Origin of the sequence: Pseudomonas azerbaijanoccidentalis, assembly GCF_019145495.1 — a bacterium.
Classification (GTDB): domain Bacteria; phylum Pseudomonadota; class Gammaproteobacteria; order Pseudomonadales; family Pseudomonadaceae; genus Aquipseudomonas; species Aquipseudomonas azerbaijanoccidentalis.
In genome coordinates, this window is record NZ_JAHSTU010000014.1 from 1 (window position 1) to 53,092 (window position 53,092).

The following is a 53,092-nucleotide window of genomic DNA, read 5'->3' on the forward strand; positions in this document are numbered from 1 at the left end:
TAAAGAGCGCATCACCTGCTGGATGGAGCCGGCCATGGCCAACAAACTCCGCACGATGGCGTTCATCGCCGGTCATGTTCCTAACTCAAAGATTGCCAGCGACCTGGTGAGGGCAGCCCCCACGCCGAAGATGAGCGGCGGCTAATCGCAGTGATATCCCAAGGGCGCCGATCGGCGCCTTTTTTTGTGTCCGCGAAAGCGTGAAAACCACTCCCGAGGCATCGATTTTTGCCGGGGTATCGTGAGGCTTTCCAGCGGAGCCCCGTTAAATGACTGATCACTTTGCAAAGTTGACCAGCGCCGCGCATAGCGGTGCGTTCGGCCTTGGGTCCAAGCGCACGCCTACCGTCGAGCAGCTGCGCGCGGGCAACTACCCAAAAGGCAGCCTGCGCCTTCACGGCCTACCCATCACCATCGAAACCCCGATGTTCACGCCCCGCACGGGCAAGGCAGACGGTGAGCCCTGGTCAATCGTCTGCATGGCGAACTATGGCTATATCAACGGCTACAAGGGCGCCGACGGTGATGCCTTTGACGTGTACGTGGGACCGATCCCCGAAAGCTCGCTGGTGGTCGTGGTTAATCAGCTGAAGAAAGATCGCTCCTTTGATGAGCACAAGGCTGTGCTGGGCTTCCACGACGTCGACAGCGCCGTCACGGCTTACCGCAATAGCTATGAACGCGGCTGGCAAGGCATGGGCAGCTACGTCGTATGCACCATCAAGCAATTCAAGGCCTGGCTCAAGTCAGGCGACCTAACCCGGCCCCTTGTGGCCACTGACTTGATCCAGGATGAGGTAACTCCTATGACCGGTGCCATGGTGGCCTGGGGCGAAGACAATCTGCCCGTGGGCATGACCATGGGCGAGGTGATGTATGGCCTGCGCCGTGGTGACCCTGAGAAACTGCTGCTGGACAGCGCGACGATGGCGGACATCACCGAGTACTTGAGCGACGGCAGCATGCTCGATGCGATGGTTATCGAATACGCCCAGTTCGATCGCAAAGCCAAGCAGCTGTTACGCGTAATGCAGGCTGCCGCGCGCACGGTCAAGGCCGACAGCGTGGAAGTGAGCGAGCCATTCAAGAACCGCGGCACCACTCAGGTGGCCATGCTCTTCAGCATGAGCGACGGCCAGACCGTTTCTGTGTTCTTCCATAACCCGGACAGCACGCCCAACAAGCTGACCGCGAAAGATGAAATGGTCAGTTGGAAGTGGGTGCAGAACAAGAAGGACGTCACGCTGGTGGTCGCGCCCGAGCATGGACAGGACATCAACCCGCGCCAGGTAGCGCGCCGGATCATGGCGCTGGTGGAGAAGAACAGCGCGAAATTCCTCAAGGCCAACGGTGCCAGCGCCGAGAAAGCCGCGAAGATCGAGGAATTGAAGGCGCAGGCGCAAAGCAAGGTTGCCGAGCTGCAAAGCCTGGATGAGCAAATTGTCGACCTTCAAGCCAAAGTTGCCCAACTTCCGGCGCCGGCGGCGGTGCCAGAGGCTGAAGCGGGTGCGATCGTCGCCAAGCCGTCCGAGTACGCCGAAAAGTTCTTGGCGCAAGCTGATGGGGTTATCGAGAAGATCGCAGCCATGGGCGGCACTCCAATGACGCGCGAAGAGTTCATGGCCAAGGTCGCCTCCGGCGATCTGCGCGGCTTCAGCATGGAACAGCTGAATGAAAAGCTGGCCGACTACCGGGCAGACCTGGAAGCCGTACAGACCGGCAAAAAGACATCGCGCGCGATCGGCGGCAAGGGCGCCACCAAGAAAGGCGTCATCGCCTCGCTGGGCGATGCAATTGCTGAAAATATGGCTGCGATCGACAGCGGCGGCATTCTCGCCACCATCAACGCCAGCAACTACCTGTCTGAAGTATCTGAACAGCTGCGCAACCTGGAAGCACAGCAGACCGCCGGCCAGGACAATCAGGACCACGGCAACGGCGCCGATGACGCCGAAGCGCAGAAAATCGCGCGACTGTTGGAAATGCTGGCCGCCGCCCGTTCCAAGCTTGCCGCAATGACTCCCGGTGAAGCGTTCTACGGCAATCTGGTCAAAGATATCGCCGACATGGCCAAGCAGCTGTGGGATGCCGGCTATCGTGGTCCAGAGGCGTCGGCGATGAGTGTTGCCGAAGTTCCGGCCATCGAGCCAGACGCTCAACCGGACATGCTGGGCGATGACCCGAGCCTACGCGACAGCCGCACCGACCTGGAGAAGCTGACGGCGGCCCTGATCGCTGGTAATGCCATGGGCGCTCTTGGCGTTCTGGACACCATCGACGACGTGGACGCTTTGCGTGAGCTGGTGCTGAAAGCCGGGTTCAGCCTGGGCGCCAGTGGCACCAAGGACGAAATTCTGGCCGGTGTTGGCCGTGACCTGGTGCGCGCAGCGAAAGCGAAGGTAGACGGTTTCGGTCTGCGCGAATTGAACAAGACCCCTGAAACCTCTCAGGAGCCCGCGAGCGCCGCGCCAGCCAAAGAGCCTGGCGCTGATGACGATACGGGCGAGATCGCGCCAGAGGGCCGCGAGAACATCGTAAAAACCGCCAAAGGGACGAAGGTTGTCACCGGTTTCAAGGTGATTGATGCGAAGCACCTGATCATCAGCCACGAAACTGACGGTACCGCGAACCCGGACTACCCGAGCGAGCTGCAACCGCGCGATCGAGCACGGGCGACTTCGCAGGCGTGGGTGCAGAAGACTGCCCGCAACCTTGATCCTGACAGCCTTGGGCGCACCAACCGTGCCGACAGTGGCGCGCCTATCGTCGGCGCCGATCGCGTGGTTGAGTCCGGCAACGGTCGGGCGATGGCTATCCGTGAGGCGTACCGCATTGGCAAGGCGGATGAATACCGGGAGTGGCTGCTGGAGCACGCGGAGTACTTCAAAGTCAGCGCCACCAAGATCCAGAACATGAAAGCGCCTGTGCTGGTGCGTGTGCGTGTCAGCGCCGTGGACCGGGCTGAGTTCGCAGTGGAGGCCAACCAAGACGACAAGCTGGCCATGACCGCAACCGAGAAGGCTCGCAGCGATGCCAAGCGCCTGGACAGCGCCATGATGGCCAAGCTCGCCGACGGCGACCTCACCAGCGCCGCAAACCGGGACTTTATCAATGCGTTCCTGCAAAGCCTGGGCGATACAGAGGCCGCGCAGTACATCACCAGCGACGGGCGCCCGACGGCCAGCCTGATCAGTCGGGTACAGGCCGCGCTCTTCGCTGGCGCCTACTCGGATGATCGCCTGCTTGAGCTGACCGCCGATTCCAGCAAGCCAGAGATCGCCAACATCGTCAGCGCGCTGAACATGGCGGCCCCTGACTTCATGCGAGCCAAGGAACTGGATATGGCTGGCGCTGAAGACGCTGGCGAGAAGGTCACCGACTCCCTGGAGCTGTCGCTGGATCAGGAAGCGGTGAGTGCGATCATCAACGCGACCAATGTTCTGCGCCAGGCGAAGGAAAGCGGCTTGGGTATCGATGAGTTCCTGCGCCAAGGCGATATGTTTGGCGATATCGACCCATCCGTGGCGGCGATGGCCGTGTTTATCAGCAAAAACAACCGCAGCGCTAAGCGCTTGGGGACCGCGTTCAAGGCCATGGCTCAGTTCGTCGAGTCCGAAGCCAAGCGTAAGCAGACCGCGGGCCTGTTCGGCGATGAGCCGGCCAGCTTTGCCGATATCGTCCGGGCGGCCAACGCCGAACTTGAAAAGGAGTTCGGCGAGGGAGTGTTTGCGATCGAGCAGGACGATCTGTTTAGCCAGCCGCCGGCGGCAACCCCACCAGAGCAAACCCCACCCGACGACAAGGACAGCGCCTTGCAGACAGCCAAAGCTTACTTGGACAGCATCATTGACGGCACCGCCGACCTGAGTGACCCGGACAGCGCCTTGAAGGAACTGGAACGCATCTACGCGGCGTTCGGTGAGGGCGAGTTGAGCGGCCTGTTTGCTGACGCTGCCGAGGCCTACAGCCAGCACGCGCTGAAAGCCACTGCCGAGGTTGCCTAACCATGAATCAGAAGATCATGAAACGGATGATGTTGGGGGCGTTGCTCGCCATGGTGCTGCAATGCCAGGTGGCTATGGCGGCGTGCAATCCTGCGGCACCACAACACGGCGAGCAGGCGGCCAGCCGCTGCCTTCCGGCTTGACGCTAGAGGTTCGTACTAAAAGATATCGGTAGATATCCAAAGATATCCAATTGAGAACGCCCGCCCTGCGCGGGCGTTTTTACGCCTGTGAACCGATGTCTATTTGCTGGCGTAATTATGATTTTATGACAAATCATAAAAAGTATTTGACGGGCTAGAAACTAGCCCATAAAGTGAGCCCATCGAAATCACTCACAGGGCAAAACACCATGGCTACTTCAGCACCAGTTATCGATTCAAACCCTTGCGCTGTTGAGCTTCCAAGCAGTGGCGATCAGCGCCACGACCAAATCCTGCGCGTGATGTATGCCGCGATTGCTCCTGAAGGCAGTGACTGGCGCGCTGTGGTTGAAGAGGTGGAAGCGCTGGGCATTCTCAATAAGGGAATGGAGGCGCGGAACCTGCTTGGATGGCTGATAAACAACGGTTTTGTTGGGCGCCCGCCGTTCGATCCTCTTGCTCGGACGGAGCGTTTCCTACGCCTACCACGCTGACTCCTACAGCCACCACAAGCCCCTTCACTGGGGCTTTGTCAGTAGAAGCGCGGCGATATCGCGTCCAGAACAAGACGGAATCAGTAAATGAGCAAGCCAGCAGTTTTGCCCCCGATAGTGAGTTACGCGCCAGAGCATGCAGCCGTGGGCGTGGATGATCGTGAGCTGTCGGAAATCGTCGCGTGCTTCAACGAAGCGCAACGGCAGATGAATTCTGTGGAAGAGCGGGTGCATCACTTATTCGATGCTCCGCGGGCTGGCGAAGTTGTGCGTTTGAATGACAAGGCGACCGTGTACCAGAAAGACCACGGCTGGATGACCCCGGATGAGGCGCGGCAGCGCGTTGAGGCTTGGAGCGACCATTGTGCAGCTCAAGGGCTGATCGGTACCAACGCCGATAAGGTCGTGCTGTCGCTGTTCGACAAGTCGGGCGCGTGGTCGCGGCCATGGGAGGAAGCGGGCTATCAGGTTTACCGGTTCGACATTCAAGAGAACCCGGAAACCGGCGACGTGAACAAGTTCAGCGTGGACTTCTTCGGTGATTGGTTCGGCGACTTCGACGGATTGGACATCTATGCGATTTTGGCCGCCTGCCCCTGCACAGACTTCGCCGTCTCGGGCGCCCGGCACTTCGCGGCCAAGGACGCAGACGGTCGCACTGTGGCATCCGTGGAGCTTGTACATCAAACCCTGCGAGTCATTGAGTACTTCCGGCCAGTGCTTTGGGCGATCGAGAATCCGGTAGGCCGTATCGAACGCTTGGGCGGGCTTCCACCATGGCGCCTTTCGTTTGACCCGTTCCATGTCGGGGACACGTACACCAAGAAGACGCTTATATGGGGGCGCTTCAATGCAGACCTGCCAGTCGCACCCGTCGACCCGGTGGAAGGCTCTAAAATGCACCGTATGTACGGCGGCAGTAGCCTGGCTACAAAGAACGCGCGCAGCGTGACGCCGGAAGGGTTTGCCTATGCGTTTTTCATGGCGAACAACGCAGTTGATCACCCGCAAATGGCCATTTCTGGTAAGTACGATCGCCTGTGCAGCCGGTTGATTAGTGAGGCCGTAAAGTGTGGCCTGACTGCGGATGAGGTCGATAACCTTGTAGAAGACGCTTATTACATGGACTTGAACGACGAGGCCGCCGAGCAGCTGCTACGCGATGAGCTAACCGCCCGGGGCGCTGCACTGCATAGCTATGCCGACACCGGCGGCCAGTTCGCCATGTGGCTGTAACCCAGCAGTTCCATTACAAGCCCCTTCAATGGGGTTTTTCCAGTACCAACATAAGGAGATTCACCCATGCCAGCACCAAAGCGCCCTTCCGTGGCCCAGTTGCAAAAGCAATGCGATACCTGGAACGCCGCCCATGCGATCGGTACCACTGTATCGTTTGAGTTTATCCGTGGCGAAGGCGAAACCTACCGCGGCAAGTCCAAAAGCGAAGCCCAAGTAATGGGTGGCCACACTGCGGTTATCTGGCTGGAAGGCAAAAGCGGATGTCTCAACCTAGATCATTGCACCGCCGTTGAGGAAGCCACTGCATAGTGCGCACCAAAGCAACACCACAAAGCCCGCCTCTGCGGGCTGAGTGCGTATCTGAACGACAGACCAAGGCCCACCATGGCAACCAAAATCAAGATCAGTGCGCCGGATGCGGCGCAGCACAAGACCGATGCGGCCTACGTCGCTGAGGTGATCAAGCGCACGGGCTTGAGTCAGCGCGCTTGCGCTGCACGGGTTGGCGTGTCCCATGCCACGCTCAAGAACTGGATAGCCGGCACGCATGAATGGTCGTACCCGGCGCAATACGCAGTTGAGTGCCTGGCAGCCTTCGCCGAAAACGACTGACCTCCCCTATCGCCACAAAGCCCGCACCCGCGGGCTTTTTTGTGCCGCTATCAAAAAGGTATGAATCAGTATCTTGTGCTATCCATAAAGTACCAACAGATATCCTTTGATACCAAAGGGTATCCCACCGCTGGATCGGCTTGACGTTGCCAGTCGATACCAAGAGAAATCAAGTGATACCAAAAGATAAACAATAATATTTATGGATATCTAAAGATATCCATTGATACCGATTTGGTAGGGATATACGATCGTACCTTGTCGTATCAAGAGATAACATTCTCTATATTTTTCTACTTTGAGGTATCGGATATGCCTACAACGGTTGCAGTAAGTCCCAAAGGCGGTGCAGGGAAAACCACGTCGATGTTGAACATCGGGCTGCAACTGGCGAAGAAGGGAGCCAGGGTTGCGCTTCTGGATGCGGACCCGAACAACCCCCTGAAGGACTTCGCTTCTGGCGGTCACTGCCCGGAAAACCTTCTGATCATTCCAGACGTAAACGAAGACAACATCGCCGACAAGATCCGCGAAGCTGCTGAGGCTGTGCCGTTCGTACTGGTAGACCTGGAAGGCACTGCGGCCAAGATTGTGGTTAACGCGCTTCAGCAGGCCGATTACGTGATTATCCCTATGCGTGGTTCGCACCTGGACGCGAAAGAGGCGGGCAAGGCGATCAAGCTGGTTACGGATCAGGAGTTGGCCGTTCGCCGGCATGTCCCGAACTACCGTCTTCCGTATTCAATCCTCTTTACCTGCACTTCCGCGGCGTATGAGACGCGCAATACGGCAGGGCTGCGCGAGGATCTGCAAAAGATGGAAATTCCGATGTTTGAAACCGAAATGAAGGATCGCGATGCCTTCAAGTCGATGTTCAAGTATCAGCGCCCACTGGAACTGCTGGATACCTCGCTCGTGCCGGGCGTTGCGACGGCAATCGTAAACGCCGAGGCTGTCACCGCTGAGCTGCTGACGAACCTCAAGACTATTCAGGAGGCCGCATCGTGAGTGCCGATCAAGTAAAAGAACCAACCGAAGCCGCAAACGCCTTTGCAATCCTCGGGGACTTCAAAGCGAAGGCCCCGGCTTCCGCTGCTACCGCCACCGTTACCAAAGAGATAGAAAAAGATATCCAGCAGGTAGCCGCAGATAACGGCTTCCATTCGCGTGAGGCAAAGCCGGTGAATGCAGCGAAAGCGCGCCGCTTCAATGCCGCGGAGCCGAAAAAGCAGCTGAACATCAAAATCCCTGTGCCTATGCACGAGCGGTACTACCGTATGGCAAGTGAGCGCGGCATTAACGTGCTGCACGAGCTGCTAGGTGATGCGCTGGACGCATTGGAAGAGCTGGAAGCGCTGAAGGCGGCGAACGAAAAAAGGGAGTAAGCCGTGGACCTTTTCGAAGATGACAAGCGCCTGTTTCTCAGGCCTGTGCTGGCATTCGCTGAATGCCTTATGGCCGCGTTTGCTGATGGTCCGTGCGGCTGTATCCGCTGCAAGGACGGCGATGGCAGCCAGTCAGGTTATGCGTATCTGCACACGGTTGAGATCGCTGGTCGGGTGCTCAATCGCCGGTTTGCTATTTCGACCTATTCCGATGTGCGTGGGGCGTTGGCCAAGGCTTGGGAGTCGTTTTACAAAACCGTTCTGCCTGAAGGTGGACGGGCCGATATGAATGCGATCGCGGCGTTTGTGCAGGGGCCTGCGGCAAGGCGCATTGAGGTCGCGCTGTATGCTGCTGGGGTGGTCGCCGACGTCGATGGTGTACCGCATTTTGTAAGCGGGGAGGTTTAGCCCCCGCCACCGCGACGGTGCAACCGCGCAAATACCCGTCCGGGCGCCCTCTGCTGGCGCCCCAAAATACGGGCCTGCTAATGATCAGGCCTGTACATCATGCAAATTTCCCCCATCGAGAAAGCCCGCCTCAGTTCGCGCCTGATGACCCTGCGCGATATGTTGATCGGCGGCGCACTCAAGGCGATTGAGAAGGCCCGCGCCAGCGCTGAAGCGTTGGACATCCGCAGAAGACTGACCGGCAAGGCCCCAGCCCCGCAAGTAGATCCAGAGACTGCCGCTGAGCAGGCCGCAGACGACGGCCTGAGCGACGATCCCAACAGCCCCAACTATCGCTATGCAGATGTCGGTTATATCCCTGGCAGCCGCAAGGAAGAGGCCGCCGGCGTAATCAGAACTGCCCGCGCCGAAGGCCGCATGCTGCGCGCGTCCGATATCGACTTTGCCGCGATCGAGGAAACACCCCGCGAAGCGCGGGCGCTGGTGGTCAAGTCCAACCTGTTCGGCGTGGTCGACTGGGAGGCGATGAAACAAGGCGGTACCGAGCCCGCTGCCGCGTTCCTGATGGATCGTGTGTATGCGTCGATCGCCAAGGAGCCAAGCGAAGACAGCGCCGCTGCGCGCCAAGCTTACGTGCTGGGGCTGGAGACGTTGCGCACGCGCCTCGAGCTGTGTCAGACGCCAAAGGAGCTGGTCGCAACCCTGGATGAGATCCGCGACGAGCTGCTGGGCTCGCAACTGGATGCAGATGAGTCTGATCGGTATCAAGAAATCACCGACCGGGCACAAGGCGTTACCGATCAGGTGCGCGAGATCGAGAAGGGCCAGGATCAGGCGCAAAACGCCATGTATGAGGCGAGCCACCTCAACAACAAGGCGCAACGCGACCTCGACAACCGCCTGGCCCGCGGCTGGAGGATCGAGGCACAGCATGAACAGGCCGTGCGGGATGCCGCCAAAGGCTACAGCGAGGCGCTGAAGGCCTGGACCAGCCTGCTAGACCAGAACAAGCCATTGCTGGCGCAGCTGAAAGCCGCGCGATCGGCTTTGTACCAGGAAAGGGCTGAGATTTTGGGTGTGGCCAAGGCTCGCAACCTGAACTCGCCAATCAATCGCGCCTGGATGTCGATGGGCGATAAGTTCGTCAAGGCGCTGATGTTCCGCAGCCGGTCGGGATCCGAGTCGTTTGCCCGCCACGTTTCAAACGCATTGTCCGGCGACCCCAAGGACTGGGAATGGTCCGACAAGAAAGGCGGCGACGTTATCCAGGGGGCGCCGAAGGCACCAACCAAAAAGCGCCAGACCTTCGCGCTCAAGGTCGTGGACAAGTTCGATCGCAAGGGTGGGCGCCCTGTGGCGGTCAACTCTACGCGTGCCCTACAGCAGCTGTGCGGCTTTCGGGCGGTTCAGTCTGGCAACTGGGTACTTGATGACCGCGACAGCTCCAAATGGCACGTAGAGCAGTCTGCCGGCGCCATGATGGACATGGCCGACGTATTGGGGATCAGCGAAGACAACCTTGGGTTCGGTGGGCGCCTTGGACTGGCGTTCGGCGCCCGGGGCAAAGGCGGCAAGGGTGCAGCGACGGCGCAGTACGAACCGGTACTGCGCGCAATCAACATCACCAAGATGAACGGCGGCGGGGGCTTGGGCCACGAGCATCTGCACGCAATGGACAACATCCTGCCGGGCCTTCTGCGCGGCGAGGCTGGCGCCGCGGATGAATTCGCCACCGAAAACCCGGAGCTGGTGCCCGAGGGGCCGATTCGAAACGCCTTCATTGGGCTCAAGCGAGCGCTAACCGAAGGTGATCACCGGCTGCCTGAAACCATCAAGTTCACCCCGCGCACCTACGGCAATGCCCGTCTGAACCTGGACAACCCGCACAACGACATCGCTCGCCGCATCAAGGCTGCCGGCAACGCTGAAGCGGCTGTGATGGCAGTAGATGCCTACTTCGGCAACCGCGACAGCGCGCAGGTGCTCAAGAACAAAAAGAACTGGCGGACCCTTGCCGCGGCGTATTTCTCGCCCGAGGGCACAGCTGAAGTGCGGCTGAACACCGGGCGGGGCGTGTCCAAGTACTTGGCCGAAGCGGCGCTGCTGGACAGCTCCAAGGAAGGCAAATATTGGTCCTCAACGCCTGAAATGGCGGCCCGAGCGTTCCAGTCGTACCTGGAAGACAAGCTGACAGCCATGGATCGCCAAAACGATTACCTGAGCTGTCTGGCGGACAACAAACACCACTACTTCCCCGACGACGGTATGCCCTTTAAGCCGTACCCGGAGGGGGAAGAGCGCCAGCGCATCGGCGCCGCGTTTGATGAGCTGTTCAAGACGCTGCGTGACGGCAAGACCTTTGAAAAGGCCCTGGCCAATACCGCACTGCTGGATTCGATCTTTGGGGGCATGAATGACTGATTTGAACCAACCCGGCGTTATGTCGCCGATCGATCGTGCGCGCCTGAGCGCTGAGCTACTGAAACTGCGTGACAGTTTGGCCGGTACCGGGCTGTCGCCGATCGCGCGCGTGCAGGCAAGTGCCCGAGCGCTGGCGATCCGTGGTCAGTTGGGCGCCCCGGCGCCGATCAGCGAAGGCCAGGCCGCCTTTGAGAAGGCGCGCCAGTTCTATCAGGAAAACCTGAAGGGGCAGCTGATCCAGTCGGTGGTGGGACCGGTGAGCGTCAACAGCGCGGGCTGGAAGAAGTCCAAGCAGGGGATGAAGGCCGACGTGCTCAAAGCCAAGCTGATCGAGCACGTTCGGGAAATTCTGGAAACCGGTACCGCTGGCCAGCGGCAGGAATCACACAAAGAACGCAATGACGCGTTTGTGGCGTTCTACTTCATTCAGAAACAGGTAAGAGTCGATGACCTGCTGGTGACCGCAGGTGTGACGGTGGCCGAGGATGGCAAAGGGAATCTGTTCTACAACATTTCCCATGCGGACCGGGAGAGCTGGAAGGCATACAAAAACGGCGCACCGGATTATGCAGGGGTAGGGCCCCGCTCCGGTGACGCCGCCAACGGGATGCTTGATGGCCTGCCTCAAGAGCAGGAACCAAGCGCCGTCGGTGACACTGTAGCAGACGACGATATCAATATCACCATTCTGGCCGTCGTCGCGGTCGACCCGAATGCCCCTGCGGCCAATGATCACGGGGCCAAAAAGCCAATGGTCACCGGTACCTTGCCGCAAAAGAATGGCGGTCTGCTGGTGATGGGCGATGCGGATGCCCTAGACGCCTACGCAAAGGCCTATCTCGATCAGGCCAAGTACACCAAGGTCCCAACGGGCTTACTGCTGACCAAGAGTCAGGCGCGGATGGCGCAGTACCTGCCGAGCACGCAAGAGGCCTTGCCGTCGGGCGCAGTGCTCTACAGCTATGCCCAAATCGGTGGCGTGTCGGTGGCGGTGGATGGTGTGCTGTCGGGGATTGCCAGCGACCTGCCCGACCTGAAAAGCTTGATGGCGCAGGAATGGGGCCCCGACAAATTTCAGGCTGTTTTTGGTGAAGACGCGGCGCAGCCGGACGTTGAGGCTTATCAGGATGAACAGGCCGCCATTGCGCGGCGCAAGGCTGACAATGCGGCGCGCGAAGAAGCCGACCGACTGGCATATGCCAAGCGCACTGGCGACAGTACCGCTCTGACAGATGAAGAAAAGGCGGCTATCAAGGCCGAGAACGACGCATTCACCGCCGAATGGGAAGCGCAAACCCAGGCCGATTGGGAGGCGACTGTGGGCCAGGGCCGGGTGAGCAACCCGCGTTATCAGGCCTACCTGGACACCCTGGAGGATATCCACGGCCTTGGCCGCATCATGGTTCAAGTCGGGTATATGGGCTGGGTACAAGAGCGCCTGACCGAATACCGAGCCACCGGCGTGGCGCCAATGCCTTATGCCAACGGACCGGCGCGTGATGCGTGGAACGCTAAGGCGACTGCCTACATTCGCGAATGGGCCGACCAGCACCTTTCGGAACGCGTGAAGAAACAACGCTCAGATGAGCCGACTGTAACGCCGGCAGATGAGTACGCCGCCAAGGCCGTCGGCTTCGCGAGCTTTAGCGAATATGCGGCCAGTCGCATCGATAAGTTGCCGCTGGAAGCCTTCCAGGTGGCCCGGGCGAAATACAAGATCGTTGAGTATCTGGAGCAGAACGGGCGCGCCGATCGCAACACACTGGGCAGCCTGTCATTGCAGGGTGCCAACAAAGAAGGCCCGAGTGCATTGGCGCAGCTGCGCCAAGACGGGTACGTGCTCAACAACCTGCGCGCGCAGTCAAACCCGTTCTCCCTTGCGCCAGGCGTTACGCTGGCCACGTTTGTCAGTGGTGAGGCGAAGCCGGTACCGCTCGCCGATCAAGGCCGTGCCCCAGCTGGCGGCACAATCGGCATGAATGGTGAGTTTTACAAGGGCGGCACCATCCTGCCCAACACCACGCTGCCGAAAGGATCGAGCACTACCAGCACGACGGGTACCGGCACGCAGTTGGTTGAGCCGGGTGTGCTGGCTGAGCCGCCAGAAGTGGGTGCAATTCCTGTCTACGGCAGCCGGCGCGAATTTCTGGTGCTGCAAGACGGCGTAATGGTTGCCGATGAGTCCAAAAAAGACGCCATGGTGTTCGCCTACGGCAAGGAAGGCCCGGCGAAGGTCCGAGCCTACGCCCGTGAATACAACACTGGCCGGCGCTGGATCCTGCCCGGTGAAAAGATCGAGCCGACCGAGGCCGATCAAGATCCTGCGCCGTCAGCACAGACCCACGAAATCATTGAGTACACCACCAAGAAGGGCAAAGTTCTGCGCGGGATCATCCGCCTGGACCTGACCCTGGCCGAAGCCAAAGCGATCGATCCCTACACCTGGCGCATGAACGGTGGTTACTTCATCCGTGAAAAGCACCTGGACGCAGACACCAGCGCCATGCAGGCCGCGCCTACGCCCACGATGCTGACTGCTGAGCAGGAGGCAGAAAAGCAGGAACGTGACACCCGCGCGGCGCTGGAGCGCCAACAGCAGGCGATTGCCAATCAGGTGGGAAAACTGCGCGAAGCCGGGAACAAGGCAATTGCCGCCGGTACCGAAGGGATGAATGCCGATCGCAAAACCAACACGCACCGTCGGGCCGGGATGGCGGCCAGCGCCTACGCCCGATCAGCTGCTGATGAGGCCGATGGGAGAACCCTGAACAACATTGCCGATTCGATCGAGGTCGGCGCCGCCGGGCCGCTGGCCAACTTGACCAGCCGGGCGCAGTTGCAAGAACTGAAAAGTGCACTCACCCGTGCCAAATTTGATTCCGAGCGGGGGCTTACCTACAGCGAACAGCTGGCGCGGCGCGGCAATCCAGTGGGCGAAGACGCATTGCGACACGTCAGCATGCCGAGCCGATTGGTCTGGTCCAGTCGGTTTAAGAGCGCGGCGATGACGCTGGCCAAGAAGGCGGCCACGGGCAACTCCAAACTGATCGCTGCGCTTAACAAGATGGGCGATCGCACTGAGCGCTGGCCACTGACCAATGACGGCGATATCGCCATCACTCGCAAGGCCTACCAGGTACTTGGCGCGATCAAAGACACCTGGGACTTGAAAGACCCGATGGAAATGCTGGCCCGGGTCGAACGCCTCAAGCGCATGGGCATTACCAATGACGCGCAGTTGCAGGACGCTTGCCGGGCATTGCTGCCACACATGGCCGCCAAGCAGGAAGAAAGCGCAGTGGTCAAAGCTGAGCGCGCCATTATCGGCCAGAAGGTGGGAATCGACTTTTTCCCAACGCCTGCCGCCGAGGCGCAACGCATGGCGCGCAAGGCGAGGATCAGCAAGGGCAAGCGAGTGCTGGAGCCAAGTGCCGGCAATGGCAACCTTGCCGACGCGGCAGCAGCTGAGGGCGCGGAAGTGGACGTGATCGAGATCAGCAGCCAGCTGCGTGAGATCCTGACGCTCAAGGGCTACAACGTCGTTGCCCAAGACTTCAACACCTTCACGCCGGATGAGCCGTATGACGCCATCCTGATGAACCCGCCGTTTAGCAAGCGCCAGGACGCTGAACACATCATGCGCGCCTACGGCATGTTGGCCGGTGGTGGGACGCTGGTGGCGATCGCGGGGGAGGGTGTGTTTTTCGGTACCGACCAGAAGGCCGTGCAGTTCCGGGCCTGGCTGGACTCCCACAACGCCGAAGTCGAAAAACTGGCCGGCGGCACGTTCCAAGACAACGCGCTTTTGGCGCAAACCTCAGTCAGTGCCCGGATGATTGTGCTGCATAAGTAGGTTTCCAGCTGGCGCAAAAACCATGCAAACCCCCACCAGTTGGGGGTTTTTTTCGACCTCAGAATTGTTGCTGTAACGGATCGGGCGCAGCCCAAAACACGCAACGAGGTAGGAATTATGCCGCAACAGTATGAATACGCGCCCGACACCACGCTGGAGTCGGATGATGCCAAAGTCAGCGAGCTGGTGCGTCTCAGCCATGGCAGTGGCAACATGCTCGACAGCACCTCTCAATCGTCTGTCGCGGCGATTACCGAGGCGCTGAAAAACCCGGATGACATGCTTCCGGCGCGCATGGTCCCGCTGATGTCCATGGTCGACGAGAAATCTCGCCCGACGATCCTGGCTGCAATGCTCGACGGTATTGCTCGCTTCCAGCATTCGCACGGCTTCGCGCCATCCGCTGACATGATCGATGCTGCAATCTTTCAAGGCATGTCGGTCGCTGATGGTCGTTCGCAGCTCGTTTTGCCTGACGGCGTGACGCTCGACAGCGTATCCAGCTCCCTGCAATCGACACCACTGTCTCACCAACCTAACCGTATCGCGGTGGCCATCGTCGGCGGCCTGGCTGAAGCCATCCCGTTCGCGGCGGCTCTGCCTTCGGACCTGTCGTCGAACGAATCGAAGCTGGCGATCGTCAACAGCACTGCCGGCACTGCCTTCGGTGCGTACAACGACGGCGATATCCTGGACGGCGTGAACGGTGGTCAGGCGTACACCATGCCGGAGCGCACTGTGGTTGCAGTTGTGGCGGGCGACCGTTTGACTGCAACCTTTGCATTCAAAGCTGACATTGGTGGCGCTGGCGCCGCGGTGCCTGTGCTGCCTACCCGAACCTATATCAAGGTCGCGGGTTTCAAGGTGGCGGCTGAAGTCAACCCGAACCAAACCACTGCCCAACGCCAGATCGCCGGTACCATCAATATCGCGGGTTCGGACTACGCCATTGGTGGTTCTGTTACCCCCGCAAACGGCAGCGGTAGCCTGACATTCAACCCGGCTCTGCCGGCGGGTGTTGTGCCTAAAGTCGTGGGTTTCATCGACTATGAACTCAAGCCTGAGTTGACTCCATCGGTCAAGGTCAAGGCCGAGAGCTTCAGCCTGTTCTGCGCCGAGCAGCGCACCCTGATGCAAGTTGCACCAGGTGCGCGTAGTCAGGCACAGAACGAACTGGGTGCAGACTTCCTGACCGTCGCCGTCAACTCGGCACGTCGTCAGTGGTCGAACGAGCGTTTCTACCTGGCCTTGGCCAAGGTCAAGGAAGTCGCGATCAACACCAGTCGTATTTTCAACTTCGACGCCGCTAACCAGCTGCTGCAAAAGTCCCGTGCACAGCGCTGGCGCGACTTTGCTGCCTTCCTGGGCGAAGTGGATCAACTGGTTGCCAACAACACCATGGAATTCGGTATTTCCATGATCTTTGTCGGTGCCAAGGGTGCTTCCAACTTCCGCACCATGGGCAGTGACGATTTCGTCCCGTCGGGTGTGTCGGCGCGTCCGGGCATCTTCCGCGTGGGCCGCTACAAGAACCAGGTGGATGTTTACTACACCCCGCGTCACGTCGACGAAACCGCTACCGAAATCCAGATGTTGGCGATCGGTCGCGCCTCGCAGGTTGCTCGTAACCCTGTGGTCACCTCCGACGCAGTGCCGCCGACCCTGATCCCGCTGGGCATCTTGTCGGACCTCAAGCAAGGCACCGCGCTGTATGGCCGTAACCTGACCGAGATCAACCCGCATCAGCCTTCTGCAATGGGCTGCGCATTGATCACCGTTCAGAACGTCGACCTGCTGGAAGACTGATAAGGGGGCTGACATGGCTAAGGCAAATAAACCCGCCACCGAGAAACCGGGCACCAAGCCGGCTACCCCTCGCAAGGCGGCTGCTAAAGCCAGTGATGCCAACAACCAGAAAGAGGGGGGCGCTACGGCGCCCGTTTCTTTGCCGGTTGATCAGGCATCCGCTGGTGATGTTTCTGTCACGTCTATTCCGCCCGCTGATGCGCAGACCGATGCGCCGTCCGGCCAGGCTGGGCAGGCAGCTCCCGTGTTCGTGCGCCGAGAGTTTTTCCCGGGCATGGGTCGTTTTCCGCTGGATTGGAAGCCGGCGCCTCGCCTGGAAGAGCCTGAGCCAGACGGCGCAGAACTGGAGCAAACCACCGCCGAAACGGGGTCTGAAGAGCACTTACAGTCTACGTCGTGGGGACTGCCGGACATTGCCGAATTTCCTGCCGAGCTGACGCTTACGAACAACACGCGCAACCGGGTGGTGGTGCGGCAGTTGAACGTGCATCTGCCTCAGTTCAGCAGCAAGACGGCGATCTGCCCGACAGCCGAGAAGTACAGCGCGATTCAGCGTGAATACGCCGGGCGTGCGGTGCGCGAGGGCTGGAATTCAGACAAGGGCTTACAGGTGAAGCATGGCGAAGATCAAGGTTAAGCAGGGGGCGGGGGACGAACCGAGTGTGTTGGCAACTGCCATCTGCGCTGGGCAGACATTCCCTTTCATGGCGACCATCAGCCACAAGGCAGTCAAGCCTTTACTGGTGCCGTCGACGGGTATGCGTGACGTAATCGCGCCAGGCGAAGAAGTGCAGTTCAAGGTCAAAAGCTTTGAACAGGCGTGGGTACTGGTGACCGACAGTGCGGCTCTGGCCAAGCGCTACGAAAGCAATGCTGAAGACTTTGTAGTTATCGAAGTCCCGGACGTCGTGAAGGAAGAGCCAACGCCCGAAGTGCCGGAAGAGGCACCGAAAGTCGTTGAAACCAAACCCACCGGCAAAGGCGGCAAGGCTGCTGCTGACGCCGCGAGCGAATAAGGGGGCTGCACATGACTGTTCAAATGTCTCGCGCCATCAACAAGCGCTCCGGCGTCCAGCAGAATTTCATCGCGGATAATTCCGAGATCGGTTCTGTTGCCTCCGACTACAACGGCGGTTTTATTGGCCGTTTCACCCGTGGGCGCATCGATAAGGTTTTCCCGGTAACCCGCGAAAAGCTGGAGCGCAAACTGGGCGCGGCTGTAAGCCTGAGTGTTTCCGCCTTGGGCGAGGCACAGATTCAGGTTTATGAAGCGCTGCGCTATGGCACGCAACAGGCCATCGTGTCCCGCATGATCGCGACTGACGCAGTAAACAAGCTGCTGATCGCGACTGCAACGGTACCGGCGGAAGGTGGCGGCGCTGCGCCTGCTGTCTGGAGCGTTGGCCTCGAAAGCGAAGACCTGCCGGAAGGCGCTCTGATCGCGTTCAAGCACCTGGACTGCTTCAATGATGGCTTGACCTGCGAAATCAACGCCGAAGCGGCTGAGGACGCTCAGGGCGTGGCTACGCCGTCGAAAATCATTACCGTGCAGTTTGTGGACCCGGCCAGCGCCAAAGTGATCATTGGCCCGTTTACCGGCTCCCTGGATCCGCAGGCGAAAGATGAGTTCGGTAACAGCAGCTACATCGGTGACGTGATCGACAAAGGCACCGATGACCTGGACGTGATCGAGGTCGCCTCCGGCGCTTCTGTACCGGTCACTTGTGGCTTCTACGGCAAGTCCAACGGCAAGGCCAAGTTCTCTTCGGCGCTGCTGAATTACTTCACCGAAGGTCGGACCGTTTACACCGCGGCAGAAATGGAATCGGCGGTTGATCGCCTGCGCCGGTCTCGCCCGAACTTCACCTACCTGAATGCGGGCGGTTCGGAAAACGTGGCGCTGCTGTCGTTGATGGCGGACCTGGGCAAAGAGATCAACAAGCAGTTCCCGTTCGACGTGCCTGGCCGGCTTTCGCCAGAAGCAGCGGCGGCGTTCGTGCAGTCGATCGGCGCCAGCGTCAAAGAGCTGTACGGGCAGGCTTATTGGGCTCCGCTCAAGCGAGCGAACCCGATTGCCGGCGGCAAGGCGTTTTTCGGCACGTCTGGCCAGCAAATCGGATTGCGCTGCGCGCGCAATGCTCAGGTGAACGCCAAAGGCATCGCGCCGCGTAACCGCGTGATCGCGGGCAGCGATTACGGTCTGGCCGGTACCGGCATTACCCAAACGCACGAGCCGTCGGATGATGAGCTGGAGCTGCTGGCGGAAAACCAGATTAACCCGTGCATCTTCAAGGACTACCCGAGCGGTGCGAAATACGCCTGGGTTGACTCGCTGACCGGCGCGCAAACCACGGGTGCTACCAAGCTGATCGCCGTAGCTGAAATGGCGACCTTCCTGGATGACAAGGTAGCGGCCTTCGGCCAGGAAACCCTGCAAAAACCAATGAACGAATCGATCACGATGATGAGTCGTTTCTTGGGCACGCTGTTGCCGGCAGTTGAGTCCGCCAAGTGGCTCAATGGCACCGCTGAACTGGATGGCGCGGGCTGGCAGTACGAAGTCAAACGTAATGAGGCTATGCCTTATGACGAAATGATGGTGCTTTATGACGTCTGCTACGACGGCACGAACCGCATCACCCGCGCGCAACAAACAATCGTCCGTCAGAGCTAAGGGGAGACGTACATGAATATGCTGAGAGACGTTCTGAAAAACTCGAATGCCGTTGCGACGGCAGTTCAAAAGGCCAATGAAGGCAACAATGCCCCGGACAACAAGGGGAACATGCTCGACAACGCCAACGAGAACAACAACGACGCAGTACCGGAAATTGTCTTTACCGAAGACATGCGCCTGGACGCCACCCGCGTGATCGCCGAGTGGGCGCAGACCGATGATCTGGGCGACGACGAAGGCTATGGCGATCGTCTGCTGGCGCTGATCGTCGGTACCGCCGCGCACAGCGATAACGACCTGACCGAAGACGAAGTGGAATACGCCGGCATGGTTGCCGAGGTGGTTGGCGACTACCTGTCGGACAAGGGCATTCCTGACGACGATCTGGATGCGCTGTTTAACGATGGCAAGTTCGACAACGACGTGGCTGAGCGTGTGCACGAAGCGCTGCTGGACAAACTGCCTGATGGCGAAGACGCCATGATGGACGATGCTGGCCGTTTTGTGGACGGTGAAGACGACGCCACCATGCTCGATGCGACCTATCGCAAGAAGATCGTGGTGCGTGGTGGCAAGAAGGTGCGCATCAACAAGCGCATTGCCGGCACCGTGCGTTTGACCGCGGCGCAGAAGTCGGCGGTTCGCAAGATGCAGCGCAAGGCCTTCAGCGGTACCGCGAAGATCAAGCGTGCGAAGTCCATGCGCCTGCGCAAGAAAATGAGCCTGTAACCCATGGCTGACTTTAGCTTTGACAAGGCCGGGGCGCTGGTTTCCAGCTCCCTCAAGGGTGTGACCGGCACCCTGGCCGGCAGCACGTCGAACAAACTGCTAGGGTCAGCCGCCACCACTGTCGGTCGGGTGGGAGAGGGGGTTATCGGCGGTGTTGCCCGGCAAGCGGAAAACACGCTTGCGGGGTTCGTCGGCGGTAAAGAGAACCTGAACCTGCTCAAAGGTGGCGCGGAAAAGGTGACCGGCACCGTCTCGGCGCTTTGGAACGGTGAAACCACCTTTTCCGAAGTGGGCGAGAAAATCAGCGGCAGTGTTTCTGAATTTCTTGATGGTGACACCGCCGCCTCCGGGTTGGGCGGTGTCGCCGATTCGTTGCTGGGCCTGAAGGTGTCCAGTAATGACCTGGGCAGCGATTGGGGGAGCCTGTCGCCGCTGCTGATGGCGCGCATGTTTGTATGCGACTCCAAAGGTGTGGCGGACATCAGGGAATACGAAGGCGTCTATGGTGCGATGGAAGAGGGCTCGTTTGAAGCGACCTTCAACTGGCAAAGCCCCTTCGAAAACATGGGGCCCGAAACCAAGGCGCCAGCGCTGACGGCAATGATTCAAAGCGGCTCGCTGGTGCCGGTGCTCAATGCGTTGCAGGCAGTCAACCCGGACCCGAACGGCAAGATCGGCGCCATGCTCGACACCGGCGCCGACAAGCTCAAGAAGGCGGTGCACGAGCTGGAAGGCCGCACCGGGATGACAAAGCTCAATTCGCGCCAGGTGTTCAGCGGCATGCCGCCGGCACGCGTTAACTTTAGTATCCATTTTCGAGCTACCACCGACGCGGCTAAGGAGGTCGAGGCTCCCCTGCAACGCCTGATGGAGTGGGTTTTTCCGCAGGAGTTGGCGGAAGAGGGGATTTTGTCCGAGGTGCTGCAAACCACGCGCGATTTGGATAGCTTCATCAAGGCGCTATTCCCATCGCTCACGCCCAAGCTACTTGGCCTTACCTATGCCGGGCGCACCGCTTCGCCGATGGTTGTAGAGTCGATCAGCTACCCGCTGACCGGTCCCAAGGATGACAGGGGCAACTTCATCGACCTGACGGTGCAAGTGAGCATGGCCACACTGACGGCGCTGGACCGGCCAGACATCAAGCGTTTCTTTGCCCGATCCTGACCGGGAAAGCATGCAAACCCCGCCACTCGGCGGGTTTTTTTATGCCTGATCATTGGCCTGAATACACACAATCAGGGGCGCCCCGATGACGGTCAATTCTCATGTTGTTCTTTCGAGCACGTTTCAAAACATCCACGACCTGGGGCGCAAAGCTTCGACCGCTGACGCGGTGCTGGTCATCCACGGGCACGAGAACATTCAGCTGTTGATCAAGCAGTTCCCTTGGCCGGTCGCGACTCCCAAAGACATGATGGAGTTCTACGGGCCGAACGGGCAGTTGATGGTGCAACCTCAGAACGCCAAGACCAAGTTTGAAGGTCCGGTGGCGATGTATGAAGTGGTTGCGGGCACCGTAAGTGACGCCCTGATCGCGCTCATCGAGAGCGGCGCGCAGTTTGATGCTACGGCTTACCGTGGGCGTCCGGACGACTACACCCGCAAGGAAGAGATCCTGAAGGCGTCCATGGTCATGGATACGCCAGATATCGACTGGGAAAACGATACGCCGCTGCTGTACGCCGGCACGCTGCACTTCCATTGGTTCGCCAACAAGTAAGGGGCGGCCATGAAGATCAGCGCGTTGGTTGCCCAATACGTGGCGGTACTGCCGATCGGTTGCATTCTGACTGAGCAGCAGATTGAGCGTCATCTGCTCAGCGCCACGCGGTTCTATTACGGCTGCGCAGACCTGGCCAGCGGTGAACCTGTGGGCGCCGACGCGCTGATTGCCACCAATGCGGCCCAAGACGTGGACCTGAGCGAGAGCGAACTAACGCTCATCAGGCCGCTGTGGGATCTGTACATGGAGAAGGAAAACAGCATGGCGCTGGAGGCTTCACGCACGCAAGGTGCGGAGCTGTTTGGCCGGGCGGTGGCTGAGGTGCAAATGAGCATCCAGGACTACGAACTGCGGCTGCCTCAGATGGCGTTCTGTGAAGAGTGGGTGACCATCTGATGGGCAGCATTTTCGAACGCCTGGGCTATCAGGCGGCGGGTAAGGTCGCTGGCGCTCTCAGTGCGTCGGCGCCGGTGATCAAGTACACCAAGATCGCCGGCAATTTGCTCAACGGCAACCTGTCCGGCGCCGCCAATGGCCTGATGGATAACTTCTTTGGGGCATCCAGTGAGTACGGCGGCGGCAACGTTGCGTTGGCTGGTACCAGTTGGGCGACGTTGTACGCCATGTTTCAGGAGTCGATGGACGTCCTGCGCGAGCGCTCAAACCTCTGGCATGTGCTGGTGGAGCCGATCGGCAAGGTCGGGGCCCCGCGCATAAACCTGCTTGCCACGGAGTTCAGCTATAACGGCGTGCAGCTGGGGTACGAGACGAAGAAAATCGGTTCCGGTTTCACTCAGGTGCCGACGGGATCCGACCCGGTAGAGTTGACCATGACGTGCTACGACGTGGACGGCGAGATCAAGTCCTGGTTTGAAAACCTCAAGCGCCAGCACGCACACCCTGATGGCACATTCGGCTTGCCGGGCGACTACGCCAATACCTTCACCATTACCCACGGCGCCATTGAAGAGGGCCGCGGTTATTCGAATTCGTGGGTTCTGGTCCCTGTGAGCTGCCAAGTGGCGCAAAACCGGGCCGTCGAAGAGTTTTCGGCGCTGAACCTTACCTTTACTCAATACGAATCGTTCGGGGCTCTATGAAGTCAATTCAACCCGTGCACACGCTGCGCATTTCAGTTCAACCACGCGAACTGGAGATTGGCCAGGTGCAGGAACTGTGCGCCATCCCTTACCGTTTTTCGCAGCGAACCATCACCGCGTTCCTCAAGGCCGCCTGTGAGCACATCCCGCGCCCGGCGGGGAAGCTGCAAGTGGTTGATCCGTTGCTGTGGTCCGTCAACGAGCGCATGAACGTCGTGATTTTCTACCTGGCGGCGATGCTGGACGATGGCCCTGACTTCGCGCTGGGCGAGGGCAAGTTGCATGACTACCTGCTGGCGGATACCGACTACCTGGAGTTCGTCGAGTTTGACCACGGCGGGGATATTCACCACTGCACGCCGCTGCACGGCTACCAAGCCGAAGCGATCGAAACCATGGTTGAGACAGGCGTATTACCTAAGACCTATTTCGGCTGGCAGTTGGGCGTGATGTCGGCGTGTATCCGTGGGGTCAATGAGACGCCGATTGAGTACGTCGATCCCGCGTCCTACAGCAAAGCGCTGCTGTTGAAGATCAATGCGCTCAAGAAGTGCCCGGAAACCGAGTTTGTGCAGCTGTTCGACGCCTACTCACAGGCCTCGCTCAAACTTCAGCACTTTGTGCACGCGGTATTCAACGCGCAGGGCGTGCTGGCGGCGCAAGTAACCGAACCGGACGAATCGACGGGGGTGCCTGAATTGGGTCCGGCCCGATTTCACCCTCGTACCGGAATCAGCCGAGGGGCGTGTGAGCTTCTGGAAGCAGATGATCAATACGAAGGCGGACTTGGCTCTGTACTTTCGCCAGGATCTGGCCACGGCCAGCCGGCTGCCGCTTAGCGAAGTCAACGCGCTGTTTGAATGTTCGGCCTATCAGAACTGGAAAAAGAGCCAGGAAAACCAGAACAAAGGCCTGTCCGCCATCCTTGGCGGCATCAACAACGTGATCAAGGGCCTGAACATGCTCGGCGGTGTCTTGAGCCGTCGCCCACGGCGCTGACCGCGCAAACCCCCACCCGGAACGTGCGCATGGCTACCTGAAAATGATGGCCATGTGCTTATGGGTAATGGGATCGGGATATGGCCTCGCAGGTTTGGGAAAACCCGGTGGTGAAGTGGGTAATGAACGCCTCGCAGGTGCTGTTCATCACCTTCATCTGCTGGCTGGGCAGCAACATCGGCTCTTCGGTGACTGCGTTCAGCAACAAGCTGGACAAGGTGGCGCTGTCGATCGCGGAGATTGCTGCAAAGCAGGCCTTGGCCGACCGTGACGTGGCTGCATTGACGCAGCGCGTGGGCAAGCTGGAAAGCAAAAACGAGACGCTGGAGCAGCTGGTGGCTCGCCTCGGCTTCAAGGTTGAACAACTGGAGCGGGAGAGCCCTCATGGCCGGTAACGAACTGGTAACGCTAGGCCAGCTGCAAGCGCTGTGCATCACGCAAGACGGACGCGTGGCATGCGCCAAGTACCTGGCCCCCCTCAATGCCGCGATGCGGCGTTTCAAGATCACCACTTACCCGCGTATCACCATGTTCCTGGCGCAGATTGCTCATGAATCGGGTGACTTCATCCGTGTGACTGAAGGCCTGAATTACAGCGCCTACGGGCTGGCCAGCACTTGGCCAAGTCGTTACGCCGTGCCGGATGGAAAGGGCGGTTACGTCAAGGTGATGGTGGAGGGCAAGCCGCGCAACAAGCCGAATGCTGTTGCCTTGCAGATCGAGCGCAAGCCGGAAGCGATCGCTAACAGCGCCTATGCCAACCGGTTCGGCAATGGTGCTGAAGCGAGTGGTGACGGCTGGCGGTACCGCGGCGCCGGACTCAAGCAGCTGACCTTCAAAGACAACCACCTGGAGTTTGGCAAGGCGGTCGGCCTGGAGCTGTCGCTGGTACCGGACTACTTGCGGTTGCCCGAAGGCGCGGCGCTGTCGGCGGGCTGGTACTGGTTTTCGCGCGGGCTCAACGAGCTGGCCGATGCCGGCAATTTCAAAATGATCACCGAGAAGATCAACGGCGGCCAGATCGGGGCGTCTCAACGCCTTGTGTATCTCGAGCGCGCACAGAGGGCGATGTCCGCATGAACGCATTCTTGCGCTGGATGGGGCGATTTGTTGAAGAGGGCACCACCGGCAGGCCGTCGGTGAAGCGCTTCGGCTTCGCACTGTGCGTCACGGTGCTGTCCGCCGTGATCGGGTTGTTCGGTGGCGTGATGGGCGGCGTGGCCTGGATGGCGCACGGCAGCGCTCAAGCCATCGAGCTTGTGCGGATCATCGCCAGTTCGCTGGAAGTCATTTCGGGGATGGTGCTGGCGTCCGTCACTACCGGTTACGTCGCCGGCAAGGCGGTGGAGCGGCCCCGCAAAGAGCTGCAATCACCTGATGAGGCTGCAAAGCCGTAACGGAGCGCGCAGGCGCCGGGGTAAATCATGATTTCAATCGGTTGGACGGTTGGCGGCGCTGGGGTTTTGGTGGCGTTGCTGTCGCTGTGGTCGTTGGACCACTCACAAATGGCCAAAGAGGCGGCATTGCGGGACGTCGCTACCCTCACGGAAGCGAACGGCACCCTGGACGCACACAACAAGGAGCTGGCGCGAGTCGTGGCCGATCGCGCTGAGTTGCAGCAGCAAATCACGGAAGTCAGCCGCACCACGCAGCGGCTGAATACCGCACTCGACACGCAGTCCGCCCTGATATCCCGCAACCTTGAAGAGTTAAAGCGCAATGACAAAGCGATTGCTGATTACCTCCGCCAGCCTGTGCCTGTTGCTCTTGGGCTGCGCTACGCCCGTCCAGAAACCACCGACCCCGCTGCTTATCGCGCCGCCGCTGCCGGTGTGCAGCCTAGTGCCGTGTCGACTGCCGGGGCGCCCGCCGTTACTGCTCAATGATGCGCCGTACAGCGCAATTGATGAGACAGAAGACGCGCTGACCAAGTGCGCCGCACAGGTGCTGGACTGCATTGGAAAGCAGGAAGCCGCTATGCGTGTCGGGCAAGGGAGTGGTGCGCCGATCGGCGTTTTGAAGGGGGCGCCCCCCAAAAGCCAGTGAACGGACTTTTCCGGACAAATCATGTCCGGGGATAGCGTTTTTGCTAGCAATAGGCCACTAAAAGGCGCTTGGCGCGGGGAGGAATGGAGGGGGAGAGCGGTAGGGATAACCTGGCGGGTGTTGCCCGCCAGGCTGATTTGGTGCGTGTCAATTTATGTGAAATGTCGTGTCAATTTATATAAATGTTGTTTGCTCGGGCGTGGGTTGTTTTCCCATGATCGGGTGATGCGGTGTCACACGGTCCATAGCGTACTTCGACCAGCGGGACATCAGCGGTCGGCGCTTCTCCAACTGGTTACCACGGACGTAGGCGCGCGATGTAGCGTTGCCGACGACGTGGGCCAGCGATATTTCACACAGCTCGTGCGAAAAAGCCGTTTTCTCAGACGCCCAGGTGCGGAAGGTTGCCCGGAAACCGTGTGGTGTGCAGTCCTCTTTCAATTTACGCAAAAGTCGGCGCAGCGAGTTATCCGGCAACATGGTCGTCGATCGCGTGCCTGGGAAAACGATCTCGCTTCTGCCACGGGTGCCAGTGTCGCGTAGGACCTGCATCGCCTCTTCACTCAGCGGTATTTGGTGCTCTTCGCCGTTCTTCATGCGCTCGGCTGGAATGGTCCAGACACGATTGATCATGTCGATTTCGCTCCAGGTGGCGCCCAAGGCTTCACTGGTACGGCATGCGGTCAGGATCAGGAACTGCAAGCAGCGGGCGGCCCGGGAGTCTTCCCCTTCCAATACACGCATAAAGAAAGGCAGGCGCGTGAAATCCATGCTTTCCAGCTGCTCAACCGAGTTTTGGTTGTTGGGCATGAGGTTTTGCAAATGGCCTTTCCAGCGCGCCGGGTTTTCGCTGTTCTTGCGGTGCCCGTGAGCCTTGGCGTGATCGAATATCCGCTCCATACGGTTACGGACCCGGCGCGCTGTTTCAGGTTTTTGCAGCCAAATCGGATCGAGCACCTTAATGACGTCGGGTGTGTCCACGGTGGCGATCGGCATGCTGCCGATGACGGGAAACACATACTCAGTCAGCGAATTCAGCCACTGCGTGGCGTGCTTGTCCGACCATCCTGCACGATGTCGCTCAATAAAGGTCAGCGCTTCATCTTCAACGGTAACCGCGGCAATTGTCGCTTCCTTGCGTTGCTCCAGTGGATCTATCCCTTTGTTGATCTGAACGCGAAATTCCATCGCTTTCTTGCGCGCGTCGGCCAGGCTGATATCGGGAAATGACCCTAAGCCGATGTCATGGCGTTCGCCATTGAGTTGATAGCGTAGTACCCACGATTTGGTGCCAGTGGGCCTAACCTTGAGGCTTAGTCCGTTCTTATCGGCATAGACGCCGGGGACTGTTATCGTCGCGATAACCTTTTGAGCGAGCGGCATAGTATTCGACCTTTTTGCAGGGTGTAACGGCTTGGGTTCGCATTGCTTGCAGCTTCCATTCTCGGACCGAGTGACAGGGGTAAGGGAAATTTTCCCGGTCCGTACTTCATTAGGATAAGTGGCGCAGATTTTACCGAAAGCTACGGGGATGGTGTATCCCCGGTATGTATGGCCTGTAAGCCTTGTGAAATAAGGGTTTTCCTGACGCCAGAAAAACTCAGTCCCACACTGCGCCCCACACTCGCTTAAGGTAGCAAGCGTTAGAGTAAGTTCCAATAGAGCTTAAAATAGACGACAAACGGTAGTTGTCATTTACCTTTATCGTCAAGAGATCGCATTTCCACGTAACAAATTGAATTGTCAGGGGAAGATATGACGCTTACAACCTGTCGGCTTGCTGAATCAGCCCCGAAATAAATATTTCTCCGCACCAATTCACTCACTTGAATGTAGATCAAGCAGAACAAAGCAGTGGTGAGGATCAGTGAACTGATCGCGCTGGTGGTACGCACCCACTTCTCAATCATCGGCTTAACGTGCTTGTAGGAGCGGGCGAGCCAGATGACGTGGATCAGTAGAGCTGCGATTACTGGTGTTTCCATGGCTTACCCCTTGAAATTGAATTCGATCAGCCAGCACCAAGGGTTAGGGTGCTCACTCATGTCAGCAGCAGCCTGGTGCCAATAGGCGTTGAAGTCTTCGCGGCTGGAGTAGCCACACAAGCGCCAGTGCTTCGCGGTTATATCCAGCAGCCTTGTTATGCCCATTTTTTCCACTATCCCCGTACCCAATTTGTGAGTCTTTTCAGGTACGAATTCGTGCTTGAGTTCAAAGGCATATCCCATGCGGATGGGCGGCGGGATAAGCCCCAGGTTGAAGGCCAAACGAGCAGCGCCCAGCAAGTCGCGATCGGTCACTGATTCAAGACCAAGGCGCTCCAGGGTGGAGGCGCACACAGACGGCTGTGGGCGAAATGGGATGATCATCAACCGTGCTTTCCCGCTCTGTATGCGGTTGCCTACCGGCGGCGACACCATGAACTGGGGCAGCCGCAAGTCGGTACCATCGATCTCGTAAAAACTCATCGTGATGTCAGTGTGTAAGCCACCTTGCGGATAGGCTGCTTGTGTTGTTCGAAGAGGCGGGCGGTCAGACTGGCGACCAGTTGTGACGCCCGGTTACGGGCCCCTTGGTAGTTCATGCGAGGCACGCCGTTTGGTTCCCATGCGGCCTCTATGGCATTGCCTGACGAATCGGCGACAACGAAATTACCGGTCCACTTCACAGGCTTATTGGGTTTCTCTCCGCTGCTGGTGTCGCGGCGGCCATCAACAATCACGATCATTTTTCGCTAATCCTTGGCGTTATGGCAGACCAGAGGCCCGCCGGGCAGTGCTGTTACAAAACGGTTCGGGCGCCTTTATCGTTGGCCGGGCTGACAACGCCATCGGCCTGCATTCGCTCTATGAGGCGAGCGCCACGGTTGTAGTTGATGTTGAAATGGCGCTGTAGGGCGGCGACAGTTGCGCGGCGCGAAACACGCACAAAAGCGATCGCCGCGGGCAGCAATTCATCTTCGGGGGCGCTGGTGCTGGCCAGACCGTCGGGGATCTCTTCACCGCCCAGCGCTTGCAGCAGCGCCGGAATGAAGTTGGCGAAGGTCAGCATCATCAGGGTAAAGCTGGCATCCAGTTGACCAAGGGCGTCGTCGCCGCCGTCCTGTTCCGCTTGATCCACCAGCAAGTCTTCAAACTTCAGACGTTTGATGACCATCTTGTCGTCGAGCACGAACGACAGCTTGTCCTGCCAGGCCATGGACAGTTGAGTGACCACTTTCCCGGTGCTCAGGTGAGTTTGAATTTCACCGCCGGCCATGTCCTGGCGCTTGCAACGGACAACGCCGCCGTCTTCATGGGTGTCGCGCAGCTCGCACTCATCGAGCACAAAGAAATCATCCGCGGCTTTCTGTGTCGTCAGCCACTCGGTCATGCTGGCGGTCGGTGACATCTTCACGGTCAGCGGGCGTACCGGCAGTGAGCCGATGACTTCGCGCAAGGTCGACAACAGATCCTCGGCGCGCTTCGGGCTGGGCGAGTTGACGAAAATCAGACCCAGCTTCGGCGCGATGGCTGCGAAGGTCGCCGATCGGCGGATGAATGCCCGCGGCAGGAAGGCCTGAATGATCTCGTCTTTGATCTGGTCGCGTTCTTTTTTGTAGACCTTGCGCATTTGCTCGGCCTCGATCTCTTCGACCTTCTCCTTGACGGCATCGCGTACAACGCTGCCCGGCAAAATGCGTTCTTCCTTGCGGGCGCAGATCAGCAGGAAGTCGCCGCTGACGTGTACCAGCGGAGCGTCTTCGCCCTTGCCGAGCGGCGCGGTAAAGCCATAAGTGGTCAGTTCCTGGTTGGCGCAGGCGCGCGCTTGTTTGGTGGCCAGTGCGGCTTCCAGGGTGTCGGCTGACAAGTCGATCGATTGGGTGATGCGGTAGAGCAGGAGATTCTTGAAAAACATGCTGTTTCCTTACTGATGGCGGCATGGCCTTGAACACGCACGAGCTGGAACAGGAAGCGTGGGCTTGTATTTCAAGTCTTCTTCTGTCCGTCCGGTCCGTAATGATCCCCGGACAGGTATGTTTGCGGCTCGCTTTTCCAGATCGAGAAGAGTAAACAGGTTTGTCAAAGTTTAATAGCGTTTTTATGGGCTTGCGCGTAAATTACCCATGGATTTACCAATGGAATCTTGAGCATGAACCTAGAAGTGTTTGAAGGCGCCACCACCGCGAGGGAAGCGGTTGACGCCGGGAAGCGGGCACGACAGCAACGATTTAGCTTGTATTCAGACCTGCACAGTCCGAGGGGGATGCGCGCGTTGCTGTCGCATTTGCCGGACGCTGAATGTCATGCGATCGCAAACCAGATCACCCAGGCTATGCAAGCCAAAGGCGGGTTCCCTGAGTTCTTGGCACGCAAGGTAGAAGAGGCGATTGGCCTGCCTTTCGGCTATTTGGACCAGCCTTATCCCTACCCGGAATTACGTGCGTCTCTGAATCGCGCACGACGGCTGAAGCGCATGGCTGATGCACGCGGCGAAGGTGTGCCGGGCGTGGTGGGGAAGCGCAATTTCGAGCAGCTTGAGCAAGCCTGTTTGGGGCTCAGAGGTGTTTCAGAAGCCTTCTATCAGAAGACGATGGGGAAGCTCAAAAAGCTCCCTCGGGGATGACGAAAATAGGAGGGCTGTTCAAAAGAACAGTATTTACAATGTCCGGGGATAAGGGATTAATTGGCTGGCACTAAGCCTGTATGGTATACAGCGCGCAGCTTATCCTTTGAATCACCGAATTAGAGGCAAAAAAAAAGAACCCGGACCGCCTGCAAGCGAAGGTTCTTTTTTTAACACTACCGATGCTTAGACCCTTTGCACCACAAAGCCTTCCATGCTTTAGGCCTGCTTTTTTTCAAAGCTTTCAGCCGTGGGATTCAGATGAGACATCGCCCAATTACTTAGGAGATGTGAAGCATCGTGCCCCGACTTTACCATAATTGTCCCCATAGCAAAGCCTCCCATGGCTTTGCAATCATTCTTTTTGCGACTTTTGTCGGATGTTTCCGGCGTTTCTGCGCGAATCGTCCCGTTATTGCCCATGCAGCACACCTAACAGGGGGTGCTGATGAGCATCATTCGCGCCGCTCGTAAAAGCCAGTTCTACGTCCTGCCCACGACCACGATCGAAGACAACCGATTGAGCTGGGAAGCCCGCGGCATGCTCGTGTATTTGCTGAGCAAGCCGGATCATTGGGAAGTCCGCGTTGAAGACTTGCTGGCCCGTACACGTAATTGCTTGGGCAAGCGATCGGGCCGCGACAAGGTGTATGGCATCCTCAAGGAACTGCAAATGGCGGGCTACGTGGTCCGTCACTACGACCGACAGGGCGGCACCTTCCAGGGGATGACCTACGAAGTATCCGAAAACCCGGATCTCGATGCTGGTGCGTTGTTCATTGCGAGCCAGAAAAAGAGCAAGGGCGAACCGGTTACGGATTTGCCGGAAACGGTGGCACCGGGTGAGGATTCGCCGAATACGGCTCAACCGGATACGGCTAAACCGGACGCTTTAGTTAATAATAAACAAGCAGTTAGCATTGAAAGAGCAGTCAAAAACCTCACCGACGACCCTGTGGGAGCGAACGACGACTGCTCGCTGAGTGACGAAGAGCGCAAGGCGCTGGCGCTGGCGCCGACCAACTACCCGCAGAGCCCGAAGAGCAAAACCTTTGCGGCCTGGCTGGCGTATGCCATTGCGTTCAACACCAAATACCGCCAGTGGCCGATCTACAACGCCACGATCGGCGGACAGATGGCCAAGCTTGTCGAGCGCATTGGCCAGGACATCGCGCCCCTCACCGCCCGGTATTACGTCGAAGCGGTCAAGACGCCATCCATTGCCGACAACTGCCACCCGATCGCCTCCCTGCTGCGCAACTGTGAATCCTACGTGGTGAAAGCCCAGGCGCAGGAGAAACAGCGCCTGCGCCGCGAGAGCGCCGAAAAGGCCGTGGCCACCGCTGCCAATGCAGCCCCTATTCAAGTCGCGCCGCCCGCAATCAAGGCTGGCGCCAAGTCCGAGATAACCGACGTCGCCAAACAGGCCAGAGCAAAGCTCGGGCAGCTGGTGGGTGGCGATTTTAAAAACCGACTGACCGCGTAGGGGTGGTGAGCATGGCAATGGACGGAAGAAGCAAAACGAAGGGTGAACAACGCTGGCACGACACCGTAGCAGACGTGTGCGGGTGTATCTGCTGCATCTTGGACGGCAGGCCGCGCAATTACGAAGAGCAGGCGTATGTGTCGATCCACCACTGTGACGGGCGCACCAAGAAACACGCGCACTGGTACGTGTTGCCGCTGTGCGCTGGCCACCACCAGCCCGGTACCGGGCCCATCAAGTCGATGAAGGCGGTTCACGGCAACAAGGCCGAGTTCATTGCCGAGTATGCGCGGGAGATCGCGTTGCTGGAGGCCTGCACGCAGATGGTTGAGGTAGCGGGGCGCGATGTGCCGGTAGAGGTCCGGGCGCTGTTGGCCAAGTGGTACGCCAGCCAGCAGTACCAGAACCATCAGAACGAGGCAGCCGCGTAGGGAATCAGTCCATCACAAAAACATAGAAACGCTATTGTGATATTGTGATGTTGTGTCATTATGTCTAGGACGGTTAACCAGTCCAGGGCTCAGACGATGAATTCTCCGCAGTTTTTGGTGATAAGCCGGTTCGCAGCAGGTGTCTTGCTCGACCGGCTTCGGTTCCTGTCCTCCCCCGAGGTAATGCTTGAAACCTTCGAAGCGGCAGAAGAGCCGTTTTTCAGCGCTGATGTTTGGGCGCTGGCTGCTACCGATCTGGTGCAGCGTTTGGAGGCCGGGCAGGCGGTGGAGGTAGGGCGCACGAATGCGGCGATTCTGGTTGAGGCCCTTGAAGGCAGCAGTTTGGGATCAGCAGGCAAGACTGGGCGGCAGGAAGTGGCCGCGCTGCTGGCGAAACGGCTGGAACCGTTCATAGGGCGGCGCGTGAGTCTGGATCTCCCGCCCGCCAACGACTGATTTTCACGAGTGTGAAGTAGGGAGTAACACTATGTGTGCAGCGAAAAGTAAGACGCTTGAAGAGGTGATGACAGAGCATGTCAAAGCCTTTTCAAACAGCGACCGCCCCGGCGAGATTATCAAGGCCTGTGTGGAGCGTTTGTTTACCGATGTCGTTAAGGATGTCTTCAGCCCCCACGGCACCTTCAGCAGTTCGGTGCGCGATGAGATTGCTAAGGCCCTGCCTTCGAACATTTCCAACCTGATCAATCTACCGCGCTACAACGACCTGATCATCACGGCGCTCAAAGCGCGCTGGATGGATGCGGGCGTGACTGGTGACATGCTCCGTCGCGCCGAGCAGGCGATTGACGAAGTACTGCATGACGACGTGATCCCTGAGTTCATCAGCCTGAATCAGCTGCTTGAGGCGTTCGTAGACGTGCATCAGGAGAAGGCGAGCGAGAAGGGCTGGCATGTGCCGCATATCACCATCAACGAAGCCGGTGGTGCGCGTGTGCGCTATGTCCACGTCTTGTTCGATGCAGAGCCAGAAATCAGTTACCGCGATCGCAACAAGCTGCGCGAGCGAACCCGCTCCGAGACGGATTACGCCAATCGCCTGAGCGTGCGCATCACTGGCCATACCGACAAGGGGCACGAATACGGGGAGGTCTACGGCGCGCAGCTGGACGGCCAACCGATCGGGCGTCACTTCAACATGACGTCGAAGTGGCAGCGCCAGATTGCGGCCCTGTATTTCGGTGGCGCCAAGCTAATCGTCGACTGCCGCGAAGAAGACTTCACCTACCACCTCGACTAATCGCCAGCCGGCGCGCCGTTGGTGGTGCGCCGAACTTTTCTCAAGGACATCAAATGCCAATCCGCCATGCCATCGTGCACCTGATCGACAAGAAGCCTGACGGCACCCCCGCGGTGCTGCACGCTCGTGACACCGAACTGGCCGAATCCGCCGCACTCGACAACATGCTGGGCGACCTGAACGAGAGCTACAACGCCAAGCAGGGCAAAGCGTGGGGCTTGTTCCATGCTGAATCTGGGGCATTCCCTTTCAGCGGCTGGCTGAAACAGTACCTGGCCGGGACTACTGAGTTCATTCAGTTCAGCCGTGACGCGGTGGAGCACCTGCAAAAGCTGATGGAAGAATCGAATCTGTCCGTCGGTGGCCACGTTCTGTTTGCCCACTACCAGCAGGGCCTTACCGACTATCTGGCGATCGCGCTTCTGCACCACAGCGACGGTGTGACCGTGACCGAACAGCTCGATGTCAGTCCGGCCCGCCATTTGGACCTGAGCCAGCTGCACCTGGCCGCGCGCATCAACATTTCCGAATGGCAGGGCAACCCGAAATCGCGACAGTACATTTCCTTCATCAAGGGCAAGAACGGGCGCAAGTCGTCGGAGTACTTCCGTGACTTCATTGGTTGCCAGGAAGGGATCGATTCGCCGGGCGAAACGCGGACCCTGCTCAAAGCCTTCAGCGACTTTGTGGAACGCGAGGATCTGTCGGAAGAGTCTGCCCGGGAGAAAACCCTAACGCTGGTCGACTACGCCACCAGCCAGACCAAAATCGGCGGTCTTCTCACCCTCGACGAGCTGTCAGAGCTGATCGATGAGGACAATCCCAAAGCGTTTGCCGAGTTCGCCCGTGACGCGGCCTATGGTTTGTCGCCTGAGATCCCAGCCGACAAACGCACCATCAACCAATTCCGCCGCTTCACCGCGCGCACCGAAGGCCTGTCGATCAGCTTCGAATCGCACCTGCTGGGCAACAAGGTCGAGTTCGACGAAGAGGGCGGCACCCTGACCTTGCGCAGCCTGCCAACAGCGCTGATGGATCAACTGAAACGGGCCAAGGCCTGATTGTCGCGACGCCACTGTCCTGCGCGACGGTGGCGCCTGAATGGAGAGTTACCCCATGGATAAGAACACCAAGATCCTAATCGCGGAGATCCCAGGCGAGTGGACTGAGCGCCTACGTTCCGGCGGTACCAACATCTGGAATGAATCCCGCAGCGGAGAACCGCACCGGAACGGTTTGCCCGAGGTTCGGTTGAATCCGCCTGAAGCTGGTTTGTACGCCGAGCGTATTGACGGTGCGTGGTACTGGGTTTCTGGCTGTGGCAAGTGCAACGGTACTGGCGAGAGTTACAGCTACGTGGTGTGTGACAAACACAATGTTTGCTCACTGTGCGGCACTCATCGTTCGAAGATCACCGGAGCGGTATGGGGGCGCAGGGACGGATTCGCATGTGCGCCTTGCCAGACCCGAGAAGATGCGGCGGCTAAAGCGGAGGCGTTGGCCAAGGTTGCGGAGAACAAATATGACCCTTGGGATTATCGCGCGCAGGACGAATGTAAGTGCCCGCATTGCGCCACGGTCATCCACATTGAGTCTGAGGACTACGGCGATAAGCAAATGGACTGCGAAACATGCGGCGGTTTGTTCGATCTTGTTACCGAGTATTCAGTCACCTTTACCACAACCGTAATCGGTGAGCGGGTCACAGCCTGATAGGAGAGTTGCCATGTGTGAAGTACTTCTGAATGCGCTGGGGCCACGCCCTGACCGCCAGGTCGACGGTGTGTTTATCGCTGGGCAGCTGGCGCTGGCCATCACCAGCGGCGCGCTGCCGATCGGCACCAAGTTGAGTCAGCAATCCATCGCCAACCACTACGGCCTCAGTCGCATGCCGGTGCGTGAGGCGCTGCGCTGTGCCCAGGCCAAGGGGCTGATCAGTTACGTCCCAAATCACACGCCGGTGGTCGTGGCCAGCGCCGCCAACGACGATTCTGATCTGGCCAAGGCGTTGCGCCTCCTGGAGAAGTGCCTGCCACGCCTTGATCGTCCGAACGATGAGCTGGCGCCCGTCGTCGCTGAATTCCTTGACGCATATCAGGCAGGTAACGGCGGTGACCAATGAGCACGGGGCAGCAGAAATTCCCATGGAAGTCGCACGGGATCACCTTCACCAGCCGTAGCCATGTTGAACGCACGGTCGAAAACCTCTCGGAAGGCAAGACCCCGGAACATGTTGCTGCCGCACAGACCCTGCTGCGCGAAGCAATGCAACACCACAGGCTGAGCGCTGACCAGTACACCGAGATCAAGGAGAGATTGCACTTATGACCATTGAACAAAACGGCAAGTCGGCGGCTAAGGTCGCTTGGCAGCATCAGTATCGTTCAAAAACAGCTGGTGACCGCTGGTACAACTGCACAGCCGAAGAGGCCAAGAAGGCCTTGGCCGACGGCTATGAGGTCCGCGCTGAAGGGACGTATCACTGGACGCAACCAACTCGGCACCTGTGCGAGCCTTCACACTGGTCTGACAGTCTCGGGAACACGATTACAGCCGAGTTGAAAGCCTACAACGAAACACTTGGGGGCGCTCCGGCTGCCGCATCGGCGCACTATTCGGAACCGCTCTATCGCCATCCAGCTGTGCTGGTTCAACCGCAAGGTGAACCGGTGGCCTACCGGGTGATATTCAGCGATGGCGAGCACAGCCGATGGGAGGACGGCGCCCCTCAACCGCAAGATTTGTACGACGTCAGGGACGGCGTTATCTCCGGCGTGCAGTGTGCTTATGGCCAGCCAGCCGTGCAGACGACAGGAAGCGCCGTTGCTGAGGGGGCAAGTCATGAATAGCGCCGTACTCAGCGATTGCGGCCTGTATCGCTACCGTCTCGATCGCGACGTGCAGGAGCAGGGCCTGGTGATCGCCTATTTTGGGGTCAACCCGTCTACAGCAGACGCCTTCATCGACGATCACACTGTACGTAAGTGGCGCGGTTTCACACTACGCAACGGAGGGCGGAAGTTCATCGTGGGCAACGTGTTCTCTTATCGTGCGACTGACGTAAACGAACTGGCGGCCATCGGTCTACCTTGCGGCCCTGACCACATTCAGCACATGGGGGAGATTATCGAGGCCGCCGACGTGCTGGTGCCGTGCTGGGGCGTATCGGCCAAGGTGCCAGCCAGCTTGCACTACATCATCAAAAACACCCTGCACCTGTTGCTGGCTAGCGGTAAGCCGGTGCTGCATTTCGGAACCACCAAGGCTGGCGATCCGCTGCATCCGCTGATGCTGGGCTACGACACACCACTTACGCCATGGGGCCAGATCAATGAGTGACGCAACGCGCGAGCAGGTAATCCAGTGGTGCAAGGACAAGGGCTGTGATTTCGTCACCCCTGTATTTCCGCCGCCTGATGGCTGGATGTGGGGACAAGAGGGCGTCGGCTTGGTGCTGACCCCGATTTTCACGACGACCGACCAGGGCGACGAGTTGACGATGAGTGAGGTGCAGCGCCATGCGCCAGCCAAGGGAACCGTTTTCAGCATTGAATATCGGAAGATCGGCTATTCCCTTTCTGACGGTATGCGCCCGGACCCGAAGTGGGGAAAAAAAGGATTCACCGTGAAGTCTGAGGACATGGGCACCGAGGACATTCACAAAATCGTTGCTGCGGCCCAGTACCCGGAAGCGATCCCGAAGGGCTACAGACTTTTCTCAGTGCGCAACATCGCTACGGGCGAGCAGGTGCAGCCATGAATAACGAACCGATCGAAGGCATGGTGCCAACCCATGATGGTCGTTTTGCTGTGATGATTGATCCGAAGAATGGGCATTACGGTTGGGTATTCATCAAGCACCCGGATGGTATGTGGGTTTCTTCCCGTAAGGCCTCGCCTGCTGAGTTATCCGCGGCGAAAAACCATTACAACTCTGTAGCGGGCCTTTTAAAGCTTTTTGGTGGGGAGCCAGCGTGCACCGGGACGCGGCCTATAACAACGCTTGAGGTTGTGCCTGACTCAGTTGCTGCGCCGGTTGTGCCTACTGGCTGGAAGCTCGTGCCGATCCAGCCAACCCCGGAAATGCTCAAGGCCGTGGATGATGAGGCTGATGACAAGCATCTGGCCAGGGGGCGCGCTATCAGTGCGTGGTCCCAGATGCTCGACGCCACCCCTGAACCGTCTGTGGCTGACATTGAGCCATTTGCGGTGATTGGTGATTACGCCGCGTGCGGTGGTGACCGGACTGTATTCACTCCTGAATATGCGGAACTCATTACCGATCGCATGTGTTCGAAAACGGCGGTGTACACGTTAGGCGCAGTGGGCGCAGCGGTAGCCGCAATCAAGACCCTGAACGCCAAGGGCTACACCTACCACGGCGCGGCACTGTGGAAGCCACCAGTTGGGGAGGCGCCAGACTTCGACCTGATCGACAGCATGCGCGCCGATCGGGACCGCCTTGTTCGCGAGCTTGATGTTCTGTTGAACGGGGATGCCGGCGCCGCTGAACAGGCGAGCCTTTGCGATATCGTGGCTCAGGTGCGTATGGAGCTTGCAGGCGGTGCCCCTCTCAAGCGGTATGTCCGTGCGCCGTCCCGACAAGATCCGAAGTACCACGAGGAATGGCCAGAGATCGAGGGCGGAAAGGTGTTTGATGGTGGCGCCTACTGCCGTGATCTGTTTGAGGCACTGAAGCGTTACAACGTCATAGTGGCGGAAACGATGCCAGAGGGTGCTGTCGATGAGTAAGCGCAAGGAAGCCGAGTTGCAGCAGCTCATAGACAAAATCGTTGCTGACTCAGCAGTGGCCCGTCAGCTGGCGGTTGAGCTTTACGGTGAAGAGGCAAACTTGTTCGAGGAATCGAACCTGCTGTTCGTGATGAGCGGGGATTGCGATGGTCCGCCAAGAGAGCGCCAGAAGTTCATCAAGCTGACCGCATCGGGTTACTACTGGGTCGGCGGAGGGGCGTGGTGATGAGCGAGCAAAAAGAGACAGCCGAGCAGCCCCAATGCTATCTGGTCACTATTGAGGTTGACTACGAACAGCCTGAATTCATCAAGGGCTTCGGGTGCCAGGCTGATGCAGAGGCTTTCCGGAGCGAACTGGAGGCTTACCAACGGGCCAAACCTGACTGGCCGGACACTGCGGCGCCGCAAAACGAGTGGGTGCGCGTTGAGGAAGCCCGTGAAGCTTGGATGAATGCGCATCCTGGTGGGCGTAGCGCTATTGGGGCAGAGCGCTTCGGCATTATCACTGTGCCGTTCGTGCCCGCTGTGGAGTCGCCGCAATGAACATGATCGAGGTAAAACTTACCGATCTTGAGGGGCGGGCCTTGGATTGGGTGGTTGCGCAAGTTGTGGGCGTGGCGGTGAAGCTGTCGCCACCGCACAACGGCACCTACTGGCGCGTGTCCCTGGAGGATCGAGGCTATGCCTACCGGCCTTCCACGGACTGGAACCAAGGCGGCCCGCTGATGGACAAGTATGCAAAGAGTTTCGGGGTTGTGGATGGCAGCGAGCCGCCACGCTTTCGCGCCTTTGCCCGGGACAATAGCCCTGAAGGGTTTTGCCGGATCGCCGGCGGCGAAACCATCCTTCAGGCGTTCTGCCGAGCACTGGTGAGACTCAATCGGGGGGACGTGGTGCAGGTGCCAGAGGTGCTGGTGCTCTACGCGGAGGTTGCCACCCATGCAGCCAGACCTGTTTGATTCGCCAGCCCCTGCACCTAAACCCCGCGATGAGCGAACCGCGGCCTTGTACCGCGATCTGGTCAAGCTGGGCGACATGCTTGGCGATGGCATGGGCGATGAGCCGGATGGGAAGTGGATCAGAGACGAATACCGGCGTGTCGCCAAGGCGCTTGGGCATTGCCCACCCCGGCGCAACAGAGGCGCCGCGATCGACGTGGCGGTGTCCAAGCACCTGGAGACGAATCGGTGCGAGTGTGGTGGCCTATTCAAACAGACCCGGTCGGGCTCGCTGCGAGTGTTCTGCACTGCCTGCTGCACGAAGTACCGGCTCAGGGAAAGCAAACCCGCCAAAGCGCGATAGCTGGCGCTTGAACATCACACAGGGGATCCAGGACCGCTTTCATAGTATTGTTGAGTGAATTGGCACACTAACAATCATATGAGAACGGACCTCGATGTCTAAAAAGCTAGTCGCCTTAGCTCTAACTTCCAGCCTCGGCCTGCTCGCCGGCATCCAAAGCGCATCTGCTGGCGTGAGTCTTTTCAAGGACTACACCTACGGCACGCCAATGGACAAATACACGCGATCGGCGGGCTACTACGACTGTTCAAACAGCGAGTACAAAGGCCGCTGTACCGATAACTTTGATTTCGTCGGTCAAAAGTTCACGGTCGCGCTGTTCTTCAGGGAAGACAAACTGGATACGGTGGCGCTGCTCGCCCCCTACCAGCAAAGCCTCTATCAGAAGGTGTCAGATGCGCTTTCCAAGTCCTTCAACATCATTTCACTGGAAAACGAAAAGTCGTTTATGGACATGGTGACGCTGAGGAACACGGCGACCCAAGACGATTACGTGAAGAAGTTCACGGCCTTTGAGAGCACCGCGCTTGCAACTGGTGACCTGACCTACTCCTACCTTGAAGTGCCGGAAACCGTTGGGTATGCGGATGTCGACGCGATCATGGCGGCAGCGCCGGAAGACGTGAGGCGCGCGGCTGTACGGCTTGTCAGGGACGAAAAGTCATCCACCCTGATCGTGCGGTTTGAGCTTCCAAACGTGAGCCTCAAGCACGCGTCCGCACAGGCCGACGAATCTTTCTGACCGATCAAAAGGCCGCGGCGCTGAACTGGCGCCACAGCCTCTTTCCAAAACCACAAAAACGCTATTGAGATAAAGCGCTTTTGTGTCATTATGTCGCCATTGAAGCCCACAGGTAACGATTCAATGCGCACCTTCCAGGGTATGCCCAAAGCTGGCGCCGCCTTCGGTATCCAGCTCGACTTATTTTCTGCGCCCCCACCGCTGGCCACAGACGCCGGCCTGAAGATGGAACTGATGCGTCCGCATAAGTGGGCGTGCCAGCGCACCATGGGGCAATTGCCGCTGGTCAGTATCGAGGTCGTGCCTTTTGAGGGGCGCTGGATGTGGTCGGCGTGCTTGAATTCCCGCAACGGCTCCGCACAGGGCTACAAGGCTTTGCCGAAGTGGGAGCGCTTTGCGCCGTCGAAGCCTGAAGCTTTAGAGCGGGCGGTAGATGAGGCGCGGGCCTTCATGCACCGTGCGACCAAAGACGAACAGCAGCGGATGGCCAAGTGGCTTGGCGATGTGTTGTCGGCGGTTGCGTGAGACGGAAAAACTTTGCACCTAACTGGAAAAACGTTTCCGGTCTTAAATTCAATTGACGCAGGTGGCCAACGTGGCAGAGCAGGAACGAAAAGACTTTGAAACTCAGTGCTTGGTGCTTGCTGTGAAAAATTACGGCTACAAGCAGGGCGAGGCGTTGCTGAAAACGGTACTGGAGCGCCGCACCAACGGTACCTATTCCGTGGAGTGGGTAGAGGGCGCTTGGATCGGCTACCAGGCTGGCCGTGAGTCGATTGTGGTGCAGATGCCTGATGCTCATTCCTACACGGTGCCAGACGTTGCTGGTGCTGTGATCCTTGACTGTGTGACTGCCATCCAGAAGGCTGGCGGGAAGGCAAAGCTATGAATGCCAGCCTTGTGCTTGTGGATGTCGCTGTAAAGGATCTATCAGGGGCTGCGCTGAATTGGGCGGTCGCTCAGGTTGTTGATTACAAGACGGCTTTGGAAGGAAACGATAACGGGCCAGACGAATGGATTGTTATGGGTCGTGAAGATATGTATCTGACCCGTGACCCGGACGAATTCTGTGTGTGGTCCCCTTCCACTGACTGGAGCCAGGGCGGCCCGCTGATCGACAAGTACATTCGTCAGGTCAAGTTCTACGCGGGAGAGCTGCCGGAATCCGCATGGCGCGGAGAAACCGTGGATGGCTGGGGAGAGGGGCCGACGCCCCTTATCGCCGCCTGCCGCGCCATCGTCGCGGCCAAGCTGGGCGATATCGTCAAAGTCCCTGCCTGTTTGGTGCGCTAATGACTGACAAATATTTGAACGAAGCGCGGCAGAAGTTGGCAGAAATGCGCGCGAGCCTGGAAGTTACGCGGTTCGCCGTGGAGCAATTCCCCGATAAAGATGATCCGGCCTATGCGCAAGCTAAGGCGAGGACACTGAAAGAGCTGGAGAAAACTGCCGAAAGCATAGAATCGCTGGCCGCCCAATTGGGCGATGTTCCAGCGCCGGTACGTCACTGAGGCCGGGCCTCTGATAGTGCTCAGGCCAGGCGTTCACGCTCTTCGGAAAGGAGCAGCTGTAACAAGTGTAATGCGGTGAGATTGCCCCCATGTGTTTCGCGCCAAGCCTGATGGGTGATTTTGTACAGGTGATCGACTTCAGCGATAACGTCGCGGTACCGCACGACCTCAAGCACAAGTCGCTGAATCTCTGGATCTGGATGCTTGGACCAGATTGAACGTAATTCGTCCAGAGTGACGGGCCGGAATGGCGGCAATTCGCGGGCCATGATCGATACCTGATATCTGTATATATAACCAGTATCTTGGCATGAGCCTAAACTTGCTGCCACAGGCGCTCACCGCCCACCTTTACACCAGGTGTAAAGACGGACATTTGAAGGTATTACGGACATGACTGAATCAACCGATAAAAGCCGTCGCTTGGCTGACTGGCAAGAGCGCTTAGATGGCCCCGTAGCTGTCGACCAGTTGGATGCGTGGAATGCAGAGTTGCGCAATGAGGTCGACCAGATGAAAGCCGTGGGCCTGATAGATCCAGAGGAAGCGCACGACCTACGCGAGCTGGCCGACGCTGCCTATAGTCACCATGTCGAAGACGCGTTGACCCGCGAACTGAACAGTTAGGAACCGCCGCTATGCCAGATTCTCTACCAAATTGGCGCCGCCTTGAAACTGGGGGGTATGTCGTGCGCACACAAGCCGGTTTTAACCAGGCGCGCAAGGACTGGTATCAATGCAATGGCTATGACGACTGGAACCCGAATAACGCCGAGGGCTATCCGACCAAATACCCGTCGGTGGTCCAGTTGCGTTATGAGTTCGGCCCGGATCGTGTCTACGCCACCTGCACGCCGATTAACGACCACAAGGCCTATCTGGCTGCCCGCCAGGCTGAACTGGCCGACGACTGAAAGGAGCCCTGATGATGGCCCAAGTGGTGATATTGCCCCTGAGCGATACAACGAATGATCACGTCATGCGCCTGACCTGCGATGAGGCCAGGGCGTTGCACTTGCTGCTGTCCAAGTTGACCGTAGACGAAATGGTTGAGAAAGGTCTGAGCCGTGAGCAGGCCGGTTTGATCTGCGACGTGATTCACGTCTGCTACTGAGCATAACGAGAAAGGAGCCCCCGATGAGTGATCAAAAATACCCGCTGAACGTGGAGAGCGTCGGCAGTGACACCTATATCGTGATGAGCCGAGGTCATCACGACCTGGGCGAATTCATGGCCGCCGTGAACAAGGATTATGAAGACTGGAAGCTGCGCGACCCGGAACACAAATGGTGCAAGACCGTGCCGGATCGCAGCGGCCAGTTGAATTGCCGTTATGTATTCGTTGAGCCGGGCACCCGTGGTGCGTGGCCCGCGACGTACGCTTGGGAATAACAGAAAGGAACCGCCGCCCTCAAGATCGAGGGTGACCACCCATGCCGGCGCCGCCGGTAGGAGCTGAAGCGATGACCATGACTCACCAGTGCAGCCGCTGCGGTTATCAAGGGCGCGTGATCGAGCTGGCCGACCGCTACCTGTGCGAAGACTGCGACGAGCTGTACCAGCGCGAGGAACGTGCCGCCGAAATTTGCCCGTCCTGCGGCGCGGAGGGCGTGACCAGTACCGGCGTGTGCTATGCCTGCGAAAACTCGCCCGAAGTCATGCCGCAACCTGATTGCTGATAATCGAAAGGAACCCCCGCCATGGGCATCTGGAATATTTCAAACGTACCGCATCACCCCGACACCCGGCTGCGTTTGGCCTGCCAGCGCGAGGCCCGCAATGGTCGCCATATGGTGTCGGCTTACGACGGCGAGCGCCTGGTATATACGCAGTGTTATGACCACTGGACCTGGCTCGGGCATAACCATGGCGGCGAGCTGATGCCCGCGTTCATCCGGCACGCTGAGCAGAAGGCCGCCGCAAGCGAGTGAGTCCGCTGTTACGAGTAACGCCGTTTATGTTCAATCACTCGCTACTGAGTGCGATCGAATGAGGTAGAGCACCATGGCCAAGCAATTGCCTATTGCGGAGAAGGTCTATCACCCGGCCCGCGATCAAACACATTACGTCGGTAGGATCGGATACATCACTCTGTGTGGTTGTCAGCAGGGCGACATCGATCAGGCGCTGCCCACGGACGCAATGGTTGATTGCCCGGCCTGTATTGCCCTTATCCAGTACGTACAGACACACAAGTTCGACGAACCAGGACAGAGCCGATATGGCAAAAATTGAAACCGTATATCTGCGCCGCTTCCTTGATCCGGTGAATGAAGCCAGCGCAGAGCACCGCAAAGCCATCACCGAGCTGGCCGGGGCAACCCAGCTGTCTGCCAGCCGCCGCAACAAAGTGCTGCGGGCGTGCGCCAAGGCAGAGGACACCTATAACAGCGCCGTCGGCGAATTGATCGGAGGCCTGAACAAGCTGGTGCAGGATGCTGAAGCCGGAGAGACAGTGCCGGGTTGAGATAGACCGACTTTCTGAAGAGCCCGCCGCGTGCGGGCTTTTTCATGTCTGGCGATCGAGGGGAGGCAAACAGAAGAAAACATATAAACGCTATTGTGATATGTTGTCGTTATGTCATTATGTCTAATATCAAATCAACACGTTCAGAGGCACCCATGACCAGCCAGGCACTACAGCGGCAAGAAATCATTTTCTCTATGGCTCCCGAAAGCATGGTGCGCGTGCAGGGGTTACTTAAGCGTTGCGGGCACGAGAACCTGAACCTGTTGTTGGCTCGCGGGCTGGCGCTGGTTGAGTTCGTTATGGACCAGATCGAAATGGGGCGCGCTGTTGGTAGCGTCATTCTTGGGGAGGAAGGCTTTCTGCCGTTGCGTGAGCGCCCTGAGCTGCTAAAGCCGGGTAAATCCACCCCTAGACCTGCATCGAGCACGGACGATCAATTGCAGGGCGGCTCAGGGGCGCAGGTGACGACGATCAACCCCAAGCTGGTGCCTCGGTCACGGGTGCCAATGGAAACGGTCGCTGAAGAGCGCCTGCCACGCGCACGCAGACTGTTCAAGCATGCTGCCTTTGCCGTGAACGATGATGCCGGGCCTGTCCGATCGCTTGCGTTTCATCTGGAGCGGTGCGAATCCATGGGACTGGAGCCACCAATTGCCTACAACGGCCATGCCTTACCGGGAGGGTTGCGCTCGTACCACCTGGAAGAGATTCAGCAAATGATGGACGAAGAGTCGATGGCCACGCACTTCCTACTGTGTGAAGCCACTGAGGTGCTGTCGTTCTTCGGCTACTTCCCGAACACCGGCTGGCATCGCATGAATACGCAGACGCGGCAATGGTCGATCGATACCGCCATTCAGAGCGGCGAGCGCTCGCTATTCCCGATGGATCTGGCCGCTGTGTATCTGCGCCGCCAAGCTAACAGGCCGCCCGAGCAGCCGCCGCAAGCCTGACCCCCGCATAACTCCCTGACTGACTGCGAACACCTGCAAACCTTGCGGGTGGCGCTCTCGTGCGCGCCATTACATTGGCTGGCGCAGGTCAGGGGCTGTTCCGTTCCCCGTCCGATCCTCTGGAGGCTGTGAAGTGAGCGCGTTTGAAGTAGTCGATGAAGCCCGTAGTGATTTTGAGTGTGACCACGAAGGCCCGTTTGATCGCAAGAAAGGCCCAATGGGGCGCAATTTGGATGAATACAAAGAGCCGCAGGTGCAGCGCGATTACATGCTGTGGCTGCGTGCCCGTGCCTCTGTACGGTCCTGCCGTTGCTGTGATGGTGTGGTGGCGCAATGAGTAAGCGGATCTTTAGCGAAGAAGACTTGGCCCGCCTGCCGCCGGCGATGACTGAACGGGCGCTGGGTGGACGTGGCGCTGGCAAGAAGGGTGAGGAACCGGAGCACATGCGCATGCCTGGTGCGTCGGGCAAGAAGTCGGCAGCCGGCGGCGGGATGAAGGCTATGCAGGCGCTGGGGCGCTTGAAAACGGGCGAGCTGAACAAGACCGAAGAACTCTACCGGGCGCATCTGGAGAAGCGTCGTATGGCCGGAGAGGTGGCGTGGTACCAGTTTGAGCCGTTCAAGCTGGTTCTGGCCCCGAAAACAACCTATTCGCCGGACTTCCTTGTACAGCTGGCCAGCGGGCACCTGGAGGTCCACGAGGTGAAGGGCTACTGGATGGAGGATGCGAGACTCAAGATCAAGTTCGCTGCCGAAAAATTCCCGATATTCAAATTCATAGCCGTCATGAAAGTGGATGAGGGGAAAAATAACGATCCGTCTTGGAAGATGGAGGATTTCTGATGCTGCTGGACGAAGCAACGAACGAGGCGCACGAGGGTTACATAAATCACGCCATGCTATGCCGTTCATGCCATCCACCAACAAAACGCTATTGTTATGAGGGCGGCGGTCTGCGCGATCGCTACGAAGCGCACTATCTTATGAGTCTGGACCTGTACGCCCGCCGGGCATTCCTGGCGCAGCTGGAACCCATCGATCCTGTGCGATGCGAATCCATAAAAACGCTATTAATAGAGATTCATCAGCGTAATCAGGCTGATCTGTGCTGAAACCGGATCAGATGCTGAGCCCTTTATTTTCATGGGTTTCCTGCGTTGCTACGGGCGCAGCCTGACAGGCGGTAGCATTGAGCCTAACGGATTGGATCCGTGGGGTAATATCGGTAAAAACGCGCTTAATTTCAGAATCAGGCCGTCTGAAATAATAGAAAGTTGGCAAAAGCTCCACCGGTCAATGGGAACTTTTTAGGCATTTCGGGGTTGCGATTGGTCCGGGGATACAATTTAATGGCGCCACTGACCAAAAGGTGACGCCAAATTGTCTGCGAACGGTGATAACGGAGAAGGGATCGCGCTGGTGGAAGGCGAGCAGTTCGATGCTGCGCCTGCAAACCTGGCCATGTTTGAACCTGATGAGTGCGGGGAGGGCATGAGCCCATCGAGCCGCGCTAAGGACGAAGAGCAGGCCCTGCGCGATGTTGTTGCCAGTCGCCTTGTGAGAGCCCGCCGGGCCGCTGGCCTCAAAGATTTGGAAGTGGCCAAGCGTCTCGGTCATTCCAATCTGACGATGATCAGCCTCTTCGAAAATGGTCACCGATCGCCGAGTCTGAAAAACCTTCAGGTGCTGGCCGATCTCTACGAAGTCACCACCGATTACCTGCTGGGTCGCACTGATGATCTTGGACTGGCCCCTGAAGAGGGTAATCAGGCCCTGATCACGGGCGTGTTGACGGCAGTTCTTGGCAAATACAACCAGCGTTATCTGGAAGGCTTGGCCCGGGTGACGGCAATCAGCGTCGAAGGCGCGAGCATGGATCGGGTACTGCTGGGTCGAGTGGCTGAAATCTCCATCGAGCTGAGCGATTCATTGGCGGTCATCCGCAAGCATCACGGTTCGGCGTTTGAAGGCCTGCGTGGTGGTGGAAAGTTGGAGCGCCTTATCTCCGAACTGTCGGTGTCAGTGAAAGACCGAATTGCAAGCAAACAACGCGAATCTGCCCTTATCGAATTCGATCATCCTGTCTGCACGGTGCAACAGGTGAGTGAAGCTGTACAGCAAGCCCTGTTTTAACACCGGTTTGTAAGTCAGCCACCCGGCATAGGGTGGCCATGCCGGGCTGTCGTGCGCTAGGTGCTGGGTAAGGGATGCCACACGGTCCCGAGCTTTTGAAGTCTTTCGACAGGGAGACTTCATCAGGTAGCCGATGTTGGATAACGGTCAAAATTGGGGAAATGGCTCGACACCATTGCAGCGCCCGCCGTGGCGTCCCCTATACGGCATTGGGGAGCCCGCTTCGGCGGGCTGATCCTTCAAGGATTCTGGCCCGCGGTTGCGGGTTTTTTTGCGCCATGCGTGCAGAAAGTTGCGGTTTTTACGTGGTCGATAGCCAAGAAACTTTGCATTAAGGTTGCTGACAAGTGGCACGGAAGAAGATCCAGGGTACCGAAGAACAGATCAAGACAGCCGAGGATAAAGAATCCCCGGACAATGCTGCTCGACCTGTGTTTACACCCCCTCAAAAGCCGGAAGTTAAGGTGAGAGCCGGTCGCGTTCTAAAAACACCCCCTGCAAAGACGCCGAAAAAAGCCCCCGCAAAACCCAAGAGGCCCGCCGCGACCAAGCCAGAGGCGGGGTCTACAGCAGCACCAGCGCCGGCCAAACCGCCACGCAAAACCGGTGGGAGTACCCGAGTAAAGAAAGCCGTAAAGCTGAACACCAAAGAGCTGGAAGCCTTGCAGGCCGGGAGTCTCCACGATTTGGACGCCCGCCAAGCGAAGTTTGTCGACCTTTGGCTGGTCACTCAAAACGGCACTCAGGCGTATCTAGACGCGGGCTACGAGTGCAAATCCGACGCCGTAGCCGCTGCGGCAGCCAGTCGCCTGTTAAAGAAGGTTAAGGAACATCCCTACACCCTGGCCAAGCGAGCGGAGCTGTTCGCCAAGACTGAGGAAATCACCGGGCGCGTTATTCAGCGCATCTACGGCGCGGCCATGGCCGACCCCCGTGAACTGGTGGAGTACGTCTACAAGTGCTGCCGGTGCTGCCATGGCAAGGATTTCCGCTACCAGATGACCCCGCGTGAGCTGGAAGCGAGAAAGGCGCGGCACCAAGAGCTGGTGGCTGAAGCCAAACATATGAAGCGCAAGCCACCGGTGTTCGACGAACTGGGCGGACTGGGCTTTGACACCAATCTGGATCCGCACCCTGACTGCCCTGAGTGTAATGGCAACGGCATCGGTCAGCTCGTGCTCAAGGACACCCGCCACCTATCACCTGGTGCGCTGGCGCTGTACGGCGGCGTGAAGGAAACCAAGGACGGGCTTGAAATGAAGGTCTACGACGCTCGCCCGTACCTGGAAATGCTGGGGCGGATCTTCAACATGAACATCGAGCCCGCACAGCCGCCCGCGGCCCAAGTGGACACAGAGCGACTTAATGAGGCGTATCGCCTCGGCTTGGAGCATACCAGCGCGCAGCGGCAGGCCATGGCCGACCGCGCGGCACAGATCCAGGCACTGGATAACGGTGGTAACGCATGACGCTTGACGCCGATCGGCAACCATCCCCGCAGAACATCCGTAAGGCCCGGAAAAACCGGAACCTAAGTGAGAGTGCTGCCGGGGAACTGATTTACGTGAGCCGTGAGTCTTGGCGCCTGTACGAGAAGGGTACGACCAAGATGAAGTTGGGGCTGTGGGAGCTGTTCCTGTTCAAAACTGGACAGCTCTGGATCAAGCCCATTGTTGAAGTTCGCCCCAAATCCATCCGGGCAGGGCGAGTCGAAAATCTGAGGCCGTTCGGGGCCAACACGCTAGGAGCTGACTGATGAGCAACACCGCCAAGGCAAAAGGACAAGGGCAAGCGCACGACATCGATCTGCTGCTGGCCAGCAATGTCGGAGCGTTCGAGCAGTGGCTGCGCGCGCAGGGGATCACGGTCACGCCGCCGGATAAGGCCAATATCGCCCGCGGTGTGCATTACTGGGTTGAGCTACAAGGCTGTAAGCCCGTATCCGTCCAGGAAGGCAGTGGCCGTAATGCACGCTACGCACAGACGCACTTCCGACTGCGCCCGCTGCTGAGCCGCTTCCTGGCGTCCCCAGTGGCCAGCGCTATCAAGGACATCGTACGGCCTACGGCCCCCGGTCAACTGCAAATCGTGGTCAGCGGCCAGCTTCAGGCTCCATCCCGCGCCGTCAATGGTGAAGTCCCCGCGCTCCTACAGGCCAACAGAGCCGGGCACCTGCTCAGTGATGCCGATATCGATCGCGCGCTGGCCATCGAAAGCCCTATTCCGGAAGCCGCTGAGGTAAAGCATGTGTTTGGCGTGCGCGTTGCCGGCGCTGGCCGGAAAGGAATGACCGTAGTCGCCCATATGAAGGTGTACGACGCCCCGGATTCGCGCCGCCTGGTGGAAGTGATCGATTACCCTATCTGTTCCGAGCCGGGCGCGCTTCAGTCCCACGCGGAGGCCCTGTTTAAGCGCGCTGAAGCGCTGCCAAACGCCACGATCCTTGTGGATGTGCTTGATGACGGCCTTGAGCTGTTCCAGAACCTTCAGGCGATCGCAAGCCTATCGGTCGCGCGGTACGGGTTGACCATGGGCATGATGTTGCCGAAGAGCGGGAGCAGAAAACGCTTCACCAACTTACGGACTGAATGCACCGTTCGGGCTGCTGAGGCGATCAAAGGCGGCGAAATGAAGCTGATGCTGCCGATTGACCCCGTTGTCGGCGATCCGTTTGTGCTGTTCGGGTCGAAAACCCCGTATCACATGACGCCGGATGCCCGCTTTCAAGTTGCCAAGCCTTCGGAGATTGAGGCAAGCAATCTGCCTACCGCTGATTTGCTTGAGGCCATCTGTCTGGCGTTCCACGGCAACGAACTGCCGACCGTCGCAGAGCAGCCGTCGGAGGTCGAGCCTGCTCCTGCTCCTGCTCCTGCTGCGCCAGCCCCAGCCAAGCCTCTGGATCAGTACCTGAGCGACCTGCGCGACGACTTCGCAGCTACATGCCCATTGGTGTGGGATCGAGAAGAAAGCATGGCCGCCTTTGCTAATCGCCGATGGGTGTACGCGCAGGCGATGATCGACGCACGCCCCCAGTAGTCCGGGGATATTCCCGGACCGTACAGCTATGAAATGCCGGTATTGCGAAAGCGATCGCGTCACTTGGCGGCGGCCAAAAAACAGCCCCGCCTACACCTACTGCCGAGACTGCAAGCGAAAGAACTGTGAGGCGCAGGCCCACAAGCTCCCGCACGGCGAAAACGAATGCGACCGCGCCCAGCTGCGGCTCAAGATTTAGGGGATGTACATGCAGGCTTTATCTATCGCACCACCCGCGGCGCCTGCTGGCGTTGTGCTGAGTGAGCGCCAGCGCTACCGGCTGGACACCGTGAACATGATTATCAAATCACTGGCGGCGTCAGGCCTGCGCACTTTTGGGCGTGGTGATGCGGTGGCCAGCTTGGAGCCAAAGCGCTTGGGTGGCTTCTACTTTTCGCCGCCATCCGCAGAAGCCCGCGCGGTGGACCTGGAGTCGCCGGTGGTGGGGCGTGCTCGCCTGTTGCCTGGATTCAATGGCACTTATGCCGAGCAGCGGTTGGTGCGCTGTTTGGCTGCGTATGTGTCGGAGGGGCGCAGTGTGCCGGCGGCGACTCTGGCGCAGGCCCTGCTGGCGGATGGTAGCCAGCTGATGGAAGAGTTCCGATTCACCAAGGCGTTCGCCAAGCCGATCGAGATCAACGGCAAGGCCGGGCCGAAGTCATGAGCCAGACCATCACCAACCGCCTGACCGGCGAGACGCTGACCGTGTACCTGGAGCTGGGGGATGACTTGTGGCTACGCAATGAGGCGGGCGACATCGAGCACGCCGAGCGCGCACAGCTCCCCGCCGATCGCTGGCGCTTCGATGGCACCCGGGGTGCTGGTGATGACATTCCGCGCCTCGCCATCAGCCACAAATCTCCGCCGCCACTTACTGGGCTACTTGAGCTGTTTGGGCGGACATACAACTTCTCAACTGAGCGCACTGCACCATGACCCTGTTCTTCAATCGTGAGCATTTCGAACGGTCCTGTCGTCACGCCGGCATCAGTGACCTGGCCTATAACGATGAAACGGGCGAGTACGCGAACGCCCACACACAGAAGACGTTCCAGGTATGGGAATCGCTGGCGCAGTCCAAGCAGGGCACCAAAACCCCAACAGCCTGGCTGACTCGGCATCGCGGCAAGGATCAGGGTATTTCGGTCCCGCGGCCACACACCAATTTGAGTCCCGAGCAGTGGGCACAGCGGGCCGCCCGAGGCTGGGAGCAACCGCTGGCGCTGTGGCCGGCTATGCCTGTGACCAGCGCCAGCGAGGACGCAATCCTCAGTGAGCGCCAGCGCCAGAAGCTGGTGAAGGGCTACAACCCTGAACTTGATCGGCGTTATCGCAATGATGAGTTGCTGCGCGCGGCGGCAGGCTATGTCCTCCAAGTGCTGGTGCCGGACTACGCCAACACGCTTTGGCCATGGCCGCACTATCCGATGAAGACAGAAACCCGGTTGCGCGCGATCGAGAAGGCCGCCGCGTTGCTGATTGCCGAACACGAGCGGGAGTCGGCGCAGCTGGCCACGGAGGGCGCTGCATGAATGCGCGCCTGATCCAAGAGGACGATCGTTGGCCTGCATTTGTCCGCCGTTATGCGAACGACTTGCCTGCTTTCGCGCGGGAGGTGTGCGGCATGGAGGTGGATAGCCAGTTGGCGAGGGCCTTCGAAAGCGCGCAACTGCCGGACTGCCGTGTATCGATGGCTTCAGACCTGAATGCAATGGAACGGGGAGTGATCAGCCCGCTGGCGCCCATCGCGTTCTGGCGCTTGCTGTGCCGCCCCGACGCGCAGACCCTCGTGGCCGTGCCGTTTGGCGACATGCTTCGCTGCTGTGAGCAGTACAGCAAGCTGGTCAGGAACATTGTGGGCGAGCACGCGTGGTTGGTTGATCACCTGCGAATCACCATCAGAAGCATCAGGCTGCGCCAGCAGGAGCAGTGGTGCGGCGTTCTCTTTTTTGCTGCGAGCGCGCATTCCCCCGAAAACATGGCCGGGTTCTGTGGGCGTGATGTCATGTGGTTGATGGAAGACGCTGGGGCTATGCCTGCCGTGAGCTTTGAAGTAGCGCGCGGGGGGCTGGCCCACTGCAATAACGGCGGGATGGTGCTGCACGCCGGTCGATTCCGGCGCAAAGGTTTTTTCCGCGACACCCAAACAACGTTGAGCTGCTGGGCGTCTGGCAGCAGCTGGAAAGCGTTCGTTCTGAACAGCACGGAACACAGCAAACCGTCGCTCAAAGTGCGATTGGCGTAGCCGTAGAGTGACAGGGGCTGGGGAACTGGCCCCTTTGTGTTTAAGGATAATATGGCCAAGCCGAAACCCAAGCGTCTGCGTCTAGAGGCAGACCCGAGGTGGCCCGCATTCATCGAGCGTTACGCATTCAACCTGTACGCCTTCGCGGTTGAAGCGTGCTTGATGGAAGTCACACCGCAACAACAAGACTTGTTCAATGAGTCCTCAGTCTATGGCTGCCGGGTATCGGTATCGTCTGGCCACGGTACTGGTAAAACCCGCAGTTTCGGCGTTATCTGTCTTTGGCACTTGCTGTGCTACCTGAATTCCAACACCTACGTGACCGCGCCAAAGCTCAAGACGGTGCGAGAGGGCGTATGGAAAGAAATCACCACCATGCTCGCCGAGATCCGCAAAGGCCCGCATGCGTGGATCGCTGACTATGTAGTGATTCAGGCCGAAAAGGTCTACGTGGTTGGCAACAGCGCCACCTGGTACGTAACCACCCGTACCGCCCCGCGCGGCTCTCCTGAGAACCTGGCCGGTA

Annotated in this window: 75 protein-coding genes (1 of these 75 cut by a window edge); 68 read left to right on the forward strand and 7 right to left on the reverse strand. The window is 58.8% G+C overall.

Annotation, left to right across the window (positions count from 1 at the left end; genetic code table 11):
• Positions 1-269: 269 nt before the first annotated feature.
• The 26 genes from KVG88_RS29935 (at position 270) to KVG88_RS30060 (ending at position 25,482) form a co-directional block, all read left to right on the forward strand.
• Positions 270-4,004 (forward strand): defense against restriction DarA-related protein, encoded by a 3,735-nt coding sequence (locus tag KVG88_RS29935; protein ID WP_217873500.1) that lies wholly within the window; start codon positions 270-272, stop codon positions 4,002-4,004.
• A gap of 2 nt (positions 4,005-4,006) precedes the next feature.
• Positions 4,007-4,147: a hypothetical protein gene (locus KVG88_RS29940; RefSeq protein WP_217873501.1), complete on the forward strand. Its 141-nt coding sequence runs from the start codon at positions 4,007-4,009 to the stop codon at positions 4,145-4,147.
• A 209-nt stretch (positions 4,148-4,356) separates the two neighbouring features.
• Positions 4,357-4,641 carry a hypothetical protein gene (locus KVG88_RS29945; RefSeq protein ID WP_217873502.1) on the forward strand — a complete coding sequence of 95 codons (285 nt, stop codon included), beginning with the start codon at positions 4,357-4,359 and terminating at the stop codon, positions 4,639-4,641.
• An 87-nt stretch (positions 4,642-4,728) separates the two neighbouring features.
• On the forward strand, positions 4,729-5,877 hold the full coding sequence (locus tag KVG88_RS29950) for a DNA cytosine methyltransferase (RefSeq protein WP_225934214.1): 1,149 nt from the start codon (positions 4,729-4,731) through the stop codon (positions 5,875-5,877).
• Between the two features lie 66 nt (positions 5,878-5,943).
• Entirely contained in the window at positions 5,944-6,189 is a 246-nt protein-coding gene (locus tag KVG88_RS29955) for a hypothetical protein (RefSeq protein WP_217873503.1), read from the forward strand.
• A gap of 75 nt (positions 6,190-6,264) precedes the next feature.
• Entirely contained in the window at positions 6,265-6,492 is a 228-nt protein-coding gene (locus KVG88_RS29960) for a helix-turn-helix domain-containing protein (RefSeq protein ID WP_217873504.1), read from the forward strand.
• A gap of 312 nt (positions 6,493-6,804) precedes the next feature.
• A complete protein-coding gene (locus tag KVG88_RS29965) occupies positions 6,805-7,500 on the forward strand; it encodes a ParA family protein (RefSeq protein WP_217873505.1) in 696 nt (231 codons plus the stop codon).
• Entirely contained in the window at positions 7,497-7,877 is a 381-nt protein-coding gene (locus tag KVG88_RS29970) for a stability/partitioning determinant (protein WP_217873506.1), read from the forward strand. The genes KVG88_RS29965 and KVG88_RS29970 overlap by 4 nt, the downstream gene beginning before the upstream one ends.
• A 3-nt stretch (positions 7,878-7,880) precedes the next feature.
• On the forward strand, positions 7,881-8,285 hold the full coding sequence (locus KVG88_RS29975; RefSeq protein ID WP_217873507.1) for a hypothetical protein: 405 nt from the start codon (positions 7,881-7,883) through the stop codon (positions 8,283-8,285).
• 99 nt (positions 8,286-8,384) lie between these two features.
• Positions 8,385-10,706 carry an LPD1 domain-containing protein gene (locus tag KVG88_RS29980; protein WP_217873508.1) on the forward strand — a complete coding sequence of 774 codons (2,322 nt, stop codon included), beginning with the start codon at positions 8,385-8,387 and terminating at the stop codon, positions 10,704-10,706.
• The gene (locus KVG88_RS29985) at positions 10,699-14,559 is read left to right on the forward strand and encodes an LPD3 domain-containing protein (protein ID WP_217873509.1); all 3,861 of its coding nucleotides are present in this window, start codon (positions 10,699-10,701) and stop codon (positions 14,557-14,559) included. The genes KVG88_RS29980 and KVG88_RS29985 overlap by 8 nt, the downstream gene beginning before the upstream one ends.
• Before the next feature lie 117 nt (positions 14,560-14,676).
• Positions 14,677-16,365: a hypothetical protein gene (locus KVG88_RS29990; RefSeq protein WP_217873510.1), complete on the forward strand. Its 1,689-nt coding sequence runs from the start codon at positions 14,677-14,679 to the stop codon at positions 16,363-16,365.
• Positions 16,366-16,378: 13 nt separating this feature from the next.
• Positions 16,379-17,002 carry a hypothetical protein gene (locus KVG88_RS29995; protein WP_217873511.1) on the forward strand — a complete coding sequence of 208 codons (624 nt, stop codon included), beginning with the start codon at positions 16,379-16,381 and terminating at the stop codon, positions 17,000-17,002.
• The gene (locus KVG88_RS30000; protein ID WP_217873512.1) at positions 16,983-17,381 is read left to right on the forward strand and encodes a hypothetical protein; all 399 of its coding nucleotides are present in this window, start codon (positions 16,983-16,985) and stop codon (positions 17,379-17,381) included. Before KVG88_RS29995 ends, KVG88_RS30000 begins: the two co-directional genes overlap by 20 nt.
• Positions 17,382-17,392: 11 nt before the next feature.
• The gene (locus KVG88_RS30005) at positions 17,393-19,039 is read left to right on the forward strand and encodes a hypothetical protein (RefSeq protein WP_217873513.1); all 1,647 of its coding nucleotides are present in this window, start codon (positions 17,393-17,395) and stop codon (positions 19,037-19,039) included.
• A gap of 12 nt (positions 19,040-19,051) precedes the next feature.
• On the forward strand, positions 19,052-19,771 hold the full coding sequence (locus KVG88_RS30010; protein WP_217873514.1) for a hypothetical protein: 720 nt from the start codon (positions 19,052-19,054) through the stop codon (positions 19,769-19,771).
• Between the two features lie 3 nt (positions 19,772-19,774).
• Positions 19,775-20,938 carry a hypothetical protein gene (locus tag KVG88_RS30015; RefSeq protein WP_217873515.1) on the forward strand — a complete coding sequence of 388 codons (1,164 nt, stop codon included), beginning with the start codon at positions 19,775-19,777 and terminating at the stop codon, positions 20,936-20,938.
• Between the two features lie 85 nt (positions 20,939-21,023).
• Complete coding sequence (locus KVG88_RS30020) at positions 21,024-21,494, forward strand: hypothetical protein (protein WP_217873516.1); 471 nt, start codon at positions 21,024-21,026, stop codon at positions 21,492-21,494.
• A gap of 9 nt (positions 21,495-21,503) precedes the next feature.
• Positions 21,504-21,893, forward strand: a complete 390-nt coding sequence (locus tag KVG88_RS30025) for a hypothetical protein (protein WP_217873517.1) — start codon at positions 21,504-21,506, stop codon at positions 21,891-21,893.
• A complete protein-coding gene (locus KVG88_RS30030; RefSeq protein ID WP_217873518.1) occupies positions 21,893-22,597 on the forward strand; it encodes a hypothetical protein in 705 nt (234 codons plus the stop codon). The genes KVG88_RS30025 and KVG88_RS30030 overlap by 1 nt, the downstream gene beginning before the upstream one ends.
• A gap of 14 nt (positions 22,598-22,611) precedes the next feature.
• Entirely contained in the window at positions 22,612-23,436 is an 825-nt protein-coding gene (locus tag KVG88_RS30035; RefSeq protein WP_217873519.1) for a hypothetical protein, read from the forward strand.
• Positions 23,384-23,596, forward strand: a complete 213-nt coding sequence (locus KVG88_RS30040) for a hypothetical protein (RefSeq protein WP_217873520.1) — start codon at positions 23,384-23,386, stop codon at positions 23,594-23,596. Before KVG88_RS30035 ends, KVG88_RS30040 begins: the two co-directional genes overlap by 53 nt.
• Positions 23,597-23,676: 80 nt before the next feature.
• Positions 23,677-23,991: a hypothetical protein gene (locus tag KVG88_RS30045; protein WP_217873521.1), complete on the forward strand. Its 315-nt coding sequence runs from the start codon at positions 23,677-23,679 to the stop codon at positions 23,989-23,991.
• Entirely contained in the window at positions 23,981-24,676 is a 696-nt protein-coding gene (locus tag KVG88_RS30050; protein ID WP_217873522.1) for a glycoside hydrolase family 19 protein, read from the forward strand. Before KVG88_RS30045 ends, KVG88_RS30050 begins: the two co-directional genes overlap by 11 nt.
• Positions 24,673-24,993, forward strand: a complete 321-nt coding sequence (locus KVG88_RS30055; protein ID WP_217873523.1) for a hypothetical protein — start codon at positions 24,673-24,675, stop codon at positions 24,991-24,993. Before KVG88_RS30050 ends, KVG88_RS30055 begins: the two co-directional genes overlap by 4 nt.
• Positions 24,994-25,020: 27 nt before the next feature.
• Positions 25,021-25,482 (forward strand): hypothetical protein, encoded by a 462-nt coding sequence (locus tag KVG88_RS30060; protein WP_217873524.1) that lies wholly within the window; start codon positions 25,021-25,023, stop codon positions 25,480-25,482.
• Between the two features lie 334 nt (positions 25,483-25,816).
• On the opposite strand, the gene KVG88_RS30065 is transcribed toward KVG88_RS30060, so the two are convergent.
• From KVG88_RS30065 to rdgC, 5 genes are all read right to left on the reverse strand, one after another.
• Positions 25,817-27,025, reverse strand: a complete 1,209-nt coding sequence (locus tag KVG88_RS30065) for a tyrosine-type recombinase/integrase (RefSeq protein WP_217873525.1) — start codon at positions 27,023-27,025, stop codon at positions 25,817-25,819.
• Positions 27,026-27,333: 308 nt separating this feature from the next.
• Positions 27,334-27,627, reverse strand: a complete 294-nt coding sequence (locus tag KVG88_RS30070) for a hypothetical protein (RefSeq protein ID WP_217873526.1) — start codon at positions 27,625-27,627, stop codon at positions 27,334-27,336.
• A gap of 3 nt (positions 27,628-27,630) precedes the next feature.
• Positions 27,631-28,110 (reverse strand): hypothetical protein, encoded by a 480-nt coding sequence (locus KVG88_RS30075; protein ID WP_217873527.1) that lies wholly within the window; start codon positions 28,108-28,110, stop codon positions 27,631-27,633.
• A complete protein-coding gene (locus KVG88_RS30080) occupies positions 28,107-28,370 on the reverse strand; it encodes a hypothetical protein (RefSeq protein WP_217873528.1) in 264 nt (87 codons plus the stop codon). The genes KVG88_RS30075 and KVG88_RS30080 overlap by 4 nt, the downstream gene beginning before the upstream one ends.
• A 53-nt stretch (positions 28,371-28,423) precedes the next feature.
• The gene (gene rdgC, locus KVG88_RS30085; protein ID WP_217873529.1) at positions 28,424-29,539 is read right to left on the reverse strand and encodes a recombination-associated protein RdgC; all 1,116 of its coding nucleotides are present in this window, start codon (positions 29,537-29,539) and stop codon (positions 28,424-28,426) included.
• A 234-nt stretch (positions 29,540-29,773) separates the two neighbouring features.
• On the opposite strand from rdgC, the gene KVG88_RS30090 reads away from it, so the two are divergent.
• Positions 29,774-30,247 (forward strand): hypothetical protein, encoded by a 474-nt coding sequence (locus KVG88_RS30090; protein ID WP_217873530.1) that lies wholly within the window; start codon positions 29,774-29,776, stop codon positions 30,245-30,247.
• 219 nt (positions 30,248-30,466) lie between these two features.
• On the opposite strand, the gene KVG88_RS30095 is transcribed toward KVG88_RS30090, so the two are convergent.
• Positions 30,467-30,670 (reverse strand): hypothetical protein, encoded by a 204-nt coding sequence (locus KVG88_RS30095; RefSeq protein WP_217873531.1) that lies wholly within the window; start codon positions 30,668-30,670, stop codon positions 30,467-30,469.
• 25 nt (positions 30,671-30,695) lie between these two features.
• On the opposite strand from KVG88_RS30095, the gene KVG88_RS30100 reads away from it, so the two are divergent.
• The 20 genes from KVG88_RS30100 to KVG88_RS30195 all read left to right on the forward strand — a co-directional run bounded on the left by KVG88_RS30100 (position 30,696) and on the right by KVG88_RS30195 (position 41,729).
• The gene (locus KVG88_RS30100; protein WP_217873532.1) at positions 30,696-31,733 is read left to right on the forward strand and encodes a hypothetical protein; all 1,038 of its coding nucleotides are present in this window, start codon (positions 30,696-30,698) and stop codon (positions 31,731-31,733) included.
• 17 nt (positions 31,734-31,750) lie between these two features.
• A complete protein-coding gene (locus KVG88_RS30105; RefSeq protein WP_217873602.1) occupies positions 31,751-32,164 on the forward strand; it encodes a Ref family recombination enhancement nuclease in 414 nt (137 codons plus the stop codon).
• Between the two features lie 96 nt (positions 32,165-32,260).
• The gene (locus KVG88_RS30110; RefSeq protein ID WP_217873533.1) at positions 32,261-32,620 is read left to right on the forward strand and encodes a hypothetical protein; all 360 of its coding nucleotides are present in this window, start codon (positions 32,261-32,263) and stop codon (positions 32,618-32,620) included.
• Between the two features lie 67 nt (positions 32,621-32,687).
• On the forward strand, positions 32,688-33,422 hold the full coding sequence (locus tag KVG88_RS30115; protein WP_217873534.1) for a hypothetical protein: 735 nt from the start codon (positions 32,688-32,690) through the stop codon (positions 33,420-33,422).
• Positions 33,423-33,475: 53 nt separating this feature from the next.
• Complete coding sequence (yejK, locus tag KVG88_RS30120) at positions 33,476-34,483, forward strand: nucleoid-associated protein YejK (RefSeq protein ID WP_217873535.1); 1,008 nt, start codon at positions 33,476-33,478, stop codon at positions 34,481-34,483.
• 55 nt (positions 34,484-34,538) lie between these two features.
• On the forward strand, positions 34,539-35,135 hold the full coding sequence (locus tag KVG88_RS30125) for a hypothetical protein (RefSeq protein ID WP_217873536.1): 597 nt from the start codon (positions 34,539-34,541) through the stop codon (positions 35,133-35,135).
• A gap of 13 nt (positions 35,136-35,148) precedes the next feature.
• Complete coding sequence (locus KVG88_RS30130; protein ID WP_217873537.1) at positions 35,149-35,544, forward strand: GntR family transcriptional regulator; 396 nt, start codon at positions 35,149-35,151, stop codon at positions 35,542-35,544.
• A complete protein-coding gene (locus KVG88_RS30135) occupies positions 35,541-35,750 on the forward strand; it encodes a hypothetical protein (RefSeq protein ID WP_217873538.1) in 210 nt (69 codons plus the stop codon). Before KVG88_RS30130 ends, KVG88_RS30135 begins: the two co-directional genes overlap by 4 nt.
• Positions 35,747-36,271, forward strand: coding sequence for a hypothetical protein (locus KVG88_RS30140; protein ID WP_217873539.1), 525 nt, complete (start codon positions 35,747-35,749; stop codon positions 36,269-36,271). The genes KVG88_RS30135 and KVG88_RS30140 overlap by 4 nt, the downstream gene beginning before the upstream one ends.
• Positions 36,264-36,761 carry a DUF1643 domain-containing protein gene (locus tag KVG88_RS30145; protein ID WP_217873540.1) on the forward strand — a complete coding sequence of 166 codons (498 nt, stop codon included), beginning with the start codon at positions 36,264-36,266 and terminating at the stop codon, positions 36,759-36,761. Before KVG88_RS30140 ends, KVG88_RS30145 begins: the two co-directional genes overlap by 8 nt.
• A complete protein-coding gene (locus KVG88_RS30150; protein WP_217873541.1) occupies positions 36,754-37,182 on the forward strand; it encodes a hypothetical protein in 429 nt (142 codons plus the stop codon). The genes KVG88_RS30145 and KVG88_RS30150 overlap by 8 nt, the downstream gene beginning before the upstream one ends.
• Positions 37,179-38,174 carry a hypothetical protein gene (locus tag KVG88_RS30155; protein ID WP_217873542.1) on the forward strand — a complete coding sequence of 332 codons (996 nt, stop codon included), beginning with the start codon at positions 37,179-37,181 and terminating at the stop codon, positions 38,172-38,174. Before KVG88_RS30150 ends, KVG88_RS30155 begins: the two co-directional genes overlap by 4 nt.
• Entirely contained in the window at positions 38,167-38,400 is a 234-nt protein-coding gene (locus KVG88_RS30160) for a hypothetical protein (protein WP_217873543.1), read from the forward strand. Before KVG88_RS30155 ends, KVG88_RS30160 begins: the two co-directional genes overlap by 8 nt.
• The gene (locus KVG88_RS30165; RefSeq protein WP_217873544.1) at positions 38,400-38,717 is read left to right on the forward strand and encodes a hypothetical protein; all 318 of its coding nucleotides are present in this window, start codon (positions 38,400-38,402) and stop codon (positions 38,715-38,717) included. The genes KVG88_RS30160 and KVG88_RS30165 overlap by 1 nt, the downstream gene beginning before the upstream one ends.
• Positions 38,714-39,133, forward strand: coding sequence for a phage protein NinX family protein (locus tag KVG88_RS30170; protein WP_217873545.1), 420 nt, complete (start codon positions 38,714-38,716; stop codon positions 39,131-39,133). The genes KVG88_RS30165 and KVG88_RS30170 overlap by 4 nt, the downstream gene beginning before the upstream one ends.
• 437 nt (positions 39,134-39,570) lie before the next feature.
• A complete protein-coding gene (locus tag KVG88_RS30175) occupies positions 39,571-40,218 on the forward strand; it encodes a hypothetical protein (RefSeq protein ID WP_217873546.1) in 648 nt (215 codons plus the stop codon).
• Between the two features lie 123 nt (positions 40,219-40,341).
• The gene (locus KVG88_RS30180) at positions 40,342-40,743 is read left to right on the forward strand and encodes a hypothetical protein (RefSeq protein WP_217873547.1); all 402 of its coding nucleotides are present in this window, start codon (positions 40,342-40,344) and stop codon (positions 40,741-40,743) included.
• A gap of 70 nt (positions 40,744-40,813) precedes the next feature.
• Positions 40,814-41,107: a phiTE_015 family protein gene (locus KVG88_RS30185; protein ID WP_217873548.1), complete on the forward strand. Its 294-nt coding sequence runs from the start codon at positions 40,814-40,816 to the stop codon at positions 41,105-41,107.
• On the forward strand, positions 41,104-41,511 hold the full coding sequence (locus tag KVG88_RS30190; protein WP_217873549.1) for a phage protein NinX family protein: 408 nt from the start codon (positions 41,104-41,106) through the stop codon (positions 41,509-41,511). Before KVG88_RS30185 ends, KVG88_RS30190 begins: the two co-directional genes overlap by 4 nt.
• Complete coding sequence (locus tag KVG88_RS30195) at positions 41,511-41,729, forward strand: hypothetical protein (RefSeq protein ID WP_217873550.1); 219 nt, start codon at positions 41,511-41,513, stop codon at positions 41,727-41,729. The genes KVG88_RS30190 and KVG88_RS30195 overlap by 1 nt, the downstream gene beginning before the upstream one ends.
• Before the next feature lie 20 nt (positions 41,730-41,749).
• On the opposite strand, the gene KVG88_RS30200 is transcribed toward KVG88_RS30195, so the two are convergent.
• Positions 41,750-41,998, reverse strand: a complete 249-nt coding sequence (locus KVG88_RS30200) for a hypothetical protein (RefSeq protein ID WP_217873606.1) — start codon at positions 41,996-41,998, stop codon at positions 41,750-41,752.
• Positions 41,999-42,122: 124 nt separating this feature from the next.
• On the opposite strand from KVG88_RS30200, the gene KVG88_RS30205 reads away from it, so the two are divergent.
• From KVG88_RS30205 to KVG88_RS30305, 21 genes are all read left to right on the forward strand, one after another.
• Entirely contained in the window at positions 42,123-42,356 is a 234-nt protein-coding gene (locus KVG88_RS30205; RefSeq protein ID WP_217873551.1) for a hypothetical protein, read from the forward strand.
• A 62-nt stretch (positions 42,357-42,418) separates the two neighbouring features.
• Complete coding sequence (locus KVG88_RS30210) at positions 42,419-42,643, forward strand: hypothetical protein (protein ID WP_217873552.1); 225 nt, start codon at positions 42,419-42,421, stop codon at positions 42,641-42,643.
• A gap of 11 nt (positions 42,644-42,654) precedes the next feature.
• Positions 42,655-42,843: a hypothetical protein gene (locus tag KVG88_RS30215; RefSeq protein WP_217873553.1), complete on the forward strand. Its 189-nt coding sequence runs from the start codon at positions 42,655-42,657 to the stop codon at positions 42,841-42,843.
• A gap of 23 nt (positions 42,844-42,866) precedes the next feature.
• Positions 42,867-43,121, forward strand: coding sequence for a hypothetical protein (locus KVG88_RS30220; RefSeq protein WP_217873554.1), 255 nt, complete (start codon positions 42,867-42,869; stop codon positions 43,119-43,121).
• 71 nt (positions 43,122-43,192) lie between these two features.
• On the forward strand, positions 43,193-43,408 hold the full coding sequence (locus KVG88_RS30225) for a hypothetical protein (protein WP_217873555.1): 216 nt from the start codon (positions 43,193-43,195) through the stop codon (positions 43,406-43,408).
• A 21-nt stretch (positions 43,409-43,429) separates the two neighbouring features.
• The gene (locus KVG88_RS30230) at positions 43,430-43,660 is read left to right on the forward strand and encodes a hypothetical protein (protein WP_217873556.1); all 231 of its coding nucleotides are present in this window, start codon (positions 43,430-43,432) and stop codon (positions 43,658-43,660) included.
• Between the two features lie 73 nt (positions 43,661-43,733).
• Entirely contained in the window at positions 43,734-43,964 is a 231-nt protein-coding gene (locus tag KVG88_RS30235; RefSeq protein ID WP_217873557.1) for a hypothetical protein, read from the forward strand.
• A complete protein-coding gene (locus tag KVG88_RS30240; protein ID WP_217873558.1) occupies positions 43,951-44,196 on the forward strand; it encodes a hypothetical protein in 246 nt (81 codons plus the stop codon). Before KVG88_RS30235 ends, KVG88_RS30240 begins: the two co-directional genes overlap by 14 nt.
• Before the next feature lie 155 nt (positions 44,197-44,351).
• Complete coding sequence (locus KVG88_RS30245) at positions 44,352-45,152, forward strand: hypothetical protein (RefSeq protein ID WP_217873559.1); 801 nt, start codon at positions 44,352-44,354, stop codon at positions 45,150-45,152.
• Between the two features lie 133 nt (positions 45,153-45,285).
• Positions 45,286-45,489 (forward strand): hypothetical protein, encoded by a 204-nt coding sequence (locus KVG88_RS30250; protein ID WP_217873560.1) that lies wholly within the window; start codon positions 45,286-45,288, stop codon positions 45,487-45,489.
• Positions 45,486-45,995, forward strand: a complete 510-nt coding sequence (locus KVG88_RS30255) for a DUF1064 domain-containing protein (protein ID WP_225934215.1) — start codon at positions 45,486-45,488, stop codon at positions 45,993-45,995. Before KVG88_RS30250 ends, KVG88_RS30255 begins: the two co-directional genes overlap by 4 nt.
• On the forward strand, positions 45,995-46,264 hold the full coding sequence (locus KVG88_RS30260) for a hypothetical protein (protein ID WP_217873561.1): 270 nt from the start codon (positions 45,995-45,997) through the stop codon (positions 46,262-46,264). Before KVG88_RS30255 ends, KVG88_RS30260 begins: the two co-directional genes overlap by 1 nt.
• A gap of 307 nt (positions 46,265-46,571) precedes the next feature.
• Positions 46,572-47,285 carry a helix-turn-helix domain-containing protein gene (locus tag KVG88_RS30265; RefSeq protein ID WP_217873562.1) on the forward strand — a complete coding sequence of 238 codons (714 nt, stop codon included), beginning with the start codon at positions 46,572-46,574 and terminating at the stop codon, positions 47,283-47,285.
• A gap of 347 nt (positions 47,286-47,632) precedes the next feature.
• Positions 47,633-48,754: a terminase small subunit gene (locus KVG88_RS30270; RefSeq protein WP_217873563.1), complete on the forward strand. Its 1,122-nt coding sequence runs from the start codon at positions 47,633-47,635 to the stop codon at positions 48,752-48,754.
• On the forward strand, positions 48,751-49,041 hold the full coding sequence (locus KVG88_RS30275) for a helix-turn-helix domain-containing protein (RefSeq protein WP_217873564.1): 291 nt from the start codon (positions 48,751-48,753) through the stop codon (positions 49,039-49,041). The genes KVG88_RS30270 and KVG88_RS30275 overlap by 4 nt, the downstream gene beginning before the upstream one ends.
• Complete coding sequence (locus tag KVG88_RS30280) at positions 49,041-50,321, forward strand: hypothetical protein (protein WP_217873565.1); 1,281 nt, start codon at positions 49,041-49,043, stop codon at positions 50,319-50,321. Before KVG88_RS30275 ends, KVG88_RS30280 begins: the two co-directional genes overlap by 1 nt.
• A gap of 208 nt (positions 50,322-50,529) precedes the next feature.
• Positions 50,530-50,985 (forward strand): hypothetical protein, encoded by a 456-nt coding sequence (locus tag KVG88_RS30285; protein ID WP_217873566.1) that lies wholly within the window; start codon positions 50,530-50,532, stop codon positions 50,983-50,985.
• Positions 50,982-51,257 (forward strand): hypothetical protein, encoded by a 276-nt coding sequence (locus tag KVG88_RS30290; protein WP_217873567.1) that lies wholly within the window; start codon positions 50,982-50,984, stop codon positions 51,255-51,257. Before KVG88_RS30285 ends, KVG88_RS30290 begins: the two co-directional genes overlap by 4 nt.
• On the forward strand, positions 51,254-51,853 hold the full coding sequence (locus tag KVG88_RS30295; protein WP_217873568.1) for a hypothetical protein: 600 nt from the start codon (positions 51,254-51,256) through the stop codon (positions 51,851-51,853). The genes KVG88_RS30290 and KVG88_RS30295 overlap by 4 nt, the downstream gene beginning before the upstream one ends.
• Positions 51,850-52,566 carry a hypothetical protein gene (locus KVG88_RS30300; RefSeq protein WP_217873569.1) on the forward strand — a complete coding sequence of 239 codons (717 nt, stop codon included), beginning with the start codon at positions 51,850-51,852 and terminating at the stop codon, positions 52,564-52,566. The genes KVG88_RS30295 and KVG88_RS30300 overlap by 4 nt, the downstream gene beginning before the upstream one ends.
• Positions 52,567-52,617: 51 nt before the next feature.
• Positions 52,618-53,092: the 5' end (the start) of a hypothetical protein gene (locus KVG88_RS30305; RefSeq protein WP_217873570.1), read on the forward strand. It continues 1,076 nt past the right edge of the window; 475 of the gene's 1,551 nt are visible here — the first part of the coding sequence; it begins with the start codon at positions 52,618-52,620; its stop codon lies beyond the right edge, outside the window.

Coding starts and splice junctions, on each gene's coding strand:
- KVG88_RS29935 (WP_217873500.1), top strand. CDS start 270: ATGACTGATCACTTTGCAAAGTTGACCAGCGCCGCGCATAGCGGTGCG.
- KVG88_RS29940 (WP_217873501.1), top strand. CDS start 4,007: ATGAATCAGAAGATCATGAAACGGATGATGTTGGGGGCGTTGCTCGCC.
- KVG88_RS29945 (WP_217873502.1), top strand. CDS start 4,357: ATGGCTACTTCAGCACCAGTTATCGATTCAAACCCTTGCGCTGTTGAG.
- KVG88_RS29950 (WP_225934214.1), top strand. CDS start 4,729: ATGAGCAAGCCAGCAGTTTTGCCCCCGATAGTGAGTTACGCGCCAGAG.
- KVG88_RS29955 (WP_217873503.1), top strand. CDS start 5,944: ATGCCAGCACCAAAGCGCCCTTCCGTGGCCCAGTTGCAAAAGCAATGC.
- KVG88_RS29960 (WP_217873504.1), top strand. CDS start 6,265: ATGGCAACCAAAATCAAGATCAGTGCGCCGGATGCGGCGCAGCACAAG.
- KVG88_RS29965 (WP_217873505.1), top strand. CDS start 6,805: ATGCCTACAACGGTTGCAGTAAGTCCCAAAGGCGGTGCAGGGAAAACC.
- KVG88_RS29980 (WP_217873508.1), top strand. CDS start 8,385: ATGCAAATTTCCCCCATCGAGAAAGCCCGCCTCAGTTCGCGCCTGATG.
- KVG88_RS29985 (WP_217873509.1), top strand. CDS start 10,699: ATGACTGATTTGAACCAACCCGGCGTTATGTCGCCGATCGATCGTGCG.
- KVG88_RS29990 (WP_217873510.1), top strand. CDS start 14,677: ATGCCGCAACAGTATGAATACGCGCCCGACACCACGCTGGAGTCGGAT.
- KVG88_RS29995 (WP_217873511.1), top strand. CDS start 16,379: ATGGCTAAGGCAAATAAACCCGCCACCGAGAAACCGGGCACCAAGCCG.
- KVG88_RS30000 (WP_217873512.1), top strand. CDS start 16,983: ATGGCGAAGATCAAGGTTAAGCAGGGGGCGGGGGACGAACCGAGTGTG.
- KVG88_RS30005 (WP_217873513.1), top strand. CDS start 17,393: ATGACTGTTCAAATGTCTCGCGCCATCAACAAGCGCTCCGGCGTCCAG.
- KVG88_RS30010 (WP_217873514.1), top strand. CDS start 19,052: ATGAATATGCTGAGAGACGTTCTGAAAAACTCGAATGCCGTTGCGACG.
- KVG88_RS30015 (WP_217873515.1), top strand. CDS start 19,775: ATGGCTGACTTTAGCTTTGACAAGGCCGGGGCGCTGGTTTCCAGCTCC.
- KVG88_RS30020 (WP_217873516.1), top strand. CDS start 21,024: ATGACGGTCAATTCTCATGTTGTTCTTTCGAGCACGTTTCAAAACATC.
- KVG88_RS30025 (WP_217873517.1), top strand. CDS start 21,504: ATGAAGATCAGCGCGTTGGTTGCCCAATACGTGGCGGTACTGCCGATC.
- KVG88_RS30030 (WP_217873518.1), top strand. CDS start 21,893: ATGGGCAGCATTTTCGAACGCCTGGGCTATCAGGCGGCGGGTAAGGTC.
- KVG88_RS30045 (WP_217873521.1), top strand. CDS start 23,677: ATGGCCTCGCAGGTTTGGGAAAACCCGGTGGTGAAGTGGGTAATGAAC.
- KVG88_RS30050 (WP_217873522.1), top strand. CDS start 23,981: ATGGCCGGTAACGAACTGGTAACGCTAGGCCAGCTGCAAGCGCTGTGC.
- KVG88_RS30055 (WP_217873523.1), top strand. CDS start 24,673: ATGAACGCATTCTTGCGCTGGATGGGGCGATTTGTTGAAGAGGGCACC.
- KVG88_RS30060 (WP_217873524.1), top strand. CDS start 25,021: ATGATTTCAATCGGTTGGACGGTTGGCGGCGCTGGGGTTTTGGTGGCG.
- KVG88_RS30065 (WP_217873525.1), bottom strand. CDS start 27,025: ATGCCGCTCGCTCAAAAGGTTATCGCGACGATAACAGTCCCCGGCGTC.
- KVG88_RS30070 (WP_217873526.1), bottom strand. CDS start 27,627: ATGGAAACACCAGTAATCGCAGCTCTACTGATCCACGTCATCTGGCTC.
- KVG88_RS30075 (WP_217873527.1), bottom strand. CDS start 28,110: ATGAGTTTTTACGAGATCGATGGTACCGACTTGCGGCTGCCCCAGTTC.
- KVG88_RS30080 (WP_217873528.1), bottom strand. CDS start 28,370: ATGATCGTGATTGTTGATGGCCGCCGCGACACCAGCAGCGGAGAGAAA.
- rdgC (WP_217873529.1), bottom strand. CDS start 29,539: ATGTTTTTCAAGAATCTCCTGCTCTACCGCATCACCCAATCGATCGAC.
- KVG88_RS30090 (WP_217873530.1), top strand. CDS start 29,774: ATGAACCTAGAAGTGTTTGAAGGCGCCACCACCGCGAGGGAAGCGGTT.
- KVG88_RS30095 (WP_217873531.1), bottom strand. CDS start 30,670: ATGGGCAATAACGGGACGATTCGCGCAGAAACGCCGGAAACATCCGAC.
- KVG88_RS30100 (WP_217873532.1), top strand. CDS start 30,696: ATGAGCATCATTCGCGCCGCTCGTAAAAGCCAGTTCTACGTCCTGCCC.
- KVG88_RS30105 (WP_217873602.1), top strand. CDS start 31,751: ATGGACGGAAGAAGCAAAACGAAGGGTGAACAACGCTGGCACGACACC.
- KVG88_RS30110 (WP_217873533.1), top strand. CDS start 32,261: ATGAATTCTCCGCAGTTTTTGGTGATAAGCCGGTTCGCAGCAGGTGTC.
- KVG88_RS30115 (WP_217873534.1), top strand. CDS start 32,688: ATGACAGAGCATGTCAAAGCCTTTTCAAACAGCGACCGCCCCGGCGAG.
- yejK (WP_217873535.1), top strand. CDS start 33,476: ATGCCAATCCGCCATGCCATCGTGCACCTGATCGACAAGAAGCCTGAC.
- KVG88_RS30125 (WP_217873536.1), top strand. CDS start 34,539: ATGGATAAGAACACCAAGATCCTAATCGCGGAGATCCCAGGCGAGTGG.
- KVG88_RS30130 (WP_217873537.1), top strand. CDS start 35,149: ATGTGTGAAGTACTTCTGAATGCGCTGGGGCCACGCCCTGACCGCCAG.
- KVG88_RS30135 (WP_217873538.1), top strand. CDS start 35,541: ATGAGCACGGGGCAGCAGAAATTCCCATGGAAGTCGCACGGGATCACC.
- KVG88_RS30140 (WP_217873539.1), top strand. CDS start 35,747: ATGACCATTGAACAAAACGGCAAGTCGGCGGCTAAGGTCGCTTGGCAG.
- KVG88_RS30145 (WP_217873540.1), top strand. CDS start 36,264: ATGAATAGCGCCGTACTCAGCGATTGCGGCCTGTATCGCTACCGTCTC.
- KVG88_RS30150 (WP_217873541.1), top strand. CDS start 36,754: ATGAGTGACGCAACGCGCGAGCAGGTAATCCAGTGGTGCAAGGACAAG.
- KVG88_RS30155 (WP_217873542.1), top strand. CDS start 37,179: ATGAATAACGAACCGATCGAAGGCATGGTGCCAACCCATGATGGTCGT.
- KVG88_RS30160 (WP_217873543.1), top strand. CDS start 38,167: ATGAGTAAGCGCAAGGAAGCCGAGTTGCAGCAGCTCATAGACAAAATC.
- KVG88_RS30165 (WP_217873544.1), top strand. CDS start 38,400: ATGAGCGAGCAAAAAGAGACAGCCGAGCAGCCCCAATGCTATCTGGTC.
- KVG88_RS30170 (WP_217873545.1), top strand. CDS start 38,714: ATGAACATGATCGAGGTAAAACTTACCGATCTTGAGGGGCGGGCCTTG.
- KVG88_RS30175 (WP_217873546.1), top strand. CDS start 39,571: ATGTCTAAAAAGCTAGTCGCCTTAGCTCTAACTTCCAGCCTCGGCCTG.
- KVG88_RS30180 (WP_217873547.1), top strand. CDS start 40,342: ATGCGCACCTTCCAGGGTATGCCCAAAGCTGGCGCCGCCTTCGGTATC.
- KVG88_RS30190 (WP_217873549.1), top strand. CDS start 41,104: ATGAATGCCAGCCTTGTGCTTGTGGATGTCGCTGTAAAGGATCTATCA.
- KVG88_RS30195 (WP_217873550.1), top strand. CDS start 41,511: ATGACTGACAAATATTTGAACGAAGCGCGGCAGAAGTTGGCAGAAATG.
- KVG88_RS30200 (WP_217873606.1), bottom strand. CDS start 41,998: ATGGCCCGCGAATTGCCGCCATTCCGGCCCGTCACTCTGGACGAATTA.
- KVG88_RS30205 (WP_217873551.1), top strand. CDS start 42,123: ATGACTGAATCAACCGATAAAAGCCGTCGCTTGGCTGACTGGCAAGAG.
- KVG88_RS30215 (WP_217873553.1), top strand. CDS start 42,655: ATGATGGCCCAAGTGGTGATATTGCCCCTGAGCGATACAACGAATGAT.
- KVG88_RS30220 (WP_217873554.1), top strand. CDS start 42,867: ATGAGTGATCAAAAATACCCGCTGAACGTGGAGAGCGTCGGCAGTGAC.
- KVG88_RS30225 (WP_217873555.1), top strand. CDS start 43,193: ATGACCATGACTCACCAGTGCAGCCGCTGCGGTTATCAAGGGCGCGTG.
- KVG88_RS30230 (WP_217873556.1), top strand. CDS start 43,430: ATGGGCATCTGGAATATTTCAAACGTACCGCATCACCCCGACACCCGG.
- KVG88_RS30235 (WP_217873557.1), top strand. CDS start 43,734: ATGGCCAAGCAATTGCCTATTGCGGAGAAGGTCTATCACCCGGCCCGC.
- KVG88_RS30240 (WP_217873558.1), top strand. CDS start 43,951: ATGGCAAAAATTGAAACCGTATATCTGCGCCGCTTCCTTGATCCGGTG.
- KVG88_RS30245 (WP_217873559.1), top strand. CDS start 44,352: ATGACCAGCCAGGCACTACAGCGGCAAGAAATCATTTTCTCTATGGCT.
- KVG88_RS30255 (WP_225934215.1), top strand. CDS start 45,486: ATGAGTAAGCGGATCTTTAGCGAAGAAGACTTGGCCCGCCTGCCGCCG.
- KVG88_RS30260 (WP_217873561.1), top strand. CDS start 45,995: ATGCTGCTGGACGAAGCAACGAACGAGGCGCACGAGGGTTACATAAAT.
- KVG88_RS30275 (WP_217873564.1), top strand. CDS start 48,751: ATGACGCTTGACGCCGATCGGCAACCATCCCCGCAGAACATCCGTAAG.
- KVG88_RS30280 (WP_217873565.1), top strand. CDS start 49,041: ATGAGCAACACCGCCAAGGCAAAAGGACAAGGGCAAGCGCACGACATC.
- KVG88_RS30285 (WP_217873566.1), top strand. CDS start 50,530: ATGCAGGCTTTATCTATCGCACCACCCGCGGCGCCTGCTGGCGTTGTG.
- KVG88_RS30290 (WP_217873567.1), top strand. CDS start 50,982: ATGAGCCAGACCATCACCAACCGCCTGACCGGCGAGACGCTGACCGTG.
- KVG88_RS30295 (WP_217873568.1), top strand. CDS start 51,254: ATGACCCTGTTCTTCAATCGTGAGCATTTCGAACGGTCCTGTCGTCAC.
- KVG88_RS30300 (WP_217873569.1), top strand. CDS start 51,850: ATGAATGCGCGCCTGATCCAAGAGGACGATCGTTGGCCTGCATTTGTC.